The sequence below is a fragment of the Arenibacter catalasegens genome (assembly GCF_002909235.1).
Classification (GTDB): domain Bacteria; phylum Bacteroidota; class Bacteroidia; order Flavobacteriales; family Flavobacteriaceae; genus Arenibacter; species Arenibacter catalasegens.
Window position 1 is genome coordinate 1 of sequence record NZ_PHQQ01000030.1, and the last position, 57,671, is coordinate 57,671.

General features: G+C 37.9%; 57 protein-coding genes and 2 tRNA genes. 28 read left to right on the top strand and 31 right to left on the bottom strand.

What is annotated here, in order from left to right; all coding sequences use genetic code 11:
- From CWD90_RS23320 to rplT, 5 genes are all read left to right on the top strand, one after another.
- The coding region (locus CWD90_RS23320) for a hypothetical protein (RefSeq protein ID WP_205161279.1) at positions 1-211 on the top strand (211 nt) is incomplete at its 5' end.
- Position 212: 1 nt separating this feature from the next.
- Positions 213-2,153, top strand: a complete 1,941-nt coding sequence (gene thrS / locus CWD90_RS19440; RefSeq protein WP_103477732.1) for a threonine--tRNA ligase — start codon at positions 213-215, stop codon at positions 2,151-2,153.
- A gap of 29 nt (positions 2,154-2,182) precedes the next feature.
- Positions 2,183-2,737, top strand: a complete 555-nt coding sequence (gene infC, locus CWD90_RS19445; protein WP_103477733.1) for a translation initiation factor IF-3 — start codon at positions 2,183-2,185, stop codon at positions 2,735-2,737.
- A gap of 95 nt (positions 2,738-2,832) precedes the next feature.
- Positions 2,833-3,030: a 50S ribosomal protein L35 gene (gene rpmI / locus CWD90_RS19450; protein WP_013304701.1), complete on the top strand. Its 198-nt coding sequence runs from the start codon at positions 2,833-2,835 to the stop codon at positions 3,028-3,030.
- 88 nt (positions 3,031-3,118) lie between these two features.
- On the top strand, positions 3,119-3,463 hold the full coding sequence (rplT, locus tag CWD90_RS19455) for a 50S ribosomal protein L20 (RefSeq protein ID WP_103477734.1): 345 nt from the start codon (positions 3,119-3,121) through the stop codon (positions 3,461-3,463).
- A gap of 104 nt (positions 3,464-3,567) precedes the next feature.
- On the opposite strand, the gene CWD90_RS19460 is transcribed toward rplT, so the two are convergent.
- Positions 3,568-3,840: an EF-hand domain-containing protein gene (locus tag CWD90_RS19460; RefSeq protein WP_103477735.1), complete on the bottom strand. Its 273-nt coding sequence runs from the start codon at positions 3,838-3,840 to the stop codon at positions 3,568-3,570.
- Between the two features lie 57 nt (positions 3,841-3,897).
- Positions 3,898-4,320 carry a secondary thiamine-phosphate synthase enzyme YjbQ gene (locus CWD90_RS19465; protein ID WP_103477736.1) on the bottom strand — a complete coding sequence of 141 codons (423 nt, stop codon included), beginning with the start codon at positions 4,318-4,320 and terminating at the stop codon, positions 3,898-3,900.
- Positions 4,321-4,438: 118 nt separating this feature from the next.
- Between CWD90_RS19465 and CWD90_RS19470 the strand changes: the two genes are divergently transcribed.
- Complete coding sequence (locus CWD90_RS19470) at positions 4,439-5,251, top strand: HAD family hydrolase (protein ID WP_103477737.1); 813 nt, start codon at positions 4,439-4,441, stop codon at positions 5,249-5,251.
- 6 nt (positions 5,252-5,257) lie between these two features.
- Here CWD90_RS19470 and CWD90_RS19475 read toward each other — a convergent pair whose 3' ends face one another.
- On the bottom strand, positions 5,258-6,244 hold the full coding sequence (locus tag CWD90_RS19475) for a helix-turn-helix domain-containing protein (protein WP_103477738.1): 987 nt from the start codon (positions 6,242-6,244) through the stop codon (positions 5,258-5,260).
- A 126-nt stretch (positions 6,245-6,370) separates the two neighbouring features.
- Here CWD90_RS19475 and CWD90_RS19480 point away from each other — a divergent pair, with 126 nt between their 5' ends.
- From CWD90_RS19480 to CWD90_RS19500, 5 genes are all read left to right on the top strand, one after another.
- Positions 6,371-8,788 carry a TonB-dependent receptor gene (locus CWD90_RS19480; RefSeq protein ID WP_103477791.1) on the top strand — a complete coding sequence of 806 codons (2,418 nt, stop codon included), beginning with the start codon at positions 6,371-6,373 and terminating at the stop codon, positions 8,786-8,788.
- Positions 8,789-8,808: 20 nt separating this feature from the next.
- Positions 8,809-10,152, top strand: a complete 1,344-nt coding sequence (locus CWD90_RS19485; protein WP_103477739.1) for a hypothetical protein — start codon at positions 8,809-8,811, stop codon at positions 10,150-10,152.
- A gap of 268 nt (positions 10,153-10,420) precedes the next feature.
- Positions 10,421-11,926 (top strand): ankyrin repeat domain-containing protein, encoded by a 1,506-nt coding sequence (locus CWD90_RS19490; protein WP_103477740.1) that lies wholly within the window; start codon positions 10,421-10,423, stop codon positions 11,924-11,926.
- Between the two features lie 5 nt (positions 11,927-11,931).
- A complete protein-coding gene (locus CWD90_RS19495; protein ID WP_103477741.1) occupies positions 11,932-12,429 on the top strand; it encodes a DUF2271 domain-containing protein in 498 nt (165 codons plus the stop codon).
- Between the two features lie 4 nt (positions 12,430-12,433).
- Complete coding sequence (locus CWD90_RS19500; protein WP_103477742.1) at positions 12,434-14,629, top strand: PepSY domain-containing protein; 2,196 nt, start codon at positions 12,434-12,436, stop codon at positions 14,627-14,629.
- 46 nt (positions 14,630-14,675) lie between these two features.
- On the opposite strand, the gene CWD90_RS19505 is transcribed toward CWD90_RS19500, so the two are convergent.
- The 6 genes from CWD90_RS19505 to tgt form a co-directional block, all read right to left on the bottom strand.
- A complete protein-coding gene (locus CWD90_RS19505; RefSeq protein WP_239986571.1) occupies positions 14,676-15,863 on the bottom strand; it encodes an asparagine synthetase B in 1,188 nt (395 codons plus the stop codon).
- A gap of 206 nt (positions 15,864-16,069) precedes the next feature.
- Positions 16,070-17,617: a replicative DNA helicase gene (gene dnaB, locus CWD90_RS19510; RefSeq protein WP_103477743.1), complete on the bottom strand. Its 1,548-nt coding sequence runs from the start codon at positions 17,615-17,617 to the stop codon at positions 16,070-16,072.
- 156 nt (positions 17,618-17,773) lie between these two features.
- On the bottom strand, positions 17,774-18,727 hold the full coding sequence (locus CWD90_RS19515; protein ID WP_103477744.1) for an acetyl-CoA carboxylase carboxyltransferase subunit alpha: 954 nt from the start codon (positions 18,725-18,727) through the stop codon (positions 17,774-17,776).
- Positions 18,728-18,770: 43 nt separating this feature from the next.
- Positions 18,771-19,679, bottom strand: coding sequence for a DMT family transporter (locus CWD90_RS19520; protein WP_103477745.1), 909 nt, complete (start codon positions 19,677-19,679; stop codon positions 18,771-18,773).
- Positions 19,666-20,748 carry an LptF/LptG family permease gene (locus CWD90_RS19525; RefSeq protein WP_103477746.1) on the bottom strand — a complete coding sequence of 361 codons (1,083 nt, stop codon included), beginning with the start codon at positions 20,746-20,748 and terminating at the stop codon, positions 19,666-19,668. Before CWD90_RS19525 ends, CWD90_RS19520 begins: the two co-directional genes overlap by 14 nt.
- A complete protein-coding gene (gene tgt / locus CWD90_RS19530; RefSeq protein ID WP_103477793.1) occupies positions 20,749-21,879 on the bottom strand; it encodes a tRNA guanosine(34) transglycosylase Tgt in 1,131 nt (376 codons plus the stop codon).
- A gap of 168 nt (positions 21,880-22,047) precedes the next feature.
- Here tgt and CWD90_RS19535 point away from each other — a divergent pair, with 168 nt between their 5' ends.
- From CWD90_RS19535 to CWD90_RS19545, 3 genes are all read left to right on the top strand, one after another.
- Positions 22,048-22,893 carry a transketolase gene (locus CWD90_RS19535; protein ID WP_103477747.1) on the top strand — a complete coding sequence of 282 codons (846 nt, stop codon included), beginning with the start codon at positions 22,048-22,050 and terminating at the stop codon, positions 22,891-22,893.
- A gap of 38 nt (positions 22,894-22,931) precedes the next feature.
- Complete coding sequence (locus tag CWD90_RS19540; RefSeq protein ID WP_103477748.1) at positions 22,932-23,885, top strand: transketolase family protein; 954 nt, start codon at positions 22,932-22,934, stop codon at positions 23,883-23,885.
- Positions 23,886-24,123: 238 nt separating this feature from the next.
- Positions 24,124-24,702, top strand: coding sequence for an outer membrane beta-barrel protein (locus tag CWD90_RS19545; RefSeq protein WP_103477794.1), 579 nt, complete (start codon positions 24,124-24,126; stop codon positions 24,700-24,702).
- Positions 24,703-24,776: 74 nt separating this feature from the next.
- Here CWD90_RS19545 and CWD90_RS19550 read toward each other — a convergent pair whose 3' ends face one another.
- Positions 24,777-25,694, bottom strand: a complete 918-nt coding sequence (locus CWD90_RS19550) for an FKBP-type peptidyl-prolyl cis-trans isomerase (RefSeq protein WP_103477749.1) — start codon at positions 25,692-25,694, stop codon at positions 24,777-24,779.
- Positions 25,695-25,773: 79 nt separating this feature from the next.
- On the opposite strand from CWD90_RS19550, the gene CWD90_RS19555 reads away from it, so the two are divergent.
- From CWD90_RS19555 to CWD90_RS19565, 3 genes are read left to right on the top strand one after another with little or no spacing between them, the layout of a single operon-like run.
- Positions 25,774-26,148, top strand: a complete 375-nt coding sequence (locus CWD90_RS19555; protein ID WP_103477750.1) for an RNA-binding S4 domain-containing protein — start codon at positions 25,774-25,776, stop codon at positions 26,146-26,148.
- On the top strand, positions 26,135-26,719 hold the full coding sequence (locus CWD90_RS19560) for a methyltransferase domain-containing protein (RefSeq protein WP_103477751.1): 585 nt from the start codon (positions 26,135-26,137) through the stop codon (positions 26,717-26,719). Before CWD90_RS19555 ends, CWD90_RS19560 begins: the two co-directional genes overlap by 14 nt.
- 7 nt (positions 26,720-26,726) lie before the next feature.
- Entirely contained in the window at positions 26,727-27,227 is a 501-nt protein-coding gene (locus CWD90_RS19565) for a phosphoribosyltransferase family protein (RefSeq protein WP_103477752.1), read from the top strand.
- On the opposite strand, the gene CWD90_RS19570 is transcribed toward CWD90_RS19565, so the two are convergent.
- The gene (locus CWD90_RS19570) at positions 27,216-27,731 is read right to left on the bottom strand and encodes a shikimate kinase (protein ID WP_192878045.1); all 516 of its coding nucleotides are present in this window, start codon (positions 27,729-27,731) and stop codon (positions 27,216-27,218) included. The two genes, CWD90_RS19565 and CWD90_RS19570, sit on opposite strands and share 12 nt — an antisense overlap.
- A gap of 136 nt (positions 27,732-27,867) precedes the next feature.
- On the opposite strand from CWD90_RS19570, the gene CWD90_RS19575 reads away from it, so the two are divergent.
- The 5 genes from CWD90_RS19575 to CWD90_RS19595 all read left to right on the top strand — a co-directional run bounded on the left by CWD90_RS19575 (position 27,868) and on the right by CWD90_RS19595 (position 31,085).
- A tRNA-Lys gene (locus tag CWD90_RS19575) sits at positions 27,868-27,940 on the top strand.
- 109 nt (positions 27,941-28,049) lie between these two features.
- Positions 28,050-28,136, top strand: a tRNA-Leu gene (locus CWD90_RS19580).
- Positions 28,137-28,313: 177 nt separating this feature from the next.
- Positions 28,314-29,777 (top strand): phytoene desaturase family protein, encoded by a 1,464-nt coding sequence (locus tag CWD90_RS19585; RefSeq protein ID WP_103477753.1) that lies wholly within the window; start codon positions 28,314-28,316, stop codon positions 29,775-29,777.
- Between the two features lie 2 nt (positions 29,778-29,779).
- Positions 29,780-30,619, top strand: coding sequence for a phytoene/squalene synthase family protein (locus tag CWD90_RS19590; RefSeq protein WP_103477754.1), 840 nt, complete (start codon positions 29,780-29,782; stop codon positions 30,617-30,619).
- Position 30,620: 1 nt separating this feature from the next.
- The gene (locus CWD90_RS19595) at positions 30,621-31,085 is read left to right on the top strand and encodes a sterol desaturase family protein (RefSeq protein WP_103477755.1); all 465 of its coding nucleotides are present in this window, start codon (positions 30,621-30,623) and stop codon (positions 31,083-31,085) included.
- Positions 31,086-31,097: 12 nt separating this feature from the next.
- On the opposite strand, the gene CWD90_RS19600 is transcribed toward CWD90_RS19595, so the two are convergent.
- From CWD90_RS19600 to CWD90_RS19625, 6 genes are all read right to left on the bottom strand, one after another.
- Positions 31,098-31,658: a TlpA family protein disulfide reductase gene (locus tag CWD90_RS19600; protein WP_103477756.1), complete on the bottom strand. Its 561-nt coding sequence runs from the start codon at positions 31,656-31,658 to the stop codon at positions 31,098-31,100.
- Positions 31,659-31,665: 7 nt separating this feature from the next.
- The gene (locus CWD90_RS19605) at positions 31,666-32,226 is read right to left on the bottom strand and encodes a TlpA family protein disulfide reductase (protein ID WP_103477757.1); all 561 of its coding nucleotides are present in this window, start codon (positions 32,224-32,226) and stop codon (positions 31,666-31,668) included.
- Positions 32,227-32,303: 77 nt separating this feature from the next.
- Positions 32,304-34,571: an aconitate hydratase gene (locus tag CWD90_RS19610; RefSeq protein ID WP_103477758.1), complete on the bottom strand. Its 2,268-nt coding sequence runs from the start codon at positions 34,569-34,571 to the stop codon at positions 32,304-32,306.
- Between the two features lie 201 nt (positions 34,572-34,772).
- Positions 34,773-35,726, bottom strand: coding sequence for an AAA family ATPase (locus CWD90_RS19615; RefSeq protein ID WP_103477759.1), 954 nt, complete (start codon positions 35,724-35,726; stop codon positions 34,773-34,775).
- 4 nt (positions 35,727-35,730) lie between these two features.
- On the bottom strand, positions 35,731-37,182 hold the full coding sequence (locus CWD90_RS19620) for a peptidylprolyl isomerase (protein ID WP_103477796.1): 1,452 nt from the start codon (positions 37,180-37,182) through the stop codon (positions 35,731-35,733).
- Positions 37,166-38,059, bottom strand: coding sequence for a peptidylprolyl isomerase (locus CWD90_RS19625; protein WP_103477760.1), 894 nt, complete (start codon positions 38,057-38,059; stop codon positions 37,166-37,168). The genes CWD90_RS19620 and CWD90_RS19625 overlap by 17 nt, the downstream gene beginning before the upstream one ends.
- 117 nt (positions 38,060-38,176) lie before the next feature.
- Between CWD90_RS19625 and CWD90_RS19630 the strand changes: the two genes are divergently transcribed.
- The 3 genes from CWD90_RS19630 to CWD90_RS19640 all read left to right on the top strand — a co-directional run bounded on the left by CWD90_RS19630 (position 38,177) and on the right by CWD90_RS19640 (position 40,648).
- A complete protein-coding gene (locus CWD90_RS19630) occupies positions 38,177-38,425 on the top strand; it encodes a hypothetical protein (RefSeq protein WP_103477761.1) in 249 nt (82 codons plus the stop codon).
- 151 nt (positions 38,426-38,576) lie between these two features.
- Positions 38,577-39,596 (top strand): serine hydrolase, encoded by a 1,020-nt coding sequence (locus CWD90_RS19635; protein WP_239986569.1) that lies wholly within the window; start codon positions 38,577-38,579, stop codon positions 39,594-39,596.
- Positions 39,597-39,751: 155 nt separating this feature from the next.
- Positions 39,752-40,648: a DMT family transporter gene (locus CWD90_RS19640; RefSeq protein WP_103477763.1), complete on the top strand. Its 897-nt coding sequence runs from the start codon at positions 39,752-39,754 to the stop codon at positions 40,646-40,648.
- Here CWD90_RS19640 and CWD90_RS19645 read toward each other — a convergent pair.
- On the bottom strand, positions 40,629-41,573 hold the full coding sequence (locus tag CWD90_RS19645; RefSeq protein WP_103477764.1) for a sugar phosphate isomerase/epimerase family protein: 945 nt from the start codon (positions 41,571-41,573) through the stop codon (positions 40,629-40,631). The genes CWD90_RS19640 and CWD90_RS19645 overlap by 20 nt on opposite strands.
- A 171-nt stretch (positions 41,574-41,744) precedes the next feature.
- Positions 41,745-43,052, bottom strand: a complete 1,308-nt coding sequence (gene rimO, locus CWD90_RS19650) for a 30S ribosomal protein S12 methylthiotransferase RimO (RefSeq protein WP_103477765.1) — start codon at positions 43,050-43,052, stop codon at positions 41,745-41,747.
- Positions 43,053-43,171: 119 nt separating this feature from the next.
- Here rimO and CWD90_RS19655 point away from each other — a divergent pair, with 119 nt between their 5' ends.
- A complete protein-coding gene (locus CWD90_RS19655; protein WP_103477766.1) occupies positions 43,172-44,260 on the top strand; it encodes a serine hydrolase domain-containing protein in 1,089 nt (362 codons plus the stop codon).
- Positions 44,261-44,311: 51 nt separating this feature from the next.
- Here the strand turns inward: CWD90_RS19655 and CWD90_RS19660 are convergent, their stop codons facing one another.
- The 12 genes from CWD90_RS19660 to CWD90_RS19715 all read right to left on the bottom strand — a co-directional run bounded on the left by CWD90_RS19660 (position 44,312) and on the right by CWD90_RS19715 (position 54,429).
- On the bottom strand, positions 44,312-45,319 hold the full coding sequence (locus CWD90_RS19660) for an alpha/beta hydrolase (RefSeq protein ID WP_103477767.1): 1,008 nt from the start codon (positions 45,317-45,319) through the stop codon (positions 44,312-44,314).
- Positions 45,316-46,278, bottom strand: a complete 963-nt coding sequence (gene ftsY, locus CWD90_RS19665; protein ID WP_103477768.1) for a signal recognition particle-docking protein FtsY — start codon at positions 46,276-46,278, stop codon at positions 45,316-45,318. The genes CWD90_RS19660 and ftsY overlap by 4 nt, the downstream gene beginning before the upstream one ends.
- Before the next feature lie 90 nt (positions 46,279-46,368).
- Complete coding sequence (locus CWD90_RS19670) at positions 46,369-46,521, bottom strand: DUF4295 domain-containing protein (RefSeq protein ID WP_103477769.1); 153 nt, start codon at positions 46,519-46,521, stop codon at positions 46,369-46,371.
- Between the two features lie 6 nt (positions 46,522-46,527).
- Positions 46,528-46,710, bottom strand: coding sequence for a 50S ribosomal protein L33 (rpmG, locus tag CWD90_RS19675; RefSeq protein ID WP_031444791.1), 183 nt, complete (start codon positions 46,708-46,710; stop codon positions 46,528-46,530).
- Between the two features lie 21 nt (positions 46,711-46,731).
- Positions 46,732-46,968 carry a 50S ribosomal protein L28 gene (gene rpmB / locus CWD90_RS19680; protein WP_031444792.1) on the bottom strand — a complete coding sequence of 79 codons (237 nt, stop codon included), beginning with the start codon at positions 46,966-46,968 and terminating at the stop codon, positions 46,732-46,734.
- 72 nt (positions 46,969-47,040) lie between these two features.
- Positions 47,041-48,288 carry a competence/damage-inducible protein A gene (locus CWD90_RS19685; protein ID WP_103477770.1) on the bottom strand — a complete coding sequence of 416 codons (1,248 nt, stop codon included), beginning with the start codon at positions 48,286-48,288 and terminating at the stop codon, positions 47,041-47,043.
- Complete coding sequence (locus tag CWD90_RS19690; RefSeq protein WP_103477771.1) at positions 48,288-48,626, bottom strand: Hpt domain-containing protein; 339 nt, start codon at positions 48,624-48,626, stop codon at positions 48,288-48,290. Before CWD90_RS19690 ends, CWD90_RS19685 begins: the two co-directional genes overlap by 1 nt.
- Complete coding sequence (locus CWD90_RS19695) at positions 48,627-49,238, bottom strand: fumarylacetoacetate hydrolase family protein (protein WP_103477772.1); 612 nt, start codon at positions 49,236-49,238, stop codon at positions 48,627-48,629.
- 104 nt (positions 49,239-49,342) lie between these two features.
- Positions 49,343-50,119 carry a 3'-5' exonuclease gene (locus CWD90_RS19700; protein ID WP_103477773.1) on the bottom strand — a complete coding sequence of 259 codons (777 nt, stop codon included), beginning with the start codon at positions 50,117-50,119 and terminating at the stop codon, positions 49,343-49,345.
- A 283-nt stretch (positions 50,120-50,402) separates the two neighbouring features.
- Positions 50,403-51,797 carry a dihydrolipoamide acetyltransferase family protein gene (locus CWD90_RS19705; protein ID WP_103477774.1) on the bottom strand — a complete coding sequence of 465 codons (1,395 nt, stop codon included), beginning with the start codon at positions 51,795-51,797 and terminating at the stop codon, positions 50,403-50,405.
- A gap of 98 nt (positions 51,798-51,895) precedes the next feature.
- Positions 51,896-52,513 carry a recombination mediator RecR gene (recR, locus tag CWD90_RS19710; RefSeq protein WP_103477775.1) on the bottom strand — a complete coding sequence of 206 codons (618 nt, stop codon included), beginning with the start codon at positions 52,511-52,513 and terminating at the stop codon, positions 51,896-51,898.
- Positions 52,514-53,418: 905 nt separating this feature from the next.
- Positions 53,419-54,429: a 3-oxoacyl-ACP synthase III family protein gene (locus tag CWD90_RS19715; RefSeq protein ID WP_103477776.1), complete on the bottom strand. Its 1,011-nt coding sequence runs from the start codon at positions 54,427-54,429 to the stop codon at positions 53,419-53,421.
- A gap of 270 nt (positions 54,430-54,699) precedes the next feature.
- Between CWD90_RS19715 and htpG the strand changes: the two genes are divergently transcribed.
- Positions 54,700-56,586 (top strand): molecular chaperone HtpG, encoded by a 1,887-nt coding sequence (gene htpG / locus CWD90_RS19720; RefSeq protein ID WP_103477777.1) that lies wholly within the window; start codon positions 54,700-54,702, stop codon positions 56,584-56,586.
- A 72-nt stretch (positions 56,587-56,658) separates the two neighbouring features.
- Positions 56,659-57,018, top strand: coding sequence for a DoxX family protein (locus tag CWD90_RS19725; protein ID WP_103477778.1), 360 nt, complete (start codon positions 56,659-56,661; stop codon positions 57,016-57,018).
- The last annotated feature ends 653 nt before the right edge of the window (positions 57,019-57,671 follow it).

Here is a 57,671-nt window from a genome sequence, read left to right on the forward strand (position 1 = left end):
AAACCACCGCACCTTAAAATTGCCCCGAAGGCGCGTTAGGGGGCAAAGCGGCATCCCCGAAGCGGCGCAAGGGATACAGCAGAGCACCCGGACCGACCCCAAGGAGGGAACGCTGAACAACTTATATATGTATATGAATAAAATCGTTCCTATATATATTGCCAACATAAATACTAGATGTTATCTTTGCACACTTATTACGACAAAATAGCATGATCAAGATAACTTTACCAGACGGAAGCATTAGAGAATATGCCGAAGGAACATCACCAATAGAAGTAGCCAAAAGCATCAGCGAAGGTTTGGCTCGAAATATTATTTCTGCAAAATTTAATGGAGTCACTGTTGAAACCGTAACACCTTTAAAAGAAGACGGATCACTTATCCTATATAGTTGGAACGACAAAGAAGGAAAAACAGCTTTCTGGCATTCCACCTCGCACGTTGTAGCTCAAGCATTGGAAGAATTGTACCCCGGTGTTAAATTGACCATAGGACCAGCCATTGATAATGGATTTTATTATGATGTAGATTTGGCAGAAGGCAGCATTTCGGAAAAAGACTTTCCGGAAATTGAAAAGAAAGCCTTGGAGATTGCCAGAGGGAAACACTATTTCAAGATGCGTGCCGTCACCAAGGCAGAGGCATTGGAACTATATAGATCACAGGGCAACCAATATAAGGTAGAACTTATCGAAAATCTGGAGGACGGTACCATAACCTTCTGCGACCATGACACCTTCACCGATCTTTGTAGGGGTGGGCACATACCCAATACCGGTATTGTCAAAGCCATTAAAATTTTGAGTGTAGCCGGTGCCTACTGGAGGGGAAATGAAAAAAACAATCAGCTGACCAGGGTATATGGCATTTCCTTTCCAAAACAGAAAGAACTTACCGAATACCTTGAACTTTTAGAAGAAGCAAAAAAAAGAGACCACAGAAAACTGGGCAAGGAATTGGAACTGTTTACTTTTTCGCAGAAAGTAGGGCAAGGGCTTCCGTTATGGCTTCCCAAAGGAGCAGCTTTAAGGGAACGTTTGGAGAATTTTTTGAAAAAGGCGCAGAAGAAGGCCGGTTATGAAATGGTTATTACCCCACATATTGGACAAAAAGAGCTTTATGTTACCTCTGGTCATTATGAAAAGTATGGAGCCGACAGCTTTCAACCGATCAAGACACCAAAAGAAGATGAAGAGTTCTTGTTAAAACCCATGAACTGTCCGCATCACTGTGAAATTTACAATTCCAAGCCATTTAGCTACAGGGAGCTACCAAAACGATATGCTGAATTTGGCACTGTTTACCGTTATGAACAAAGTGGAGAATTACATGGACTTACACGGGTTCGTGGCTTCACACAGGATGACGCCCACATTTTTTGTACTCCCGACCAATTGGCGGAAGAGTTTAAGAATGTAATAGACCTTACCTTATATGTATTGGGATCTTTGGGTTTCGGTAATTTTACAGCACAAGTATCCGTAAGGGATTTGGAGAAGCCTGAAAAATACATTGGATCGGTAGAAAACTGGGAAAAAGCAGAAAACGCAATTATCAATGCGGCAAAAGAAAAAGGCCTCAATTTTGTTATAGAAAGTGGTGAAGCTGCTTTCTACGGTCCCAAGTTGGATTTCATGGTGAAGGACGCCCTGGGCAGGAACTGGCAATTGGGTACAATTCAAGTGGACTACAACTTACCGGAGCGCTTTGACCTTACTTACAAAGGCAGTGACAATATGTTGCATAGACCGGTAATGATTCACAGGGCTCCTTTTGGAAGTATGGAACGTTTCATTGCATTATTACTGGAACATACAGGTGGTAATTTCCCTCTTTGGCTGATGCAAGAGCAGGCTATAATCCTCCCTGTCAGCGAAAAACATGAAATATATGCCCAAAAAGTTTTAAATTCCTTGGAAAATAACGACATTCGCGCCCTCATTGATAACCGAAATGAAACGGTAGGCAAGAAAATACGTGAAGCGGAGATGAATAAAATACCATTTATGCTGATCGTAGGAGAGAATGAAGAAAAAGATGAAACCATTTCTATAAGGAAACATGGTGGTGAAGATTTAGGCACCATCTCTGTAAAAGCATTTTCCGACTTGGTATTAAATGAAATAAACAGTACCTTAAAGTCGTTTTAAAAAAAAAGTTTAACTAAAAATATTACGTCATAGCAATTAGAAAAAGATTTAGGCCCCAACCTAGGAGGGAAAACAAAAACCCGCACAATATCAATGAAAGTATTTCATCGCCAACAGTTAGGTTGGTTGGCGACAATATAGAAGTAGGTGTATACAACACCCGCGACGCCTTGGCGAAAGCAGAGGAACTGGAATTGGATTTAGTAGAAATTTCTCCTAAAGCCGATCCCCCTGTTTGTAAAATAATAGATTACAAAAAATTTCTTTACGAACAAAAGAAAAGGGAAAAGGTCATGAAGGCCAAAGCCACTAAAGTAATCGTTAAAGAAATAAGATTTGGTCCGCAAACGGATGACCATGATTACGAGTTTAAGAAAAAACACGCAGAGAAATTCTTAAAAGATGGCGCTAAGCTAAAAGCTTATGTTTTCTTTAAAGGTCGTTCTATTGTTTACAAGGATCAGGGAGAGATTCTATTACTTAAATTGGCCTCCGAATTGGAAGATTTAGGAAAAGTGGAACAAATGCCAAAGCTTGAAGGTAAGCGAATGACCATGTTCCTTGCTCCAAAAACCAAAAAATAAACCTGAGCTTCAATGCTCTGTTTGTATAAAATAAAATGCTGAATTTATTTAAGCATTAAGATAGTAAGCGAGATAAATTAATAAATAGGAAGAAAATGCCTAAACAGAAAACAAAATCCAGTGCCAAAAAGCGATTTAAGCTTACCGGTACTGGTAAGATTAAAAGAAAGCATGCCTTTAAGAGCCACATTCTTACGAAGAAGTCTAAAAAGCGTAAGCTAGCGTTAACCCACTCTGGATTAGTCCACGATGCGGATGTTAACAGTATTAAAGAACAATTACGTTTAAAGTAATCGTTTTATCGGTAATTATTAACCCTGGAGTTAGGCTTAAAAGTATTCTACATTAAAGAATCGCCTACTACAAAAAACAATTAAAATTATGCCAAGATCAGTAAATTCAGTTGCTTCCAGAGCCAGAAGAAAAAAGGTGATGAAGCAAGCCAAAGGTTACTTTGGAAGACGTAAAAACGTTTGGACAGTAGCTAAAAATGCGGTTGAAAAAGCAATGTTATATGCTTACAGAGACCGTAGAAATAAGAAAAGAAATTTCCGTTCCTTATGGATTACCCGTATTAACGCTGGTGCCAGAATGCACGGATTGTCCTATTCCCAGTTTATGGGTAAGGTTAAAGCCAACAACATTGAGCTAAACCGTAAGGTATTGGCGGATTTGGCTATGAACCACCCAGAAGCTTTCAAAGCTATTGTGAACAAAGTAAAATAAATTAATAAACTTATCTCGCTTATAAAAACCTGTTCTTTTAAGAACAGGTTTTTTTTATGTTCAATTCAAAACATTCTTGGAATCCAACAAAAATCTAAATATTATTAAGTTGCCTTAATCTTTCCCACCGCTTCCTTAAACTCTTCCCAGTCAATGTACTCATCCCCGGATTTATCATAACCTTCAATTAGCTTAGAAGAAACGATTCCCCGAAGAAATCCACTAATCTCAGCCTTCTTCAACAACTCGACTATCTCACTTTTTTTCAATTTACCATCTCCATCCTCGTCAAAAAAATTATAAGCATCCTCCGGAGTTTGAAATTTATTGGTAATAAGGATCTGTATTTTATCCAAAATCATATCTTTTGTTGCCATATCTTAATTTTTTAAAAACCATAATACTCTAAATTACTAAATAAAACATACAATGAGTTAAACCCCAAAGTAGCTTAATACCAAATTCCTTCCGCTGGCATTATTCCTGTGTTCACACAAATAGATACCCTGCCATATTCCCAAATTTAATTTACCATTGCTAATGGGTATCTGTACTGACGCCCCCATAAGGGACGATTTGATATGAGCGGGCATATCGTCCGAGCCCTCATAATCATGGAGATAATAAGGCGCATTTTCCGGAACCATTACATTCATGTGGCTTTCAAAATCTGCCCTAACGGTAGAATCCGCATTTTCATTTATCGTTAAACTTGCCGACGTATGTTTTATGAATACCTGAAGCATCCCAGTTTGTATTCCTTTCAGATGTGGTAGATGATTAAGTACTGTATCCGTAATCAAATGAAAGCCCCTCCTATAGGCATTTAATCGCACTTCTTCCTGATAAAACAGCATATTATTGGGTCTTTATAATTTGTTCAAATTTCGACAAATATTAATAAATCTAAAACTTTACTTAACAAGACAAGTATTTAGGCGGATAACAAATACCTTTGCAGCTTAAATTATTTGGATGGATTTATCGAAAGTAAAAATGGTGGTTACCGATATGGATGGCACCCTATTGAATTCCCAGCATGAGGTAAGCCCAAAATTCTTTGAACTATTCGAAGAATTAAGAAGGAGGGACATTAAATTTGTTGCAGCAAGTGGACGGCAGTACAACAGTATAATAGATAAATTGGATGCCATTAAAGACGACATTATTGTTGTTGCAGAGAATGGGGCTTTTGTAAAAAAGCAGGATCAAGAATTGTTAGCTACACCTTTGGAGCAACATACCATTATTGAAACCATGGAGCTTCTAAGGAACGTGGAGGGCATACACCCTGTATTATGTGCTAAAAATAATGCCTACATCAATGGAAACTCCGACATTTTTCTCAATAAACTACGAGAGTATTATTCCGAATTTAGTGTTTTAGACGATATTTCCTCCTATAATGGGGAAGTTTTAAAAATTGCCATTTACCATTTTGAAAGTTCCGAGAAGTTTATTTATCCTATGGTTAAACATTTGGAATCGGAATTGAAAGTGAAAGTCTCAGGGGAGAACTGGTTGGATATTTCCCACATGAACGCTAACAAGGGTTATGCCTTACAGCATATTCAGGAGAAGTACGGCATAAGTAGACATGAAACCATGGTTTTTGGCGATTACAATAATGACTTGGAAATGTTGTCCATGGCCGATTTCAGTTTTGCCATGGCCAATGCGCACCCCAATGTGAAAAAAGCATCCAACTACTTGACTAGCAGCAATGATGATTTTGGTGTTGAGAATATTTTGGAATCGATGTTATCGGCAAAACAGACTAAAAGATAAAAAACATCACTGTGCTGTACCTAGTAATGCACTTGGCAAATATCCCATGGTTTTCTTAAATGCAACGGTAAAATGCTGGGGATTGGAGTACCCTACTTCGTAAGACGCTTGCGCAATTGACATATTGTCCACAAGAACCAATGATTTAGCCTTCTCCATCCGCAATCGGGTAATATATTTAAATACCGTTGTTTGATGTATCTTTTTAAAACAGCTTTTTAACTTGGTAGTATTAAACCCAGCTATTTCAGACAGTTCCTTTATCGTTAATTTTCCTTTTAGGTTTTGTATGATATAGGAAACCACTTTTTCAATGGCTTCATAATCCAATACAGACAACTGCGACTCCCCTATTTCGCCAATAGAATTTTCACTTCCGAGCAATGCATCTATCACCAAACAACGAATTTGAGATTCTATATAATTGGTTCTGGAACTCCCTGTATATGGGCAGTACAAAATTTCAAGAAGTAGTAGTCTTAGTTTGCTGGGAATTGGTTGCCCTGCACTCCACAGACATGTGGGACACTTTCCTAGAACACCCAGAAAATGCTCAAAGCCAGAATCATATTCTGTTCCCAATAAATCTTCAAGAAACTCCTTCGTAAAAAAAACTTCGACAGAAACGTACTCAAGCCCCATTAGGTTTTGAGTTCCTAAAATGGTTGGCCATTGTACTAGATTATAACACCCAGAGTTAATATCCACTTTGGCTTTACTTTCCTTAGTGGTAAACCTATAATTGCCTTCTAGCAAAAAGTGGATACCAAAACAAAAATGGGTATTTTCATATTCTATCCTAGGAAAATTGTCGAGACTTAACTTTCGTAATATAACGGTAGCCCCATCTAACCGAAGCTCTTGTTGACTTCCTTTAATCCCATTTCCTAGCTTGAATACTTCAGTTATAAATGCATTTTCTTGTACCAGTTCCATGGAACCGATACCATTACCTATACGATGCTTTGTTGCTGGAAAAAGACCTATTCTCATTAATTCTTAATTCGTAACTAAAACTTCCTTTTGCGTTATTGCTAGCCGAAATCCTGGATTAGATTTGCAAATCTATTTATTTAGATTTAATCTTAATAAGAATAGATGACATTTTTTTTAAAAAACATGAAAAACATATTTACGGCTTTCTTACTCATCATTTTCTTGTCTGCCAAAGGGCAGGAAGCTTTCTGCAAAATATCGGGCATGGTAAGTGATGCTTCAGGAAAGCCTTTGCCCTATGCAACCGTTTTGATAGAAGGCCTAAAACTTGGTGTTCTTACGGACAATAATGGGGTATACTCCATTAGCAAGGTGCCCCTAGGAAAGCAGAGGGTCGTAGTTTCTTATATTGGGTACGGTACGCACTCAAAGACCTTTAATGTATACGAAAGTGCAAATTACATAAAGATCGATTTTACACTACAGGAAACAGTGGAAAACCTGGACGAGGTAACAGTCAGCGGCAAGACCAGGGAGACAGAGATTGAAACCAAAGGCTTTGCCGTTAATGCCATAAAAACAGAAGAAGCTAGCCTGCGAAATATTCAAACGAACGAATTACTAAACACTACGGTTGGTGTGAAAATTCGTCAAAATGGAGGTTTAGGTTCTGACGTTAGTTATAGTCTAAATGGGTTGTCCGGAAACTCTGTGCGAATATTTATCGACGGAATTCCAATTTCTACTTACGGTTCCTCCTTTAACCTAAACAGTATTCCTCCCTCAATGATTAAAAACATTGAGGTTTATAAAGGGGTGGTTCCCGGGCATTTGGCAGACGATGCTTTAGGTGGAGCCATTAATATTGTACTTCATAAAGATGCAAAAACAAATTTCAATGCTTCGGTTTCTTATGGATCCTTCAATACCATTCAAAGCAGTGTTAATGGCTTATATCGTTTCGAAAAATCTGGATTTACGATAAAGACCTCCCTTTTTCATAATTATTCCGATAATGATTATAAAGTATCAGGCAGAAGCGTAGTTGTTACCGGCTTAGGAGGTGTACAAACAGCAATTACAGCAAGTAGATTCAACGATGCCTATAGGTCTACAGGTGGAATGGCACAGATTGGCTATACCGATGTAAAATGGGCAGACCAATTTTTTATTGGTGTAACTGGTTCTGATGATTATAAAGAAGTGCAACACGGAGCTTTTATGACTATTACTCCGTACAAGGGAAGGTTCTTAGAATCTAACGCCTTATTAGGAAGTTTAAACTATCAAAAGAAAGATCTTTTCATCAAAGGGCTTGATGTTACTATAAACGGATTGTACGGTAAAAGAAACCGCGCTGTTAACGATACCGTTTCTTGGGCGTATAGTTGGAACGGAGAAAGAGCTATTGATTTTAGAGGAAATGAATATCAATACACTTGGCGTTCCCAGCAAGAGGGCGGACCTACCCTATCTAAAATTAAAAGAAATGTAGCATCAATTAGAACTGGGGTTTCATATGCTATTAATAACAATCACACGGTATCTGTAAATCATGTATATAGCGGAATTGATAGAGAAGATAGTGATGCTTTAAGATCCGTTTTGGAAAACACCTTTCTTGGAACAAGGGATTTGTATAAAAACATTTATTCTTTAACCTATGAATTAACAGCTTTTGAAGACAAGCTAAGAGCCAGTGTATTTGGAAAACATTATCAGCAAAAAACGGTAAGTATTGATTCTGCCATTGAAACTGACACCAACGGAAACGATGTGGTTATAGATGAAGTTGTTGGTAGCAATAAGAATTATGACGGATATGGCTTTGCAGCTTCTTATGCCATAATTCCCAATATAACACTTTTAGCATCCGCAGAAAAAGCTATTCGACTACCAAACGAAACAGAAGTATTTGGTAATGACGGAGATAACGTAGTAGCCAATTCAAGCATTGATCCAGAAAGCAGCAACAACTACAACTTAGGGTTTAGATTTGGGTCATTTAACATCAAAAAGCATGATTTTACGATTTCCACAAATATTTTTACCAGAAACATTAGAGATAGAATTGGACTACCAATTGAAACCTCTCTGAATGTTGATGACGAATTAATTGTATATGTAAATCAAGGTAGTGGTACATCGAAAGGAATAGATGCACAATTAAATTATTCCTATAATAACAATTTTGGATTCAATTTTAATGTTTCTGGTTTCGATTTAAAAATTGTAAACCAAGGAATAGAAATAGATGTGCCGAATACACCATTCTTTACCATGAACGGTGGCTTACGTTATTCTTTCAAGGATGTAATTCTGAAGAAATCTCGATTAAATCTTTTTTATAATGTCTATTTCACTGATGAATTTTCATTCTTAACCTCACAAGGCGCTAACACTGTTGGTAATGAATTTTTCGAAGTACCCCAACAATTATCACAAGATATCGGACTTAGTTACACCTTTCCAAACAACAAGTTTGTAATGAGTTTTGATATCAAAAATATACTTGACGAATCCGTATATGATAATTTATCTGTACAAAAACCTGGAAGAGCTTTTTACCTAAAATTAAATTACACAATCAATAAATTTTAACCCTTTTAATAAAATCAAATATGAAACGTACCTTTTTAAATTTTAAAACCTTAGCAGCAATTGCACTAACAGCAGGCCTAATGACTGCTTGTAGTAACGATGATAATGGTGGAAATCCAGACCCGGATCCAGATCCAATTGAAGATACTAGATGGATTACCATTGCCGCTGCTAAAATGGGAGATAACCCTGGTGATGGTAACGGAGGAACATTAATTTATGCTGTAACCAGTAATGATGCAAAAGACCCTACTGTATCAATATCGCCTTTTGAAAATGGGTTTATTGCCCCTTCCAACAGAACAGCTAGATTACAATCCTCTGAAGATGGTAACACTATTTTTAATATTAGCTACGCCGGAGATACTGGCGGAAACTACACAAAGTATACCGTAGAAGGCGGACAAACTTTTACACCAACAGGTTCTGAGGTAAGTATTGCTCCTTATGTAGGGACTGCCCCGAGATGGATAAAATTATTTGATGGAGATAAAACAGGAGCTGCAGTATATGTGTCAACAGAAAACGAATTTGACGAAAATGATAATTATACGCGCACAGATGCCACTATTGGTGTAGTGACCTTAGATTTAGTAAATTCTTCAATTAAAGAGTTCCAAGAACATAGTGTTGCCTTAAGTGCTGAAGAAGAAGCAAATGGTTATTATATCTCAAGAATTGACATGCCTACTTTAAATGCAGCCGGAGATAAATTATATATTGGTGCACGTCTAAGCAAGGTTGATCCTGCCACTGCAGAAAGTGACAGTGATTATGAGATTTTAGGTTCTAAAACTATTGTATTAGATTACCCTTCTTTGTTAAATCCATCAGTAATTACTTCTACTGTAGGACACGGAAATACGAACGGATACCGTAGTATTAATTCCTTCGAATATAACGGGAGTGTTTATCAGGCCAATCAAAGTGACCCTGAAGGTTCTCACATCTTAAAAATTGATGCCGATAACGAATATGACGATTCTTATGAGTTTAATTTGGATGATACTCTAGGTGTTGAAGGGGCTTATATCCTTGCTTGGAGACCTGCAGGAAATGGCAAAGCGGTTTTAGCTTACCGCCATGATGGATCTGCAGAAGGTGTAGCAGGTGCTCAAGGATTTTTCGCTTTGGTAGATTTAAACGCTAAAACAGCTATAAAAATAGATGATATTCCTTATGATCCAGATTTCTACTTATTCCAATACCAAGGTTTCGTAGTTGATGGAACAGAAATATACGTAACCCAGGGTGCCGTAGGTCAAAATGGAAACATTTACGTGGTGGAAACTGAAACTGGCGAAGTGACTAAAGGTGCTGAATTAATAAACGTGGCTGGAAGCCACTTTATAGGTGCATTTTAAACCCATAAAAGTTATTTCTTTTATCAATTCAACTCTAAATGACCTTGGGCCAAGATAGGCAAATCTGGAAGTACTTCTATTTGGCACAACTTTAAACTCTCCTTAGGGTTTTCCAAAAGAAGTCTCCTTACAGGCCAGAGTTGGAACAAATGCTATTTAATACAGTAAATATTAAAATTACATAACAGCTATTATTTCTAAGACCGTTATCGGAACTAAGGTTTGGGTAACGGTTTTAAAAACTCGGAAACACAAAAATTATAAGAAAATGAAAACTACTATTTGTAAAACTTTCGCTCTATTTTTCGCTATAGGCTTAATCTCATTTAGCGCCGTAGCACAAAGAGTCATGGAAAAATCAAGCAACCCCTTTTTGAACGGCGACTATTGGGAAGCTCAACCAAGTATAGCGGCTATTGATTCGACACAGAAAGAAGGGCACTCGGTTACAGCGGCCAATGGTGGTGGTTTTGATGCCACTACTTATGCCATATTTGGCAACAATCCTGTAAGCACAATAGAATATTTAATTTCCCAGGGTAATGACGTAAACAAACGCACCCACGATTCTCGTACCTATGTATTTTGGGCGGCATCACGTGGGAACCTTGAAATTGTAAAATTCTTAGTTGAAAATGGCGCGAAGCTAGATTTGGTCGACTCTCACGGCTACGGACCAATTTCTTTCACTGCAGCAACTGGACAAACCAATACCGCTATTTATGATTATTTCATTAAAAGTGGGGCCGACTTAAATAAAGAAAAAGACCATCATGGGAATAATGCACTTCTCATTGCTGCTTCTAGAGCCAAAGACCTTGAACTAGTGCATTATTTCATTGGAAAGGGTTTGGATATCAATAGTACAGATGACCATGGAAACGGTATTTTTCACTATGCTTCACAAGGTGGAATTATTGCTATTCTTAAGCAATTGAAAGCCCTTGGGGTTTCAACAAAGAAAAATGAAACCACCGGTGAAAATGCTATTTTCTTTGCCAGTAAAGGCAAAGAAAGCTCCCTGGAGCTCTATACTTATTTAGAAAGTTTAGGTATTAATGCCAATGTAAAGACCAAAGAAAACGTTACTCCTTTGCATAATTTGGCAAGTTTGTCTAAAGACCTGAAGGCTTTTGATTATTTCGTGAAGAAAGGTGTAGACCCAAATGAAGTCGATGCTGAAGGAAATACAGCTTTATTGAATGCTGCGGAAAGAAACCAACTGGAAGCGGTTACATACTTTGCCGAAAGAACGAATAACATAGACCACGCCGATAAAGTTGGACGTACCTCCTTAACCTTTGCCATTCAAGGCAACAGTTCCGAGGTAGTATCCTATCTAATTTCCAAAGGTGCCAATGTTAGTGTAATAGATAACAAAGGAAATAACTTGGCATCTTACCTTTTTGGTAGCCGGGGTACACCACGTGACTTTGATGAGAAGGTTGCAGCATTGAAAAATAAAGGTTTTGATTTTAAACAACCGCAAGGCGATTATAGCTCTGTTTGGCATTTAGCTGTTTCTAGAAACAACCTTGGTCTACTTAAAAAAGTGAGCGAATTTGGTGCAGATATCAACGGTAAGGACCAAAATGGAAACACTCCATTGCACTATGCCGCCATGAAGACCGATAATGCAGAAATATTAAAGTATTTGATCGCGAATGGAGCTGACCCAAGTTCAACCACTGAATTTGGTGAAACCGCTCACGATTTGGCCAGCGAAAATGAGCTATTGGCCAAGAACAAAGTTAATCTTCAATTTTTAAACTAATATCTATGAAAAATATAATTATTAAGACCGGTGGTGCCTTGTTTTTAGCATCTGCGCTCTTTATATTATCTTCTTTTGTAAAGGAACCCGAAGTAAGTTATAAATGTATGATTCAAATGACAAACTATACTGGCGAAAAAGCCTATGTAGTAGTTTCATTAATCAATCCTGAAGGGAAATACGAAAAGACACTTTACATACAAGGAGACGATAAAGAATGGTTTCCTGATTTAAAAACCTGGTGGAAATTCAGTGATGGCTCAAATGAAAATGTGGATGCTATTTCAGGAGCTACCATTGGTAACGGGGAACGAAATATCATTTCTTTGGGCTTCAACGCAGCCCAAATTAATATGGGTTACAAAATTCGTTTTGAGTCTGCTGTAGAAAATCAAGAATACTATGCTGTTGATGTGGAAATTAAACTTAACTCGGCTACCATACAGGAAAAAGTAGATGGTAAGGGTTACATCCGTTATATAAGAATGGTGCCAAATAGATAATTTTATGATTGTATCGGTATGGAGGTATAGCCATTTACTATTTGCCATTATTTCTTCTATTTTTCTTTTGATTGCATCGGTCACCGGGGTTATTCTTGCTGTAGAACCAATTTTGAATAAAATTGAACCCTACAGTATTTCTGGGGCCGATGAACTTTCTTTGGGCGAAACCTTAGCGCATATAAATGCAAACTATGAAGAAGTACTGGCAGTATCGCGTGACCGAAACGGTTTCGTAAGTATAACGGCTATTGTAGACGGAAAAAATGATGAATTTTATATTGATCCATTTACTGGTGATAAAGTAGGAAGTCTTATTCAAAAAAAGCCTCTTTTTCAGTTTGCCACCAACCTCCACCGCTCTCTCTTTCTTAAATCTACGGGACGTTTCCTCATTGGATTTGCCTCATTTTTGCTTATTCTCATAAGCATTTCGGGTATAATACTAATAGCAAAAAGACAAGGTGGATACAGGCAATTCTTTGCAGCTGTTGTCCGTGAGAATTTTTCTCAATACAGCCATGTAGTATACGCAAGACTTTCCCTAATACCGCTTTTAGCATTGGCTTTAACGGGAGTGTACCTTTCCTTGCTTCGTTTTGATATAATACCCGATTCCCAAGTTTCGCTTCAAGTAGATTTTGATGCTATTCGAGAGCAACCTGAAAGAGACTATACCGAGTTCGACCTCTTTAAAAACACTCCATTATCGGAGCTGCGAGAGTTAGAATACCCCTTTTCAGAATTTGTAGAGGACTACTATATCATTCGCCTTAAGGATAGGGAGTTGTACCTGAATCAAATTACAGGAGAGGTTCTTGCGGAAAAAAAACATCCTTCAATTCATATGATATCATCTTGGGCGACGGTTCTTCATACCGGAGAAGGTAGTATTTTATGGTCTATGGTGCTTGGTCTGGGAAGTTTGGCAATCCCCTTTTTAACTGTGACAGGCTTTATAGTTTATTTTAAAAGACCTAAAACCAAGATTAAAAATGAATATTCAAAAAATGAAAGTGAGTATGTGATTTTGGTTGGTACTGAAGGGGGCACAACGCTTCATTTTGCTCAGGAGCTACACAAACAGTTACTATTAGCTGGAAGAAAAAGTTATTTGGGCTTGATGAATCAATATACCCATTTCAAAAAAATGGAACATTTAATAGTTATCACCGCCACTTATGGCCAAGGGGAAGCCCCAGCAACGGGTGACAAGCTCATCCAACTAGTTGAAAAAAATCACCAAAAACAGAAATTTGACTTTTTTGTAGTCGGTTTTGGGGCTACTGCCTATCCCAACTTCTGCCAATTTGCTTACGAAACATATGACGCCTTAAAGGCAGCTAGAAATAGTACTGCTCTGCAAGAGGTATTTACGGTCAACGATCAATCTTTCGAAGCTTTCAATAATTGGTCTAAAGCGTGGTCAGAAAAAGTAGGTCTGAATTTACAGTTGGAAAAACCGAAGCTGATTTCCAAATCAAAACCGCCATCAACTTTTAAAGTCATACATAAAACTGAGCTTCCCGAAGAGGACACTTTCCTTTTGAGCCTCAAAAACCTTAATGGGTCGAAACCTATTTCAGGGGACTTGTTATCAGTGGTGCCCGCTGATGGCGCTCGCGAGCGATTGTATTCTATTGGCAAGTTGAATACAGATACTTTATTGATTAGCATCCGAAGGCATCAACAAGGCTTATGCTCAAACTATTTATATCAACTTGAACAAGATGATATAATTTCCGCTACTGTCGTTAACAATAGAAATTTTCATTTTCCAAAGAATGCCAAAAAAACCATATTTATAGCTACCGGAACAGGTATTGGTCCTTTTCTCGGGATGATACAGGAGAATATCCAAAGAAAAGAAATTCATTTGTATTGGGGAGCCAGAACAAACGATTCATTCAATCTTTACAAAGAATATATTGAAAGGGCTATCCAAGATCAAAAACTGACTAATTTTATAACCGCATACTCCCGTAATCAACCTGAAAAAATTTACGTTCAACATTTAATTCAACGAGATAAAGAGTTGTTTTTAGAGGTTCTAAAAAAGAAGGGTTGCATTATGATCTGTGGATCCTTAGCTATGCAAAAGGAAGTTTTAAAAGAACTACAGGAACTCTGCAACGAATATCTAGGTAAAGACCTAAGCCATTACCAAAACCGAAGGCAAATAAAAATGGATTGCTATTGAGCTAATACAATTCCGTAGGAAGAAAAATTGAAAATCTGATTTCCGTTTAAGTCTTCTGCTTCTTTTTCTGAGCAGCGGGAAAAAGCACATTGTTTAAAATGAGACGATAACCGGGAGAGCTAGGATGTAGTTCTAATTCGGTTTTAGGGTCCCCTACCCTATGCTGATAGTCCTCGGGATCGTGACCTCCATAAAATGTAAAAAAGCCCTTGCCTTTAATTCCATGGATATAGCGTGCCTCGCCATTAATTCTATTTTCACCCAATACCAATACGGTGGGTTTAATTTCTCCCCTCGCAAAGGCAGTTGTCTGCCCCATAAATCCCTTGACCAAAGCGGTGTGGTTTTGACAAAGCATAGTGGGAACCGGATCCCATTTGGCAGAGAAATCCATCAAAGAAAAATAGTCCGTTTCCTTGGGAACATTACCACGGGCATTAGTCATATCTATAGAAGAAAATTCATATTGTAACGGATTGCGCTCCAGCGTAAAATTGGTAAAGGCAAAGGTTTTTCCATAGTCCAACTTGCCTTGATAATTGGCGTCGGAAGGGTCGCCATCAAACATGGGCTCACATATATCCACTCCGTCCGCAGCCAAGGCAATATCAAAACTATCCGTGGCGGAGCACATAGCAAACATAAATCCTCCCCCAATAACGTAATTTCTAATTTTTAAAGCTACGGCCCGCTTTTCCTCAGATACTTTATCGAATCCTAACTTTTGAGCCAAGGCCTCCGCACGCTGCTTTCCTTCTATATACCAAGGTGCTGCTCTATAAGCGCCATAAAATTTTCCATATTGTCCCGTAAAATCTTCGTGGTGCAAATGCAACCAATCGTAGAGCACCAATTTGTCCTCCATAACTTCTACATCATATACTTGGTCATAGGGAATTTCTGCATATGAGAGCACCATAGTAACCGCATCGTCCCATGGAGAATTATCGTCAGGGGAATAGACGGCAATTTTAGGTGCCTTCTCCAAAATTACAGCTTCCTGATTTTTGGAAGGACTTGCTATTTCATCTAGAATAATTTGTGTTTGGGAATCGGATAATATCTCAAAAGACACTCCCCTTATCTGACATTCCTTACGGATGGCCTCCCCATCGGGCAACAAGAAAGACCCTCCCCTATAATTTAACAACCATTGCACCTTTTGTTGCTTGGTTAATACCCAATAGGTTATTCCATATGCTTTTAAATGGTTTATTTGAGTTTCCGCGTCCATCGGAATAAGAATACTGGAAGCAACGGACTTTACAGAAAACAGCAGTACTATAACAAGAAAAATCACCCTCCTAACTGGGGTGTATGGTAGTATATTATTATGGAATAAATCCCTCAAATTCTCTCCTTACAATTATGTGCATTACCAAGATAGGAAAATCCCATATACTAACAAGTTAAAAAGACCAAACCTATGCCAATAGCAAATTAGAATGGCACATCATTATCATCCTGCATGGAATCATCGTTCATAGAACTTCCAAAGGCCTCATTGGCATTAGGGAGATTTTTAGTAATGAATGGATTTTCATCCTCTGCATTCATTTTGGATTGAAATTCGAACGGAGAATCAAAGTCATCCAAATTATCGAATTTACCAAGATGTCCAACGAATTTAAGACGGATATTCTCCAAACCACCATTCCTATGCTTTGCTACAATAAATTCGGCCTGGCCAGCAGTGGGGGAACGTTCCTCATCATCCCATTCATCAATCTTATAATATTCGGGCCTATAGATAAAGGAAACAATATCAGCATCCTGCTCAATTGCTCCAGATTCCCTTAAATCCGATAGGATTGGTCGTTTACTCCCCCCCCTAGTTTCTACGGCACGGGATAGCTGTGACAAAGCTATCACGGGAACATTCAATTCCTTGGCAAGGGCCTTTAAGTTTCTGGATATGGTTGATATCTCCTGCTCACGGTTTCCTCCTTTTTGACTTCCCCCGGCCGTCATCAGCTGCAAATAATCAATAACGATCATTTTAATATTGTGCTGTGAAGCCAAACGCCTTGCTTTTGCCCGAAGGTCGAAAATGGATAGCGAAGGGGTATCATCAATAAACAAAGGTGCTGTCTCCAAGGCCTTTACCTTAACGTTCAACTGTTCCCATTCATGTTTTTCCAATCTTCCCGTCCTTAATTTTTCGGAGGACAATCCCGTCTCCGAAGAAATCAACCTTGTTATTAACTGAACAGATGACATTTCCAGAGAAAAAAAGGCTACACCAATATTGGAGTTTACGGCTATATTCCTGGCCATGGACAAGGTTAAGGCCGTTTTACCCATACCTGGTCGTGCGGCTACAATAATAAGATCACTGGGCTGCCAACCTGAGGTTAACTTGTCCAATTTATCAAAACCAGATGGTATTCCACTGAGTCCCTCTTTGCCTGCAATTTCTTCAATTCTTTTCTTTGCCTGTATCACCAAATTCTGGGCCGTTTCAGCGGAACGCTTTAAGTTACCCTGGGTAACATCGTACAACTTGGATTCTGCAGTGTCCAACAAGTCGAACACATCGGTAGAATCTTCATAGGCCTCCTCGATAATTTCATTTGAAATCTTAATGAGACTACGTTGTATGAATTTCTGCAGAATAATTCGGGCATGAAACTCTATATGCGCGGAGGAAGCCACCTTTTGTGTCAATTTTATAAGATAAAAATCGCCCCCGGCATTCTCTAATCGTCCATCCTTTTTTAATTGCGATGAAACGGTTAATAAATCCACTGGTTCCGAATTTTCAAACAACTTAAAAATAGCTTCATAGATGTATCTATGGGCATCCTTATAAAAGACTTCAGGATGTAGGATATCTATTACTTCATCGACCCCTTTCTTGTCTATCATCATCGCTCCAAGCACAACTTCCTCTAAATCAGTAGCTTGAGGGGGTATTTTTCCCTTTTCCAAGCTAATGATGGTCGACTTGTCTATGCGATGACCAATAACGGGGTTCGTTTTTTCCATGAGTGCTAAATTATACAAATAAGAATTAAGAAGAGTTTTGGGATATTAACAGTTGTTCAACAATTTGCCTGTTGATAAGTTACGAAATTTGTTTATAAGCAAAAAAAAACTGGAGAATTTCTGCTCCAGATTTTTTCACCTTGACAAAAAGGGATACTATCCATTAAATACACCCATATTGGCATATTTATCCATTCGGTTTTTCACCAATTCTTTTGGTGATAACTTTTTTAATTCCTCATAATGAGAAGAAATTTTATTTTTTACGATTTCGAAAGTCTTATCCCTATTGGCGTGTGCCCCACCTGCAGGCTCACGCACGATTTCGTCTATCAGTTTCATTTTTTTCATATCGGTTGCGGTCAATTTCAAGGCTTCTGCCGCAATTTCCTTATACTCCCAACTTCTCCAAAGAATGGAAGAACAAGATTCTGGTGAAATAACCGAGTACCACGTATTTTCCAGCATCAACACCTTATCACCAACCCCAATACCTAATGCTCCTCCTGAAGCGCCTTCTCCAATAATCACCACAATAATGGGGACTTTTAGACGGGTCATTTCCAAAATATTCCTTGCAATTGCCTCTCCTTGGCCCCTTTCCTCTGCTTCGATCCCTGGATATGCACCTGGAGTATCTATTAAACACACTACGGGGACTCCAAACTTTTCGGCGGACTTCATTAAACGCAATGCTTTTCTATATCCTTCCGGATTGGCCATTCCAAAATTACGCAACTGCCTTGTCTTGGTATTATAGCCCTTCTGTTGCCCAACAAACATATAACTCTGGTCGCCAATTTTACCTAGACCACCGATCATAGCCTTGTCATCCTTTACATTGCGATCGCCATGTAATTCCAGAAAGGTTTCCCCACAAATGGCTCTTATATAATCTAAGGTATATGGCCTATTTGGGTGTCTTGACAATTGTACCCTTTGCCAGGCGGTTAGATTCTTATATATATCCTTACGGGTTTCCGTTAGCTTTTTCTCGATCTGTTTACACGTCTCAGAAACATCAACTTCACTTTCTTCACCGATAATCATGCACTTATCCAATTGCTCTTCTAGCTCTTTAATTGGAAGTTCAAAATCTAAATACTCCATAGGTTTATAGGTTTAGTTCTTTTCAACAGGCAAATATAAAACTTTAATGGGAAGGTAACCCATTAGACTTTTTTTTTAATTTTTTTCTATTTTTCAAAATCCCATTGGCCACTACAGTCATTAATATTAAGAGTGCTCCAACATAGAAAAGTGGATTCATTTTCTCACTATCACCAAGAATTAAAAATGCCAATATTATACCGTAGACGGGTTCCAGATTACCTGTCAAGATTACCGTATATGGCGAAATATATTTAAGAATCTTGACCGATGCAATGAAGGCATAAGCAGTACAGATTGAAGCGAGTACAAATATAAATGTCCAATCGTTTAAGGACAGCTGAAAGAAATTTTGATTAAAACTAGCACTAACTGAAAGGTAAATAGTCAAAAACAATACACCGCTTCCCAATTCATAAAATGAAATGATGGAAGGCCTAAGTTGTTGTGTTAATTTCCCATTTATGAGTGAAAAGGTGGCCGACAAAAAAGAGGAGGCCAATGCCAAAAGAATTCCTAGTAAGTAACCGGTCTCTACCCTAAACATTATATACAGGCCCAACATAACTATAATTCCGAAAACTACTTCATAGCCCACCATTTTCCTCCTATACCAGAACGGCTCCAATAAGGCGGTAAAAAAAGCTCCGGTAGACATAGTTGCCAGAGCTACGGATACATTGGAAACCTTGATCGCCATAAAAAAAGTAACCCAATGTAGGGCAACAACTATGCCTCCAACAATCAATGTCAACATTGCTTTCGGAGGCACCTTCAATGAAAATTTCCGTATTATGATATAGGCAATAATAATTAAGGAGGCCATTAACATGCGATACCATACCAAAGGCAGGGCATCTATAGTTATCAACTTGCCAAGGACTGCCGAAAAACCCCATACAAAAACTATAAAATGTAAGTGAAGATAATTCTTGAGCTTAACGTTTGGCATTCTGCAGCAAATAAAACGCTATGGCCCCGAACATTACGTTGGGAATGATAACTGCCCATAAGGGCGAAAAACCTGATTGCTCTGCCAGCGTACCGAATACCTTGTCGAAAAAGATGTATATAAATGCCACACCAATACCAAATGCCAAATTTACACCCATACCTCCACGTCTCTTTACCGAAGAAACCGCCACCGCAATAATGGTTAGGATAAATGCGGCAATGGGCAATGCCCAACGTTTGTATTTCACCAAAATATAACTGTTTATATTGGAAGCACCTTTTCTTTTTTGGGTAGCAATAAATTTATTTAGCTCGATCATATTCTTGGTCTCAGCTATATACGACACAGGAGTAAGGTCATCAATTTTAAAATCGAAAATAGTATCCAATCTTCGTTTTGTTTCCACAATTTCCACATCGTTCACCAGTTTTCTTTTTTCGTAGGAGGTAAGTCTATAAACCGTATCCTTATCGATCCACCGAATATTAGCTGCGGATATCTTGAAGTCCAGCGTATTTTCCTCGTTAAAACGCTCCATAGTAAAATTATACCCTATCTGTCTCGCTGGATCAAAACTACTCACGTAGATATAATCGTTTTCATTTAATTGATTAAATATATTTGTAGTAACCCTATCCTGTTTACCCTTTTTTAAATATTTAAAAATAAACTCATTGTATCCTACACTGGCGTTGGGTACTATAAACATCCCCATAAAAAACATGATTACAGCAATAATTGATGCACCTATTAAATAAGGGCGTAAAAATCGGCCGTAGGACACCCCTGAACTAAGAATAGCTACAATCTCGGTATTGTTGGCCAATTTAGAAGTAAAGAAAATAACCGATAAGAAAAGGAAAATTGGAAACAATAGATTCCCGATTACCAAGGTGAAATTTAAATAATACATGGCTATTTCCGAAAAAGGAACCTCATTATCGATCATTTTTCCTACTTGCTCTGCCAAATTCGCCATAATTCCGATGGGCACGAACAGCAAGAGCATGACAAAAAAAGTTGCCAGGTAACGCTTAAGTATATATTTATCTATTATGGTTAGCACCTATAGTCGTTTATCCATTTGTTTCACCATTACAGATTTCCATTCATAGAAATCCCCTGCTAAAATATGTTTTCTTGCCTCACGAACCAACCACATATAAAATCCCAAATTATGAATGGTAGCGATTTGTTTTCCCAAATACTCATTGGCAGCAAACAAATGCCTTAAGTAGGCTTTGGAATACTCATGGTCTACAAACGTAGTACCCATTTCGTCCACAGGCGAAAAGTCGTCTTCCCACTTCTTATTTTTTATATTGATAGTACCATGTGCTGTAAAAAGCATACCATTTCTTGCATTTCTGGTAGGCATAACACAATCGAACATGTCTATTCCCAAAGCAATATTCTCAAGAATATTTATAGGGGTACCCACCCCCATTAAATATCTGGGTTTGTCCTCTGGAAGAATTTCACAAACAACTTCTGTCATGGCATACATTTCCTCAGCAGGCTCGCCCACGGATAACCCGCCTATGGCATTGCCCTCCGCACCTACTCCTGCAATATATTCCGCCGATTGCCTTCTAAGGTCTTTATAGGTTGACCCTTGAACAATAGGGAAAAACGTTTGCTCGTAATCATAGGCAAAGGGAGTTTTGTCCAAATGTTTAATACAGCGATCTAACCACCTATGGGTCATATGCATAGATCTCTTTGCGTATTTATAATCGCATGGATATGGAGTACATTCATCAAAAGCCATGATGATATCGGCCCCGATTACGCGCTGGATTTCCATCACATTCTCAGGGGTAAACACGTGATAGGAACCATCAATGTGCGATTTAAACTTAACCCCTTCTTCCTTTATCTTCCTGTTATCGGATAAGGAATAAACCTGGTAACCACCGCTATCCGTTAAAATATTACGATCCCAGTTCATGAACTTATGAAGTCCACCAGCTTGTTTCAATATTTCTGTTTTAGGCCTTAAGTACAAATGATAGGTATTCCCTAAAATAACATCAGGGTTTATCTCCTCCCTCAATTCCTTTTGGTGTACCCCTTTTACGGAAGCTACGGTGCCAACAGGCATAAAAATGGGGGTTTCTATCTTGCCGTGGTCCGTAATAAGCTCCGCTGCCCTGGCCTTGGTCCTTGTGTCTGAATGTTGTAAAGTGAATTTCAAAAAGAATCTATTTAAAGCCGCAAATATAATCAACTCAAAGCCATTAAATCCTTAACAAAAAAATAAAGTTCTGTTATCGGCTAGGATAGTTGATAAAATATTATAACTCACGCTTGTGTACCCAAAAGATTGCCATTACTTTTGAAGAGTTTAAAAAATAAAGATAAAATGCCAAAACTTCAAGAATTACAAGATTTGACCGTTCAAGTGCGCAGAGACATTCTAAGAATGGTTCATAAAGTAAACTCCGGGCATCCAGGAGGTTCATTGGGCTGTACTGAATTTATTGTTGCCCTGTACAATGAAATTATGGAGCTTAAGGAAGGATTTGATATGGATGGTAAAAATGAAGATCTCTTCTTTTTGTCCAACGGCCATATATCCCCTGTTTTCTACAGTGTTTTGGCAAGAAAAGGTTATTTTCCTGTTGAAGAATTAAATACCTTTAGATTAATTGATTCGCGCTTACAAGGTCACCCTACTACCCATGAGGGCTTACCTGGGGTACGTATTGCTTCAGGTTCTCTGGGCCAAGGTATGTCTGTAGCCTTGGGTGCTGCACAGGCGAAAAAATTGAATAAAGATTCCAAAATAGTATACACCCTTCATGGTGATGGCGAGTTGCAGGAAGGACAGAATTGGGAAGCCATTATGTATGCTGCAGGAAAGAAAGTAGACAATATTATTTCTACTATTGACTACAATGGACAGCAGATTGATGGAGCTACGAACGATGTACTTCCAATGGGTGATCTAAAAAAGAAATTTGAAGCTTTCGGTTGGGATGTTGTCGACATCAAGGAAGGAAATGATTTGGAGGCTATCATAAAAGGAATGAAAGAAGCCAAGAGTAGAACCGGTAAAGGAAAGCCGGTATGTGTATTACTGCACACCATAATGGGACATGGGGTGGATTTTATGATGTACACCCACGCATGGCATGGTAAAGCCCCCAACGACGAGCAATTGGCAACGGCATTGGGACAAAACCCTGAAACTCTAGGAGACTACTAATCCCTATTCTTTTCTAACAAAAATTAAAGCAAGTACAGATGAAAAAATATATAGATCAAGGTAAAAATGATACAAGAAGTGGATTTGGTGCAGGCCTAGCCGAATTAGGTAGGACCAACCCTAATGTAGTTGCATTATGTGCCGATTTGGTAGGCTCGCTAAAAATGGAAAAATTCATTGAGGAAAATCCTGAGCGTTTCTTTCAGATTGGTATCGCCGAAGCAAATATGATGGGTATTGCAGCTGGACTTACCATTGGAGGAAAAATTCCCTTTACCGGAACTTTTGCCAACTTTTCCACCGGAAGGGTTTATGATCAAATAAGACAGTCTATTGCCTACTCTGATAAAAACGTAAAGATATGTGCTTCACACGCCGGGGTTACCCTTGGTGAGGACGGAGCTACACATCAAATACTGGAAGATTTGGGGTTGATGAAAATGCTACCTGGAATGACTGTCATTAATACATGTGACTACAACCAGACCAAAGCGGCTACCATTGCCATCGCAGAACATCAAGGACCTGTTTACCTAAGGTTTGGACGTCCAAAAGTGGCCAATTTTACCCCGATTGACCAAAAATTTGAAATTGGAAAAGCAGTTATGCTTACCGAAGGGACCGATGTTACCATTGTGGCAACCGGACACTTGGTATGGGAAGCTTTGATTGCAGCCGAAAGTTTAGAAAAACAAGGTATATCTGCTGAAGTAATAAACATACATACAATAAAGCCTCTTGATGGGGAAGCAGTGTTAAAATCTGTTAAAAAAACAGGCTGTATCGTTACTGCGGAAGAGCACAATTATTTAGGTGGTCTTGGAGAGAGTATCTCCGGATACCTTGCTACGACGCGCCCTACCCCACAAGAATTTGTTGGCACCAAAGATACATTTGGAGAGAGTGGTACTCCAGAGCAATTAATGGATAAATACGGTCTAAACAATAAAGCTATCGAGAACGCCGTTCTGAGTGTGTTAAAAAGAAAATAAATCATTCTCCTTTGGGAGGTGAGGATTCTTAACATACAAAACGGCGAAAACTGTGGAACAAATCTTAACTAAACTGCTAAAAATTATCCGCTAGAAATAGTAGTAATTGTTTAGCAGTTTTTTTTGTACCACAACATCACTTGTTCGTGTCAAGATAAATTCTTTTTAAGTTAAACGGTTAAAAGTGTTGTGCCTAATATTGCACAATGTATTCTAATTCTTAAAAGAACACATTATGATCAAGAAAACAATTTTATTAGCAGCTATTGCCGTAATGGGCTTTACTGTACATGCGCAATCAGGTTCAGGATTTGGCGTCAAGGGCGGACTTAATTATGGCGCCAATGGTGATTATTTTGAATCTACCGAACAAGCCTACAAAGACCCCAAGGGCAATGTGGGATACCATATTGGAATCTTTGGAAAAGTAGGGGACAAAATTTACCTAAGACCTGAATTGGTGTACACCAAAACAAAATCCGACTACGAAAACAATAGTCTGGCAATGAGTAAATTGGATGCGCCAATATTGCTAGGTGTTAACTTAATTGGACCGTTAAACCTTTTTGTAGGGCCTGCTTTCCAATATATTTTGGACACCGATTATGATGGTATTACGATTGGGGATGTAGAAAATGATTTTACGGTAGGGCTAAATATTGGTGCTGGACTGTCCTTTGGTAAATTTGGCATAGACCTAAGATATGAAAGAGGTTTTAGCGAAAACGAGGTAACCGTAGTCGATGGACCCTTTTCCAATGACCGTATAGACACTAGACCTGACCAATTAATTTTGAGCGTGGCTTTGAAACTTTAAAAAAAAGTCTTTAAAATAAAAATGCCCTCGCTAAAGCGAGGGCATTTTTTATTAGTGTCAGTTAAACTTCAGCTTTAAATATTTTTGTCCAAATAATCGAGAATACCATCGTTATTGGCATCTTTTATTTCATCCTCGGTAAGAATACCGTCCCCATCATCATCGGTGTCCAAATAATTTGGAATGCCATCCTCATCGGTATCATCGTTAAAAAGATTTCCATCATTATTTAAATCCTCAAGAATTGTACTTACACCGTCACGATCGTGATCAGATGTATTGGTTGCCAATAAGTTTACCTCAAATATAAGCGGGGCATAAGTTGTTCCAGGAGCACTTCCACTGAAATAGGCAATTCCCGAAGGCATAAAAATTAGACCAACACCACTTCCTGTTACGGTAAAAGTGCCATCGCCATTTTCTATAAAATCACCACCAGATTTAAATTTGGGCATTCCTTCCTTAAATCCCTTTATTACTCCAGAATTGCCAGAAACTCCAGATCCCTGCATATCAAACCATACAGGAGCTCCAAGTCTACTATCAAAAATTCCCCCATCCAAACGCATACCTTGATACTTTAAGTAAACAGAGTCTACCGGTGTAGGATTTTCGCCTACCCCCTGTCTAGCTACAACGTAATATAATGTATGTGGAATATCAATTTCCCCTGCATCCAATCCAAGATCACTGGATGATATTTTAATCACCTGTGTCAGAGCATCTTCAAACAAGGATTTTTTGTCAGCATTGGCACCGGCAATAGTATCTATCTTTATTCTTAAGTTGAAACCTTCATCAATAGGTTCCACAAAATCTTCATAGTTATAAAAATGTGTTTTTAAATAGGCTTGTATTTCAGCATCGTTTTCCACTGCAACCTCACTTAGCAATCTTGGGGGTATTACTTCAATGTCATTACCATCGTCTTTCTTACAAGACCAAATAGCTGCAAAAATTAAAGTAAGTAAAAGAATTCTCTTTATAGTCATTGATTTCTTATTTAAAGGGCGCAAGATACAATTTTCAACTATTTTTGTAGAAGACGTTAACAAAGATTTTCAATAGTTTATGCGAATTGACAAATACCTATGGAGCACCCGCTATTTTAAAACGCGAAATATAGCTACCGAGGCCTGTAAAAAGGGGCATATAAGAATCAACGATCAAGTGGTAAAACCATCAAGGGATGTATATCCCTTGGATAAGGTGGTTGTTAGAAAAAATCAAATTAATTACGAATTTACGGTGTTGGATGTTCCAGAAAGTAGGGTTGGTGCTAAACTTGTGGACATCTACCGCAAGGATACCACTCCTAAAGAAGCCTTTGAACACAATGAGTTGTTACAGTACTCCAAAGATTATTATAGAAAAAAGGGAGCTGGAAGACCCACAAAAAAAGATAGAAGGGATATAGACGGTTACTTAGATGATGAAACTGAATAAGGATTTTTGGGAACACAAGTATGACCAAGGAGATATGGGCTGGGACGTAGGCTATATTTCAACACCATTAAAAGAATACATTGACCAACTCACCAATAAGAATTTAAAAATTCTAATACCGGGCGCTGGCAATTCCTATGAGCTACTCTATCTAGTTGAAAATGGCTTTTCTAATGTTTATGTCGTTGACATTGCCAAGCAGCCACTGGATCATATACAACAAAAAATTCCGATTTTTCCACAGGACCAACTCATTGAAGGGGATTTTTTTGATTTGGAATTGAATAATTTTGATTTAATATTGGAACAGACTTTTTTTTGTGCATTAGATCCAAGCTTGAGAAAAAATTATGTTCTTAAAATGAGACAGCTACTTAAACCCAATGGCAAATTAGTAGGGCTTTTGTTTAATTTTCCCTTTACGGAAGCAGGACCGCCATTTGGAGGTAGCCGTGAAGAATACAAGTCCCTATTTCAAGAACATTTCAATATCAAGATTTTGAAAACTGCACACAATTCCATAAAACCCAGAGCGGATAAGGAACTCTTTTTTATATTTGAATCTAAATAAAACGACTATGTCCAATAGAATTTTGTCCCATGAACAAATACAGCATAAAATAAAACGCATTGCCTATCAGATTTATGAAGCCAATGTAAATGAACCGGAAATTATTATTGCGGGCATTGAAGGAGGCGGATTGAATTTTGCCAAAAAAATTCAGGCAGTACTTCAGAAAATTACAGAGGCCAACATCATATTATGCAAAGTAATCATGGACAAGTCCAATCCTTTGGCCAGTGGCGTTAAGACTTCCTTGCCAGAGACAGAGTACATCAACAAATCTGTAGTCCTAGTGGACGACGTGCTTAACTCGGGGACAACATTAATATATGGAGTCCATCATTTCTTGCGCGTCCCTTTAAAGCAACTTAAAACTGCCGTACTGGTAAATAGGAATCATAAGAAATACCCTGTAAAAGCAGATTACAAAGGAATATCCCTATCCACCTCACTCCAGGAACACATCAACGTGGAATTCAAGGCCAAAAACGATTCGGTTTATTTAAGTGAGTAATTGCCGAATTTCCGCCACTAACATCTCCGGAGCCTTATTGTCACATTCGATAATATGTGTGGCATTGAGGTAGTAGTTATTTCGTTCAAATAAATGCTTTCCAATAAATTCAGGTAGGTCCCCGTCATCTATATTTTTGATCAAAGGTCTATGGTCTTTTTCCAGAATTAGCCTTTTCACAAGTCCGGGTATGGAAATTTTTAAATAAAAAACATGGTCTGCCAACGCCAACATGGTCTCCATATTTCCAGAATAACATGGCGTTCCACCCCCAGTAGACAGCAAAAAATTATTTTTATTGGACAAAACGCCATTTAAATATTCATGTTCCTTTTTCCTGAAAAAGATCTCACCTTTGCCCTGAAATATATTTGGAATGGTATCACCCAACCCTTCTTCAATAAGTTCATCCAGATCTAAAAAACTAATTTCCAATTCCTTAGCCAACAATTTACCTACAGTGGTCTTACCACTACCCATATACCCTACCAATACTATTTTCACGATGTATTTTTTTGTAAAATTGATCTAATTTAGTGGTAATTCAAAAAAAAAAAAAAAAATCTCAAAAAGGCCTTGCAAAACAAACAAATGATCTTATATTTGCACCCGCAAACAGCAATAGTTTGCTACACATTATGACCTGGTAGCTCAGTTGGTAGAGCATCTCCCTTTTAAGGAGAGGGTCCTGGGTTCGAGCCCCAGCCCGGTCACAAAAAAGTTAAGTCTCGTACTTAACTTTTTTTGTTTAAAATAGTTTCGAAATACTTAATTTTAGACATTATTTGTAATAATGAAAAGTCTTGTTATGAGATTTTTTAGGCCCACGTGGTGAAATTGGTAGACATGCCACCTTGAGGGGGTGGTGTTCGCAAGGACGTGCTAGTTCGAATCTAGTCGTGGGCACCAAAACCGTTGACTTCTCATAGGAAGTCAACGGTTTTTTATTTCCCTAAACTTTTAAGCGGATCTTCATACACTTTAAGATGTAATTAAAAAAAATGTGCTATTTATGTTAAAAATAAGCCTTATTTTTCATAATCGACCATTTTCATAAAATGTCAGAATAATTATTTAGAATCACCAATGGGAAAAAAAGTTATCATAATAGGATCCGGATTTGCATCACTTTCAGCATCATGCTATTTAGCAAAACAAGGTTACGATGTATCCATATATGAGAAAAATAATACCGTAGGAGGTAGGGCTAGACAATTTATTCGAGATGGGTTTACCTTTGACATGGGCCCAAGCTGGTATTGGATGCCCGATATTTTTGACAGTTTTTTCGGGGATTTTGGAAAAAGGACGGCCGACTACTATCAATTGGATAGGTTAGACCCTGCCTATAAGATTTTCTTTTCGGATGATATTATTACCATAGGTGATACTATGGATAAAATTTGTGTTGAATTTGAACGTATAGAAAAAGGGAGTGCAAAACCCCTTCGTAAGTTTATTAAAAAGGCACAGGACAATTATGAAATTGCCATACATAAAATAGTACTACGCCCAGGGCTTTCTCCTTTAGAGTTGGTCAGTAAGGATACGGTACTTCGTTTGGATCAGTTCTTTAAGTCCATAAGCCAAGAAGTACGTAAAAGATTTAAGAATCCAAAACTGATTTCTACACTGGAGTTTCCTGTGCTGTTCTTGGGAGCCAAACCCAACAAAACCCCTTCTTTCTATAGTTTTATGAATTTTGCAGATTTTGGGCTGGGCACTTGGCACCCTAAAGGTGGTATGCATCAAGTAATAAGAGCTATGGAACTTTTGGCATTGGAGTTAGGTGTCAATATTTACACCGATCAAGCGGTAACAAAAATTGAAGTAACAGAAGGTAGAGCCACTGGAATTAACGTAGGCGGAAACCTTATAAATGCAGACGTTGTTCTTAGTGGCGCCGATTATCACCATTCCGAAACGTTGTTGGAACCTAAATTTCGTCAATATTCGGAAGCCTATTGGAATAATAAGACTTTTGCTCCGTCATCATTATTATTCTATGTGGGGTTTAATAAAAAACTACAAAATGTATCTCACCATAACCTGTTTTTCGACACCAACTTTGAACAACACGCCATCGAAATATATGATGACCCCAAGTGGCCCGAAGCTCCTCTCTTTTATGCCAATTTTCCTTCGATTACAGATTCCAGCATGGCACCTGAAGGCTGCGAGACAGGTTTCTTCTTAGTTCCCATTGCCCCTAACTTAGAAGATAACAAACAAATACGAAACAAATACTTTGATATTATTTTAAACAGGTTTCAGAAACTTACCGGCCAGGAAGTAGAAAATAATATCTTGTTTAAAGAAGACTTTTGCGTCAATGATTTTATGGAACAATATAATTCCTATAAAGGTAACGCTTATGGAATGGCCAATACACTATTGCAAACAGCCTTTCTTAGACCTAAATTAAAAAGTAAAAAGGTAGCTAACCTTTATTTTACAGGTCAGCTTACCGTGCCTGGCCCTGGAGTACCGCCTGCCTTAATTTCTGGAAAATTAGTGTCCGAACTTATAGTTAAAAATGTGAAACTTTAAATATGAAGTCAATTTTTGATACCACTTCCTACGAATGCAGTAAGCTCGTCACCCAGAACTATAGTACCTCCTTTTCCTTGGCCACAAAAATGTTAGCTCCATCCATAAGAGGAGATATATATAATATTTATGGTTTTGTACGATTTGCCGATGAAATTGTAGACAGTTTTCACAATTATGACAAGCTGTATTTATTAGATAAATTTGAGGAAGACCTGAAGGATGCCTTGGGTAAAAAAATAAGCCTCAATCCTATTCTAAATTCGTTTCAACATACTTTTTATAAATATAACATGCCACTACATCTAGTAACCTCCTTTATGAAGAGCATGCGCATGGATTTGGAAAAGACCGTTCGTCTTAACGATAGCCAGTATCAACAATATGTTTATGGATCAGCAGATGTCGTTGGATTAATGTGCTTAACGGTCTTTGTAAAGGGAGACAATGAGGCCTATGAAAAACTCAAGTCCCCTGCCATGGCCTTGGGGTCAGCTTTTCAGAAAGTGAATTTTTTAAGGGATTTAAAAACAGATTTTGAGGATTTAAATAGAACCTATTTCCCCAATACCAACTTAAAGGAACTTACCGAAGAAGCCAAAAATAAAATTGTAAAAGAAATAAAGGCCGATTTTATATTAGGATTTACCGGGATAATAAACTTGCCCAATGAGGCCAAGTTTGGTGTATATACGGCCTACAGGTATTATTTTCAATTATTAAAGAAGCTACAACAAACACCCTCTTCAAAAATTAAAAATACCCGAATACGGGTATCCAATCTACAAAAATTTAGTTTGTTGGTAAAATCGTATATTAATTATAAATTAAAGCTGGTTTAGGATGAAAATATTGATTTGGATTTTAATTTTCTTTGCTACCTTTTCCTTTATGGAGTTTATGGCCTGGTTTACCCATAAATATATTATGCATGGTCTATTATGGTCACTACACAAGGACCACCACAAAAAAGACCACGATTCTTGGTTTGAGAGGAACGATGCTTTTTTCCTATTTTATGCCACAGTGAGTATTACTTTTTTTTGGTTGGGCTCCCAAACCGACTTCTGGTATGGATGGCCCTTAGGTTTTGGCATATTGGCCTATGGAGCCGCTTATTTTCTAGTTCACGACATATTTATACACCAAAGGTTCAAACTGTTCAGAAACGCTAATAATTGGTATGCCAAAGGGGTACGGAGGGCACACAAGATGCACCACAGACATTTAGGAAAAGAGGATGGGGAATGTTTTGGAATGTTATTAGTGCCATTTAAGTATTTTCAAAAAAAAGAAAAATCACACTAGAACTGCTAAGTACTACTCCTTCAATAGGCCGTCTATAAGTTCCCTAGTCTTACTACTATTCCAATTCGCAGCCCCTGTCTCGGCTACAATAATTTTACCGTCCCTATCAATAATATAAGTAGTTGGTAGCAACTTGGATCTAAGCATTTTCGGTGGATCGGAATCTGGGTAGTAAATTGGTAGATGTAAATTCTTTCTTTTTAAAAAATCTTCTACTTTTTGGTGGTCCTCAGAGGTTACAAACATAAAGACGACCTTATCACCATAATCATTAAATAGTTCTTGTAAACTGGGCATTTCAGCCACACATGGAGGACACCATGTTGCCCAGAAATTTACTAGGATTATCTTTCCCTTTTGCTCTTCAAAATTGAATGTGCCGTTTTCTAAATCAGTTAATTTCCATTGATAGGAATCCAAAGGTACCTGCATTCCCTCCTTTACCTTAGCAGCACTTGTGGAAAGTAATCTACTGGCAATAACTTTTACCTTGAAGCCTACTGGAGTAAATAACAAGATAAGAATACCTAGAATTAAAATACCGTTGACAATCCATTTTTTTGAAGGCACCATATGTTTTTTATTTGCTAATAAGGTCGTTTAAGATAGCCTTCACTTTATCATTATCCCAATCAGCTACTCCTTCCTTACTGATAACTATCCTTCCTTTCTTATCCAACAAATAAGACCTCGGCGGTTTGGAACCATCTACAGGCATGGGATCCCCTACTATGGAATAGGTAACAGGAAAAGTAAAGCCATGATCCTCCATAAATTTTTCTACGGGCTCTCTTTCTTCATTGGTAATGATGTAAAAATCTATCTTATCCTTGTAGTCCTCATATAATTTTTGAATACTCTCAACTTCAGCCTCACTAGGAATATTCCAAGACCTCCAAAAATTAATAAATACAACACGTCCTTTCGACTTATTAAAATTGAAGAAATTCCACTTGGCATCCTTTAATTTCCAATTGTAATTAGTAATCTGCCCCCTGTTGATTTCATTGGTTACCTCAGGTGAAAAGGAAAACCATTTATTTAATAAGACCTTACTATAATCGCCCAAAGGCGTTACAAAAAAAGATAAAATTAAGGCCATTACGGCAATGTTCAAAACTGTTTTCTTGCGAATTATCATTTAATTTATCCTTTTGTCAAAACTAAAAAACTCCTGATGAATATCAGGAGTTTTTATAAAGTATTTACAGTACTAAATTAGGCTCCGTTTTCCCTTTTTATAACATTAAGCGCTGAACCTTCATTAAACCAATCTATCTGTGACTGATTATATGTATGATTCAGTTTAATGGTATCCTTACTACCGTCTTTATGTACCAATTCCAAAGTAATTTGCTTTTCAGGTGCAAAATCCTTTATATCTACGAAGTTAAGGGTATCATCCTCTTGTATTAAGTCATAATCGCTTTCCTTCGCAAAGGTCAATCCAAGCATACCTTGTTTCTTAAGGTTGGTTTCATGAATCCTTGCAAAAGACTTAACAATTACCACCGCAACTCCCAAATGTCTTGGTTGCATAGCAGCATGTTCACGTGAAGAACCTTCTCCGTAGTTATGATCTCCCACAACCACTGTTTTTATTCCTGCCGCTTTGTATGCTCTTTGTGCATCAGGTACACCTACATATTCTCCAGTAAGCTGATTCTTTACAAAATTTGTTTTCTTATTAAAGGCATTTACTGCACCAATTAAGGTATTGTTTGCAATATTATCCAAATGCCCTCTAAAACGCAACCAAGGACCTGCCATAGAAATATGGTCGGTGGTACATTTTCCAAAAGCTTTGATCAATAATTTAGTTCCCTGTAAGCTTTCAGGCTTAATAGGAGTAAATGGATCCAGCAATTGTAAACGCTCAGATTTGGGATCTACCTTTACCTCAACCCCTGAACCATCTTCCATAGGCGCCAAATAACCTGCATCTTCCACCTCAAAACCTTTTGGAGGCAGTTCAATTCCCAATGGCTCATCCAATTTCACTTCCTGACCATCTTCATTAATCAAAGTATCGTTCATTGGGTCAAAATCCAATCTACCTGAAATTGCTATAGCAGCTACCATTTCTGGTGAACCTACAAATGCATGGGTATTTGGATTTCCATCCGCCCTTTTGGAAAAGTTACGGTTAAAGGAATGAACAATAGTATTCTTTTCATCACCTTTAAGATCACTACGATCCCATTGCCCAATACAGGGACCACAGGCGTTAGTAAACACCGTTGCTCCTAGATTTTCGAATATCTGCAATAAACCATCACGTTCTGCAGTAAACCTGATTTGTTCCGACCCTGGGTTAATGCCGAAATCAGACTTTGGTTTAATTTTTTTATCAACCGCCTGTTTTGCTATTGAAGCAGCCCTGGTCAAATCCTCATAAGAAGAGTTGGTACATGATCCTATCAAGCCCCAATCTACTTTCATTGGCCATCCATTGGCTTTTGCCTTTTCTCCCAATTCCCCTACCGGCGTAGCTAAATCTGGAGTAAATGGGCCATTAAGATGTGGCCTAAGCGTGTTTAAATCTATTTCTATAATTTCATCAAAATATTTTTCTGGATTGGCGTATACCTCAGGGTCGGCCGTTAAATAATCCTTAACGGCATTTGCTGCGTCTGCAACATCGTTTCTATCCGTGGCTCTTAAATACCTTTCCATAGAAGCATCGTAACCAAAGGTAGAGGTAGTAGCACCTACTTCAGCTCCCATGTTACATATAGTTCCTTTACCTGTACAGGAAAGATTTATAGCTCCTTCACCAAAATATTCTATAATAGCACCTGTACCCCCTTTTACAGTTAGGATACCGGCTACCTTCAAGATTACATCCTTGGCAGATGTCCACCCAGAGATATTACCTGTTAATTTTACACCTATCAATTTGGGAAACTTTAGCTCCCAAGCCATTCCGGCCATAACATCCACTGCATCAGCACCACCAACACCAATGGCAACCATTCCAAGACCACCAGCGTTTACCGTATGGGAGTCTGTCCCTATCATCATTCCTCCAGGAAATGCATAATTTTCTAGCACTACCTGGTGAATTATACCTGCACCTGGTTTCCAAAAACCAATTCCGTACTTATTGGATACCGATTCTAAAAAATTAAAGACTTCAGCACTCGATGTATTGGCCACTTTTAAATCTGCAACTGCCCCGCTTTTAGCCTGAATAAGGTGATCACAATGTACAGTGGTAGGTACGGCTACTTTAGGCTTACCAGCTTGCATAAATTGCAACAATGCCATTTGTGCTGTTGCATCTTGACAAGCGATTCTATCTGGTGCGAAATCAACATAGTCCTTGCCTCTTCTAAACGCCTTATTAGCATTGCCGTCCCATAAGTGGGAATACAAAATTTTCTCTGAAAGGGTCAAAGGTTTACCTACAACTTCACGTGCCTTATCCACACGTTCAGACATGTTAGCATACACCTTTTTAATCATATCAATATCGAATGCCATTATCTATAAAATTTTAGTTTAAGTTATTCCTCAAAATTAAGAAAATACCTCATGTTTATAAAACTTTTAAACCAAGAATACCCCAAGAATACGCCAAATTTATGTAATTGTAAAAAAGAATGCCCTAATTGGAATGGAAATGCAAAAAAAATTAACTTTTTATGCCTCCGAAAAGTAAAACATATTGCCTACTTGGAGTAATTATAAAAGCTTTAGGATAATATCCTCTTCGGAAATTCCTTCGGCTTCGGCCTTATAATTTTTTATTATACGATGTCTTAAGATACCCATGGACACGGCTTTAACATCTTCAATATCCGGTGAAAATTTGCCCCTAACAGCGGCATGGGCTTTAGCCCCCAATATTAAATTTTGAGATGCCCTGGGACCTGCTCCCCAATCTAAGAATTGCTTAACAAATTCCGATGCACCCTCCTGCTTCGGCCTTGTACTGTTAACCAATTTCACAGCATATTCCACAACCTTATCGGGTACAGGAATACGGCGGACCAAATGTTGTATATCCAGTATTTCTTTAGGTGTAAACAACGGAACAATTTCTGGCTGTAAATCAGATGTTGTTTCCTTTACCACCTTAATCTCCTCCTCTATAGAAGGGTATTTTAATTCTATAGCAAACATAAAGCGATCCAATTGCGCTTCGGGCAAGGGATATGTGCCTTCTTGTTCTATTGGATTTTGAGTTGCCAAAACAAAATATGGCAAATCTAACTTATACTGATTGCCTGCTATGGTTACTGCCCTTTCCTGCATAGCCTCCAACAGCGCCGCTTGAGTTTTTGGAGGGGTACGGTTTATTTCATCGGCCAAAATAATATTAGAAAAAATTGGCCCTTTTATAAATTTAAAGTTTCTATTCTGATCCAACACCTCGCTCCCAAGGATGTCACTTGGCATTAAATCTGGTGTAAACTGAATTCTTTTAAAACCCAATCCCAAGGCCGAAGCAATCGTATTGACCATAAGCGTCTTGGCCAAACCGGGTACACCTATAAGTAAAGAGTGCCCTCCTGTGTAAATAGAAAGCAGTACTTGATCCACCACTTCTTCCTGACCAATAATTATCTTGGCTATCTCTTGTTTTAATGCCTTATTTTTCTCAACTAAATTCTCAATTGCCGCTACATCTGACATGCAATTAATCCTTTATCCAATTATTTGCAAAATCACATTCCTTGTTTCCCGCATTAACACTTACATAAGTGTCTTCTATATGATCGTCCATCCATTTCTTAATGGCATTGTACTGTTTTTCCCTAAGGGCCAATTCCTGAATTTTTATGTAATCCTTAGCAAAACTGGCAACATGCTCGTCATAGCGGTTGGTAATTTTCATTATTTTGTACTTTGGACTACCACCTCTTGGATCGTCCTCTAGAATGGGCTTTGAAATTTCATTGTCCTTAATATCCCTCACCTGGTTGTACAAAGAAGGCTCCATTTTAGTAAGTTCAAAACGGGAACTATAGTCTTGTGGGTTTCTTAACAGGCCACCATCAAACTTGGTTTCCTTCTCATCGGAGAAATTCAGTGCCGCGGCCGCAAAAGTAAATTTATTGTCCAACACCCCTTGCCTAATACTATCCAATTCCTTTCTAGCATTGTCCAATTCTTTTTGAGAAATCTCCGGAGAAATAAGTATATGTCTTAAATCCAGCTCCTGTCCCCTTATTTTTTCAACAAAAATGATATGAAAACCAAAAGGAGTTTCAAAAGGATCGGAAATTTCACCTTCCCTTAAACTAAAGGCTACATCTTTAAATTCCTTAACAAATGGAGTTTCACGCGTCATACTGTAAAATCCACCTTTGGATTTTGACCCTGGATCTTGGGAATATAAAATGGCCTTAACGCTAAAACTCGCGTCATTCTCCACAATATCGGCCTTAATACCGTTTAGTTTATCTATTACCTTTTGTTTTTCTTCATCGGTAGCTTTAGGCTCCTTGACAATCTGTGCAATCTCTAACTCTGCTCCAAAAACAGGTCTTTCATCTTCCGGTATCTTATTAAAGAATTGCCTAACCTCCTCTGGGGTAATCTCTATTTCCGAAACAATTTTGTTTTGCATTTTTTCAGATAACATTCTAAGCTTGTTTATCTTGTACAAATCCTCTCGAAAACTGGCTTCATCATCCTTTTTATAGTACTTCAGCACTTTCTCCATTGAACCGATCTGCGACACCAACTGTTGCAACTGCCGATCCCCTTGGGAATTCACCTCATCATCCGAAACCAAAATACTATCTTGTACCGCTTGATGAGCATACAAACGATCCTCCATTAATTTGCCCAAAAGTCCGCACCTTGTTACATCTGCCGTGGAAGCACCCTGACTTTTTAGATCTATCAAAGTTTTCTCAATATCCGATTCAAGAATTACATAGTCGCCCACAACAGCAGCAATTCCGTCCAGTTTTATCCGTTCAAAATTGTTTACAGAATCATTTTTAGCAACCATTGATTCCTCTATAATAACTTCTTGAGGCTCTACTTGTGTATCTGGGAGTTTTTCAGATTCTTGTGCACTTAAAATCCCAGTCAACAATAAAATAGACAGGGAAAAACTTGTTTTAATTACCTTGTTCATAAACTTCAAATTCTTTTTCTTTAATTGCTTCATCCATTAACTCTACTTCCAATTTCTTCATATAATCCAACTTCCTTCTATTTAAAAGCAGCTGTTTAATAGTCGGTTCAATATATGGAAGGGGAGCAATATCGTTGATTTCCAACAAATCGTTTACCTTCGCCAAATATACCCCTAAAGAGTCCTGTAATTCAAAAAATTGTGATTTTTTTAAGTACTTATCCTGATTTTCAGGAGATAAGGGGGCAATTTCTTCCATTACTCGAAAAACACTTACCCAAATAGAATCGTTAAAATTCACCTTTCGAAATTGCACACTAATGGAGTCTAAATAACGTTTATCCTCGTCTTTAAAATTTTTTAGTTTATTGGCAACTAAATCCTTATCCAAATATTGTATTGGCAATTCCACAAACCGCAATTGCATTATCCTCTCCTTCAGTTTGAAGTTCTCTTTTTCTCGCTCATAAAATTCGGTAAGTTGAGCCGTACTAATGGTGGTATCATGGGCCTGTAAGACCAATGCTTCCTTATAAGCCCCCGTATACAAATCGGTTCGATAATTGGAAACCAATTGCTCAAAATGATTAAGCTTATCCTCTGGCAAATTTATTTTAGCCTTGGCAAGCAGCAATTGCTTATATCCCCAATTATTAATATAATTATTGACCAATGAGGTACTATCCGCCTTGGACATATTGGCCAAAAGTAGCGGTTTTAAATCCTCCTTATACAAATACGTTTCCCCTACCCTTGCCACAGGAACTTTGTCTTCCTTCCTTTTAAAAAGGGAGTCACAGGATATAAAAATACAGAGCAACATTGCACTTACCAAGAATCCTGAGACTTTTACCAGCTTTATTTTAAAAAAATCCATTCCGCAAATTTAGCAATTAAGCTGCATTATGCAAGTTCTCATTTTTTAATAGAACCACATTGCAATTAACCTACAGTTAACAGCTTATCTTATTCCTTTTATTGTTAATTTTATTCAATGGAAGACAGGCAAATAAAACTAATTTGGGATTTTAGGGGTGAATCTGCCCAGAATACGGCCAAGCATCATAGAATACATCTTGAAGAATATATTTTAGCACAAAACTTAACCTTCAACATCACTGGAAGTTCGACCCTAAATGACATGCATTCCATTGCATATCTTGTTGTAACAGAATCTGAAATGATTCCAGTAAGGGATGCTTTAAAACCGCATCGAGGGGAAGTATACACCTCCAAGGATTAACCAGTAACCATTAATCACACTTATGGACAAAAATTATATTTTTTTCCTTTTCATATTAACATCCTTACTTTTTTCATGCAGCCCCCATACTGAACAGCCCGATATATTAAAAGTGGCTTTATCCTCCACCAATTCAAAAATCAGAAAAGTGATGGATAGTGTTGCGCAATATGAGTTGCAGGTTAGCTATACACAAATTCGCAGAATCAAGGACAGTCTTGTTTTCAAGGATTACAATTATCAGGTTAACGACAGCAACTACTTTTATCCTGCAAGTACCGTTAAAATTCTAACGGCAGTGCTGACCATGGAAAAACTCAACGAAATGGATTCCTTGGATTTACACACCCAATTTTATGTTGAGGGCGACTCCTTGGAAACAACATTTGCCAATGATATCTCCAAGATTTTTGCAATAAGTGATAATGAAGCCAACAACCGATTATTCGAGTTTTTAGGGCAAGACCGAATAAATAAAAAATTAAAGGACAAGGAGATTACACCAGTGAGGATTTCCCATCGCCTTTCAACGGAAAATGCATTTGAGGTAACAACAAAACCTCTTATAGTTTATTTAAACGACACTACTATAACTTTATTGAAGTCCAGTACTAACAGGTCCGCCAAACCCTTGTTACTACGTGGCCTAAAGAAAGGAACAAGCCACTACGATGAGAACACCTTAACGAACGGACCATTCGATTTTAGTCTAAAGAATTACTTCCCTCTTAGCACTCAAAACGAAGTATTGAAAAGGATAATCTTTCCCGAACAGTTCTCAAAAAATAAACGATTCAACTTAAGTCCAGACCAACATAAGTTCCTTCTTAAAGCTATGTCCGACCTGCCCAAAAATATAGGCTATGACGAAATGGACTATTGCGACAGTTATGGTAAGTTTTTCATGTTCGGAGATACTAGGGATACCATTCCCGAATATCTTAAAATTTATAATAAAGTTGGAAATGCTTTTGGGACCATAACAGATTGCGCGTACATAAACGATAGCAAGAACAATGTTGAATTTATGTTATCTGCTACACTTTTGGTAAACAATAACGGGATTTTCAATGATGACAAATACGAATATGAGACAATAGGACTCCCATTTTTGGCCCAGTTGGGGCGTGAAATTTACAACCTGGAAATTGCGCAAAAACAACTAGATTAAGCTCTCAGAGTCTCAATTTACCATAAAAATAAAGCCAGAAATCTACCTAGAGAACACCCCTTTTAAGATTTGAACTTGTAAATAAGTAGCACTATTTTATTTTTTATACACCCACAATTCTTACTATTCTCTATTTTTGTCCTTTTTTTCAAAAAATGATAACAAAACCTCGGATTGCCCTTATCATTGGAATTATATGTATTTCTATATTTCCAATTTTAGTAAAACTAAATTACACTCCTGGGCTTATTTCTGCATTCTATAGAATGGCAATTGCCCTGTCCATTATTTTACCCTACGCCATAATAACCAAACAATTGGAGATTCCAAAAGGGAATACCTTACTTCTAGCCCTTTTATGTGGTATATGTTTTGGGTCTGATGTTGCTGTTTGGAATATTGCAATTCAAAAATCCACAGCAACTCAAGCGTCATTACTAACCAACCTATCACCGGTATGGGTTGGAATCGGTACCTTTTTATTTTTAAAACCTAAACCCTCCAGGAATTTTTGGATAGGCACCACCATTGCTTTATTAGGAATGATAACTTTAGTAGGGTTTCAATTCTTTGCCCAACTTTCTTTTGATATTGGTTTTAGTTTTGGGGTGCTATCCGGTATTTTCTATGCCATCTATATTCTTATTAGTAAAAAAGTGTTGAGCAAGACCTCCATTATAAACTTTATGACGCTAAGCCTAATATCTTCTTCCCTCTTTTTAGGGGTCATATCGTGGTTGCTGGGAGAGCCTTTTATCGGCTTCTCCAATATTGGATGGTTTGTTCTTTTAATCCAAGGTTTGGTATGTCAATTATTGGCATGGACGCTTATCAGTTATTCCACCCAACACATGCGGGCAACTCGAGTTTCCTTAAGCCTTTTAGCCCAGGCGATATTAGCTACCCTATTGGCTTGGGTATTTCTAAATGAGGTTATTACCCTACAAATGGTCCTGGGCGGTATTATTCTGCTTTTCGGAATACGAATAACGTTTTATGACAAGCCTCTTTCTATATTGGGTAGGAATAAAATTAAACTCCCGCCTCTTTAATTACTTTTAAGGTCTTTTGAAGTCCGGTCTTGGCCACCTCCAATAAATCCATACTATAGTATTCAGGGTTATATAATTCAAGGGAAATACATCCGTTGAACCCTGTACTTTTGAGGTCTTTTAAAATCTGTGGCAGTGGTAATATCCCATCCCCTGGAAAGACCCGATGCTTGTCTTCCATGTCTTTTAACTCCATTCCTTTAGGAGCATCGTTAAACTGAAAAATAGCAAAAATATTACCATTCAGCAGCTTTAGGCCTTCAAAACCTCCTTCAGAAATGTACATGTGGTATACGTCCGGTATTATTTTGGCATTCGGGTGATCTGCATCTAGTGCTACTGCTGTTGCCTGACCCATAGTCTTTAAAGGGAACATCTTTACAAAGACCAATGCTGGGATTACATTATACTCTTTTATGCCTATTTCCAATAATCTTCGATAACAGGATGCAACAAAGTGAGGGTCATAATTCTCCCCAACCTGATTGGGTATTGCCTGCACATAGGTACAGCCTATTTCAGAAGCCATTCTCATTCTGTTCTTAGTTGCTGGCAAGGATTTTTGAAATTCCTCCTCATTCGTTGGAATACAACCCCAAAGCCCTATCATGCTAGGCACAAACAATCCTGCAGCTCTAATTTTTGCACCTATCTTTTTAAGGTCGCCTCCATTTTTCTCGTATTCCTCCAAATCGCTATCCCAAGGTTCAATGGCGTCATAGCCTGCGGCAATGGCAATCTCCACCTTTTTCTCCAAACCCTTGGCAGGTCTTATAGTCGCCGTATCCAAACAAATGGGCCATGGACTCTGTCCGTTTTGGTATCTTTTTTCTTTTTTGGGAATTTCCAATGGCAAGGTGTTGGCCATTGAGAGTGTTGCAACACCAGCAGTGGCTGCACCTGTAATAAACAATCTGCGATTCATATTTTAGTCTCTTTACCGACTAAAAATAGGAAAAAAAATGAAGCATAACTTTTTTATGGGTAATTAACCCATTTAACTCGATTTACATCCACAATCTAAACAACTAACGACAGAAAATAGCCTATATAATTTTTTGCGGTCGTCAAAATCACTTTCCTGAACCCAAGCCTGCTAAACCTTAACCGGTTCCCCGTAAAGATCGAAATCTGCGGCCTCAAAAATATTTAAGTTCACAAACTCCCCTACCTTTAAATAATGTGTGGCAGCATCTACCAATACTTCATTATCAACATCAGGGGAATCGAACTCAGATCTTCCAACAAAATATTTTCCTTCCTTACGGTCTATGATACAGCGCAACGTCTTACCCACTTTCTCTTGATTCAACTCCCATGAAATCTGTGACTGAAGCTCCATAATCTCCGAAGCCCTTTGTTGTTTCACTTCCTCGGGAACGTCATCCACTAGATTAAAGGCATGCGTATTTTCCTCATGGCTATAAGTAAAACAGCCAAGTCTTTCAAAACGCATCTCTTCCACCCAATTTCTTAAGGTTTCAAAATCTTCCTCTGTCTCCCCAGGATAACCCACAATTAAAGTCGTCCTAATCGTCATTTCAGGAACCGCAGCCCTAAAGTCCTGTAGTAATTTGGTTGTTTTAGCCTGAGTAGTCCCTCTGCGCATACTCTTCAAAATGGAATCTGATATATGCTGTAACGGTATATCCAGGTAATTACAAACTTTAGGTTCACGTTTCATCACTTCCAGAACATCCATAGGAAATCCGGTAGGAAAAGCATAATGCAATCTGATCCATTCTATACCCTCTACTTTCACCAATTCATTCAGCAATTCTGCCAAATTTCTTTTCTTATATATATCAAGTCCGTAATAAGTAAGGTCTTGGGCAATAAGAATCAATTCCTTAACCCCATTGGCTGCCAATTTATTAGCTTCAGTAACTAAGTCTTCAATAGGAGTACTCCTATGCTTTCCACGCATAATAGGTATGGCACAAAATGAACAAGGACGATCACATCCCTCGGCAATTTTTAAATAGGCGTAATTTTTAGGGGTAGTTGTTAGGCGCTCCCCAATAAGTTCGTGCTTGTAATCTGCCCCTAAGGCCTTTAATAAATTAGGCAACTCGCTGGTCCCAAAATATTCATCCACATTGGGAATTTCCTTTTGAAGATCCGGCTTATAACGCTCGCTTAAACAGCCCGTAACAAATACCTTATCCACCTCTCCAGCTTCCTTTTTTTGAACGTATTCCAAAATGGTATTTACACTTTCCTCCTTGGCATTGGCAATAAAACCGCAAGTGTTTATCACCACAACATTCCCCTCTTCCTCATGTACGACCTCTTTGTTGTTGGCCCTCAACTGGCCCATCAACACCTCTGAATCGTAAACATTCTTGGAACACCCCAAGGTTACTACATTGATCCTATTCTTCTTAAGTGACTTAGTACGCATATTTTTCTAATAAAGTGCAAAAGTACAACTTGAAAAAAGATTGTAGTCCCATTATATCTTTTTTTATTTTTTTATCGTTAAACCATTATAACTATTTGAACTCTAAGCTATAAAGCATTATGAACGTTCCTTCTATAATAACATCTTTGTTTGCTGTTTGCTGCTTAATGGGATGCTCTAAAACTAGTGATGATGAAGTGCCGATTCCTCCAGAAGGTGAAATGTATTTTCCTCCTTCGAATTCGGAAGAATGGAAAACCTTATCCCTTGAAGAATTAGAATGGAATTCAAGTGGAGAACAGCCACTTTACGACTTTCTTGAAACCAATAATACGGATGCCTTTATTCTTTTGAAGGATGGAAAGATAGTTATGGAAAAATATTTCGGAAGCTTCAGCGCCTCTAAAAACCACACTTGGAACTCTGCTGCTAAAACTTTGACAGCGTTTACAGTAGGCATTGCTCAAAAGGAAGGTCTACTTTCTATCAACAATGCCTCATCGGATTATATGGGTACTGGCTGGTCTTCCTTAAGCCCCCAACAGGAGCAACTAATAACCGTAAAAAACCATCTTACCATGACTACTGGCCTAGATTATACAGTAGAAAACAACTTCTGTACCGACCAGGATTGTTTGATCTACAAAAACGACCCAAACACATATTGGTATTACCACAATGCTACCTATACTCTTTTAGATAATATTGTTAGCGGGGCGGTGCAGCAAGACTTTAAGGATTATTTTAATGAGAAGTTGCGTGACAAAATTGGGATGCAGGGGACCTGGATAAAAACAGGCTATCTAAATCTTTATTTTAGCAATGCCCGCAGCATGGCTCGTTTTGGCCTCTTGAACCTGAATAATGGTATTTGGGATGGCAACAAGATTATGGACGATCCCAGCTATTTTGAAGCCATGACCAATACTTCCCAGGACTTGAACACGTCTTATGGCTACTTATGGTGGCTAAATGGAAAAAGCAATTACAGGTTGCCAGGTTCAGAGAATCTGTTTTCGGGAAAATTAATACCTGATGCTCCGGATGACCTCATAGCTGGTCTAGGTGCCATGGATCAAAAGCTTTACGTGGTCCCCAGCAAAGGATTGGTAATAATACGTATTGGGGATTCCGCTTATGACGACGAATTGGGGCCCAGCTCCTTTGATACCGATTTATGGAAAAAAATAAATGATGTAATGCACTAAAGTTATCATTGACCTAACTTCCACTTCGGGTTACTGACTACAACAATACTTTTATTCCAAAGGTTGCAATTTAATCACATCCTCCAAAAATCGAATCGTTTCTTGCTTTACTGATACCAAGTCTTTTGAAGTTATATAGGAAGTCATTACATGGTTGCCTACATTAGGAAAAGCTATCTTCCGTTTCATATCCCCTTTAACCCCAAGTTGGTCGTACATTTCTAACATCGCAGGAACAGATACGACCTTATCCTGTTCTAATTGATTTTTATAATAATATCCTAAAAATGTAGGTTGATGTATCTTTTGGAAAACTTCCTGCTTCATGGTTTCATCTAACAGGCTCTGCAGCTGCACCAAAGCCTCAACCCTATACCTTGTAGTCCAGTAAGCTTTTTTCAAGGAATCTGCCTCAGACTCGTAGTAATCGCCATCCATAATTGTTTTCACGAGCTGTAATCCCCAGGGCCCGGACATTAAGGGAGCTGTAGGATCGTAGATTTCCACATTGGGGGAGTACAGAACTAGTCCCGCAATATCCTCCTCGCCATGAGCCAAATATAACGCTAAAGTACCGCCCGTAGAGGTGCCCATAACAATAACCTTTTTGCCTATTTTTTTTGCAATAGCGAAAGCTTCCTTGGCCGAATCAAAGTAATCCCCTGCCGTTAAATCCAAAAATGCGTCATCATCCCTTACCCCATGTCCTTTTAATCTTGGCAAATACACATTGGCCCCATATCTCTTTCCCAACTCAGAATGCAAGGGAGCACCTTCTTCATGACTGGCAGACCAACCGTGGAGATATAAAATGGAATATTCTGTTACAGAAGGAATTGAATCGTACCAGACTATTCGGGATTCATTATTGGCTTTAATTTTTGTATTGGCCTTTTCCCGTTGGTAAAGAGTGTTATTCAGAATGTTTAAATCTGTTTCCACATATGGCAAATCCATCGTCAATATTGGCCTATCTACTTTAGGTCCTAAAAAATAGAGAGTCGCCGCCAAAACCAATAAAATAAAAACAATTTTAAATAAGTTGCGAACTATTTTCATCCTTTACTGCTAAAGAAAGAATCTACAAATTCAATCTTATTAAATACCTGTAAATCCTCTATTCCTTCACCTACTCCAATATATTTTACCGGGATTTTAAATTGATCTGAAATACCTATAACCACACCCCCTTTTGCTGTTCCATCCAATTTGGTAACTGCCAAAGAAGTCACTTCAGTGGCTAAGGTAAATTGTTTGGCCTGCTCAAAGGCATTCTGTCCAGTGGAACCATCCAAAACCAAAAGTACTTCATCAGGGGTACCATCTACCACCTTCTGCATTACGCGTTTCACCTTGGTTAGCTCACTCATTAAATTGACTTTATTATGCAGTCTTCCGGCTGTATCTATAATAACTACATCGGCATTCTGTTTTAGAGCAGAACTAAGCGTATCGAAAGCCACAGAAGCAGGATCGCTTCCCATATTTTGTTTTACAATTGGAACATCTACTCGATCTGCCCAAACCTGGAGTTGATCTATCGCAGCTGCCCTAAAGGTATCGGCAGCACCAAGTACCACCTTTAATCCTTGTTTTTTAAATTGATAGGCCAATTTGCCAATAGTTGTAGTTTTACCTACCCCATTGACACCAACTACCATGATTACGTAAGGTTTTCTTCCCTGTGGCACATTAAATTCCGTTTCATTCCCAGTGTTGGTCTCTGATAATAATCCGGCTATTTCTTCCCTTAATATGACGTTTAGCTCATCTACCCCCAAGTATTTATCCTTGGATACACGTGCTTCTATACGGTCTATTATCTTTAAGGTCGTATTTACACCAACGTCGGAAGAAACCAATACTTCCTCCAAATTGTCCAAGACATCATCATCTACTTTGGACTTCCCTACAACGGCCTTGCTTAGTTTGGATAAAAAATTGGTCTTGGTCTTTTCAAGACCCTTGTCTAAAGATTCTTTTTTTTGTGTGGAAAAAATTTTCTTAAATAAACTCATATTCTTGGCATATTCCTTTTCATCAAAGATATAAAAATAAAAAAGCCACTTTCATCAGAAAGTAGCTTTATAACCAATATATTTAGGTTATTAATTTTTTTTCAACCAGTCGCTTACCATCTCTGGGCTCATTACAGACTCCTGAAATGTATAAGCACCTGTTTTAGGCGACTTTACCATTTTAATGGCCTTAGTCAATCTTTTTGAACTTGTTTGTAAACTAGCTACCGTTTTCTTTGCCATGACGTATTATTTAATTTCTTTATGAACTGTCATTCTCTTTAGGATAGGATTAAATTTCTTAATTTCCATCCTATCTGGAGTGTTCTTTTTGTTTTTTGTGGTTATGTACCTTGAAGTACCTGGCATGCCAGATTCTTTATGCTCTGTACATTCCAAAATAACCTGAATTCTGTTACCTTTCTTTGCCATTATTGTCTTAGTATTTCAGGATTATTTTATTAATCCTTTTTCCTTTGCTTCTTTTAAAACAACGGAAATTCCTTTTTTATTTATACTCTTTAAAGCCTTAGCGGAAACCTTTAAGGTTACCCAACGGTCTTCTTCTGGAATATAGAAACGCTTTTTAGAAAGATTTACATCAAATCTTCTTCTGGTTTTATTGATCGAGAAGGACACATTGTTCCCAAACATGGCTCTCTTTCCAGTAACATCACAAACTTTTGACATCTCTCTACTTTTATTTTGTTATAAACAGGGTGCAAATTTAAATTAATTTTATGGGACGGACAAAATTCTTTGTCAGAATTTTAAAATTTCTTTTTGAAGCATTTCAAATGCCTTATTTACAGACTTTTGCACAATCCTTTCTCGTTGACTCCCCATTTGAAATTCCTCCACAACTACCGTATTGGGAGAAACGACGGCTATAAACACAGTTCCCACCTCCGCATTGGAATCCCCTTTTGTTGGACCGGCATTTCCCGTAGTGGCGATAGCAAAATCCGTTTTTAATATTTCACGCAAATTGGCAGCCATTTCTACGGCCACCTCGGCACTTACTACTGAATACTGCTCTATTGTCGCCCTAGACACCCTAAGCACTTCTATTTTGGCTTCTGTAGCATAACTTACTACACTACCTTTATAATAGCCTGACGCGCCTGGCATACTGGTTATCTGTTGGGCAATTTTACCGCCTGTAAAACTCTCTGCCGTGCCTAAGGTCAGCCCCTTTTTTGTTAATAATTGAGCAATCACCGATTCCAAAGGTTCATCACCTTCTTCTCCATAAACCAGGTCGCCTATCAAAATTTTAATTTTTACCACCTCAGCATTGACAGCGGAATTTATTAATTCACTATCACCTCCTTTCGCGGTAAGCCTTAATCTCACAGAACCCAAACTGGGCAGATAGGCCAATTTCACAAAACTTGGCAAGTTGTCCTCTACGGATGCTATCCTATCCGCAAGCGAACTTTCCCCAATACCATAAGTAATAATGGTCCTATGAACAATATAAGGGCGCTTAAATTCCTGTATTACTCTTGGAACTACCTTTGATGTGATTAAATTTTTCATCTCGAAGGGCACACCTGGCAATGAAATAAAAGCCTTGCCTTCATTTTTAATCCACATTCCTGGTGCCGTCCCAAATTCATTATGGAGAACAATGGCCTTTGAAAGCACCAATGCCTGATTTCTGTTAACCTCCAACATGGGAACTCCGAGGTGTTTTTTAAAAATAGCCTCAACATGGGCCAACACTTCACGGTCTTCCACTAAAGAATCATTGAAATACTCGCATAAGGTGTGCTTGGTGATATCATCTTTGGTAGGCCCTAAACCTCCAGTTATTATTATGATGTCGGCCCGTGCTTCCGCCTCTTTAAGAGCGTTCAAAATATGAAGCTTATCATCTTGAACCGAAGTAATCTGATAAACGGAAACCCCAATTTTATTGAGTTCCTGGGCAATAAAAGCAGAGTTTGTATCTATAATTTGTCCAATGAGAATCTCATCGCCAATAGTTATTATTTCAGCAAACATTAAATCTTAAAGTCATTTTTCAATTCTGAAACCACTTGCTGAACATCCTTTTTAAGTAAGGGCACCAATCGCTGAATTTCCGCGGTATTCTCTTCCTTTTTTCCTAAAGTTTCTATTTGCAAGGCTATTTCACGGGTTTGCTCCATACCCAGTAAATCTACATTAGGTTTAATTTTATGCGCCAATTTATATACACTGTCATAATTTTTCAACCCCAATGCTTTCTCAAGTTCATCCAAGTCCTGAGGCACTTCTTCCAAAAAAACAGCAACGACAGATTTAATGAATTCATCATCACCTTCTGCCATCTCATTTATTTTGTCCAAACTATAAATCATCTATTTTATATTTAATGAGAACATTTGTTCATTCTCCAAGGTACCCGAAAGATAATCATTTGCACTTATTCTACCAACACCAGCGGGTGTACCGGTAAAAATAATATCACCCTTTTTCAAAGTAAAAAAACGCGAAACATAAGATATTATTTCATCTATCTTCCACAGCATTAAACCGGTATTTCCTTGTTGCACCAGTTCATTGTTCTTTTCAAGTTGAAAATTTATATTGTTCAAATCCTTAAAATTGGTTTTTGGCAACCATTTACCGATTACCGCAGACCCATCAAAACCCTTGGCCTTTTCCCAAGGCAATCCCTTTTCCTTTAATTGGGATTGAATGTCCCTAGCTGTAAAATCGATACCCAAACCAATTTCATCATAATAGTTATGGGAAAATTGAACGTCTATATGTTTGCCCACTTTTTTAATTTTCACCAAAACCTCCACTTCATAATGAACGTCTTTGGAAAATTCAGGAATATAAAAATCCTGTTCTTTGGGCAGCACTGCTGAATCCGGCTTAATGAATAATACAGGCTCAACAGGCTTTTCGTTATTCAATTCCTTGATATGCTCCGTATAATTACGGCCAATACAAATTATTTTCATGACAATAAGTATTCTTTAGAATATGGTGTTTATAGCCCCTACCTGTAGAATAGACTGGAGTTCACCTCTGTATAACGGAACATTTTTAAAATAAAACCCAGCTATTAACCCAGTTTATTGTTCAACTTGCTCAACTTTATTTGGGTCAAAACCTTTTTAGTATACAACGGAAAATCGGCATTCAAAATCCAACCAAAATAACCTGGTTCCTTTTCTAGGACATCATGTACTTTTTTTCCTTTATGTTTTCCAAAGGAGAAAATCTCCTCACCATCTTCATCCAGTACAATAAATCCAGCAAAATCTACCGTTTGTTTTCTGGTAGTAAATTCCGATAGTTTTTTAATATTATTTTCCAATTCGGGATATCGATCCAATTGCGACAATAGCACTTCATAGGTTGCCGTGGTATCTGCCTCCGCACTATGGGCATTGACTAAATTTTTATTACAATAAAATTTATAGGCCGCTTCCAAGGTTCTTTTCTCCATTTTATGAAAAATGGTCTGTACATCCACAGAAACAGCATTCTTCATATCAAAGTCAATTTCGGCCCGAAGCATTTCTTCGGCCAAAAGCGGAATATCAAAGCGATCGGAATTATAACCTCCCAAATCACAGTCCTTGATCATTTTATAAATTTCTTTGGACAGCTGATTAAAGGTGGGTTCATTTGCAACCTTTTCATTAGAAATACCATGGATTACAACTACTTCCGCAGGAATTTCCATTTCCGGATTAACCAACCACGTTTTACTCTCCTTATTCCCATTAGGATACACCTTTAGAATAGCGATTTCCACTATCCTGTCCTTGGCAACATTGGTACCAGTGGTCTCCAGGTCGAAAAAACATATAGGTCTTGTTAGCTTTAATTGCATGCTGTAGGTTGTTTATGCAAATATAGTTTTTACAAAATGTAAGGGAAAAGAATAACCAACAATATTCGACAAACAGCGCCATTCCTGCCAACAGCTGTAAATATATTGCCCTTGACACATAGTTATAGTTAAAAGTTTTACACCCTAGTATTGATTACATTGTTAAATGCTGACCGGAAAGAATAACTAAGCCCTATACCAAATCCTATTATAATGTGTAAAATGAACACATCACAATAGGATTTTAAAATTTAATACATAAAAATAAACTCTAGGAAGATAGCTACACCTCCCTATCTATGTCCCAAGCTTCTAAATAGTCAGCTACTGCCTTTACGAACATTCCGCCAAGAGCACCGTTCACCACCCTATGGTCGTAACTATGTGAGAGGTACATTTTACTTCTGATAGCAATAAAATCACCTTCTTTGGTTTCAATTACAGAAGGCAATTTACGTATTGCGCCCAGCGCCAGAATACCCACTTGCGGCTGATTGATAATTGGTGTGCCAAAAACACTGCCAAAAGTCCCAACATTGGTTACGGTATAAGTACCGTCCTTAACCTCGTCTGGCTTCAAGGCATTGTTTCTAGACCTCTTGGCCAAATCGTTTACGGCCTTTGCCATACCTACCAAGTTTAGCTGATCTGCATTTTTAATAACTGGAACTATTAAATTGCCATCAGCCAAGGCCGCTGCCATTCCAATATTTATATTCTTTTTCTTTATTATCGTATCCCCCTCTAGAGAGATATTTACCATAGGATATTTCTTAAGTGCAATAGCCACAGCCTCCATAAATATCGGAGTAAAAGTAAGTTTCTCACCTTCCCTTTTTTCAAAGGCATCTTTAACCTTATTCCTCCAATTCACCACATTGGTAACATCAACCTCAACAAAACTTTGCACATGTGCCGAGGTAGTAATACTAGCCATCATATGGTGGGCAATTAATTTCCCCATACGAGTTAAAGGTATATGCTCATCTCCATTGCTCGGCTGCTCCTTCTCCAACTCTGGTTTAACAACATCTTGTTTAGACTCAACCTGTTTAACTGCAGCAGGCTTTGCCTCTTCCTTAAACTCACCTATGGGAGTTTCAGTCCTATTTTCCGATTTTTCCGTATTAGATTGTCCTCCGCTTAATTTTCCAGCGGTCATATAGTCCAAAATATCATTTTTGGTCACCCGTCCTTCACTTCCAGTTCCCTTAATAGTATCCAATTCCGCAATCGATATTCCTTCCTGCTTGGCAATATTTTTAACTAAAGGGGAATAAAATCGATCCGTACTACTATAATCCATTATTGGTGCCGTTGCAACTTCCTTCGCTTCCTTTACTCCCACTTCCAGTTCTTCGACCTCTTTAGACGATGCATCCAATTGATCTGATGAAACATTATCGTCACTATCATGCCCCTCCTCAAAACCACTTCCGTTTATTTCTATAATAGCAACCGTCTGCCCCACCTTAACTACATCATCAATATTGAATAATTTCTCAACCAAAATGCCGTCTACCTCACTTGGAACTTCGGAATCCACCTTATCGGTGGCAATTTCAAAAACAGCTTCATCCATTTCTATGGTGTCGCCAACTTCCTTCAGCCAAGAGGTAAGTGTAGCCTCTGCAACACTTTCGCCCATTTGTGGTAATTTTAGCTCAAATTTTGACATATCCCTATTTAATTCACTAGTAATGATTAATAATTTGCAAAACTAATAAATAAAAGACCATATTTTTGGCTTTTATTCATTATTTTAATTGATGATATTTAGACTTTTAATGAATTTTCAAATGGAATTCTATTAAGAATACTTCTTCCAAGGGTAACCTCATCCGCATATTCCAATTCGTCCCCTACGGCAATTCCCCTGGCAATGGTCGAAGTCTTAACACCCATCCCCTCTAATTGTTTATATATGTAGAAGTTGGTCGTATCTCCTTCCATAGTAGAACTTAATGCAAAAATTAATTCATTAATTTTTCCCTGTTTTACTTTGTCCACTAATGAAAAAATTGATAAATCCTGCGGCCCCACCCCTTCCATTGGCGAGATTTTACCTCCAAGGACATGGTACAGGCCCTGAAACTGCCCTGTATTCTCTATTGCCATAACATCCCGAATATCTTCAACTACACAGACAAGACTCTCATCCCTCTTCGGGTTTGAGCAAATTTCACAAACTGCTACATCAGAAATATTATGGCAGTTCTTACAGAACTTAATATTCTCTTTTAAATTGACCAAAGCATTGGCCAATCTTGAAGTTTGTTCTTTTGGTTGTTTCAAAAGATGAAGGACCAACCTCAATGCCGTGCGTTTGCCTATCCCTGGCAATTGAGACATCTCATATACCGCATTTTCCAGTAATTTAGAAGAAAATTCCATAACCGCAAAATTACAATTTTATACCATTAAATTAAGGCATTCTTCTTAAAAGAAAATTTAGAAAACATAACAAACCCCTATTTTCTGGATTGTTTTCCAGGCCTATCACATTCATTAATTTAGACGCTTATGACTAAATACCGGCACCTACATTTTTCTCATTAATTAAAATAAAACATTAAATTAAGCTTTGGTCAATTCCGAAAAAAGGTGATTATTATCTAGTGCCACAATCGCTAATCCCAAATATTTTAAAAACCAGTTATATTCTCATTACAACTTGCCGATACAAATGGCATTTTAGCGATAACCGGCCAACGCATATTTGCATTTTTTTAAACTTAAAAAAGTTACTTTCCATCCATTTAATCTAATGGAAATTCAAAAATATTTTTAATAAAAAATTTTAATGACAGCTACATTAGCTACTGATTTAAAACCAATTAGACATCTTCAGTAGATTCTAATATTACTCTTCTATAAACGCATAACTAGATCCCGTTCAATAAGTTTAAGCAGAATTGAAGTTACCCTTTAAGAAACAAAATTAAAGTTGTGCCATCTATATTTTGAAAATAAAATAATAAGCCCTTAATTTGTGCTAAGGCATAGTTCCCCCAGTTCTATAGCCCTATTGCAATTCTAATTTATTGGCTTATATTTTTTGTATAAATACACCCTAAAATAAGGTGTTAATACCTTAACATGTTGATGTTAAAGTGTGTTAATACGCGTAAGGAGGGGATAGGATATTCGTACTATAAGTAGAGTATAAAAATTTAGTCATTGATAACGCTATATATTTATAGTTAATGGTTAGTGTTTAGTATAGTCTATCAATGAAAGAAACCCGGAACAATTGTTCCGGGTTTTGTGTTTATATCCTTCGATACTCCCATAATTTCTTACCATCTAATGATGACACTACCCCAAGTAAATCCACTTCCAAAGGCCGCAAGAACCACCAAATCACCAGATTTAATTTTTCCCATTTCCCAAGCTTCGGTCAAGGCTATAGGTATTGAAGCTGCTGTGGTATTCCCGTATTTCATAATATTATTAAAAACCTGCTCGTCCCCTAGCCCAAACTTCTTTTGAATAAATTGGGATATTCTAAGATTGGCCTGATGCGGAACCAACATATCTATATCCTTTGCCTCCAAATTATTAGCTTTTAGTCCCTCAACAATAACTTCGCTAAAACGTACTACGGCATTTTTAAAAACAAATTGGCCGTTCATGTATGGAAAATAGGACTCATCATTGGGATCATTATCCTCTAATATATCATTGACCCAACGTTTGCCCATCCCTGGCGCAATTAAGGATAATTCCTCGGCATGCTGCCCTTCCGAATGTAAATGGGTGGATAGTATCCCTTTAGAAGTATCTTCCTCTCTGCTAACGATTGCCGCACCGGCACCATCACCAAAAATCACCGAAACTCCCCTACCCCTAGTGGTCATATCAAGACCATGGGAATGGAGTTCGGACCCTATCACCAACACATTTTTATACATACCTGTTTTTATGTATTGGTCCGCGACAGATAGGGCGTATACAAATCCGGAACACTGATTTCTCACATCCAGGGCGCCAACTGTTTTTATATCCAAATCGCGTTGTACCAATACTCCCGGGCCTGGAAAATAATAATCCGGACTTAATGTGGCAAAGACAATAAAATCGATATCATTCTTATCTATTCCGGATCGGTCTATGGCGACTTTAGCCGCTTTCACCCCCATGCTTGTTGTGGTATCCCCGTCACCCTTTATTACATGCCTTCTTTCCTTTATACCTGTCCGTTCTTGGATCCAGGCATCGTTGGTATCCATTTTTTTGGATAAATCGTCATTGGTGACCACATTGTCAGGCACATAAAAGCCCAAACCTGTTATTTTTGAATTGAACATCAGTTGGATAATTTAATTGTAATGGGTTTAACCCTATCTTTCTATTAATATAAAATCTAAAATATGAGAAATAAATTAGGTTTCAACTAATATAAACAAAAATATACGGTTCTGTGCTGACAAAAATCATAAGGCCTAAAGCAGAAATCATAAATTTCCTTTTAACAATGAAACCAATTTAATCACTTAAAAGAATGCCAGTTTGTCACTTCTAATAACAATGGTATTTTTTTTGACAGTGCTAAGTAGTAAACTAAAAAAATTAGAAGTATGGCCACAGGCAAGATTAATGTTTCAGTAGAAAACATATTTCCGCTCATAAAAAAATTCTTATACAGCGATCATGAAATATTTTTACGGGAGCTCATTTCGAATGCAACCGATGCAACTTTAAAGCTTAAGCACATTACCACAATTGGGGAAGCTAAAGTAGAATATGGAAATCCTTATATTGAGGTTAAGATCGACAAGGAAGGAAAGAAAATCCATGTTATTGATCAAGGTGTAGGTATGACCGAGGAGGAAGTACAAAAATACATCAACGAAATCGCGTTTTCAGGAGCTGAAGAATTCTTGGATAAATACAAAGATTCTGCCAAAGACTCTGGGATAATTGGTCACTTTGGACTAGGATTCTATTCGGCATTCATGGTAGCTTCCAAAGTAGAGATAATCACCAAGAGTTATAAAGACGAACCAGCAGCACACTGGACCTGTGATGGATCACCTAATTTTACTCTTAAAAAGGCTAAAAAAACAACTCGAGGTACGGAAATAATTCTCCACATCGCCGATGACTCTACAGAGTTTTTGGAAGAAGGAAAAATTGGCAGTTTACTTAGTAAATACAACAAGTTTATGCCTATTCCCATTAAGTTTGGGACTAAGACCGAGACCCTCCCTAAACCAGAAGGTGCCAAAGAAGAAGATCCAGCCCCAACAAAGGAAGTAGACAATTTCATTAACAATCCTAATCCGGCTTGGACCAAACAGCCAACAGAATTAGCAGAGGAGGATTATAAAGGATTCTACAGGGAACTTTACCCTATGCAATTTGAGGAGCCTTTGTTTCACATACATTTAAACGTAGATTATCCCTTTAACCTAACCGGGATATTATATTTCCCAAAACTAAATAACGATCTAAATACTCAAAAAGATCGGATTCAACTATACCAAAACCAGGTTTTTGTCACTGATAATGTAGAGGGAATTGTTCCCGAATTTTTGACAATGCTTAGAGGGGTTATCGATTCTCCGGATATTCCATTGAATGTTTCCCGTTCTTACTTGCAGGCAGATGGCGCCGTAAAGAAAATAGCAACCTACATTACTCGAAAGGTTGCCGATAAATTAAGCTCCTTATTTAAAAACAGTAGGGAAGATTTTGAAGCGAAATGGAACGACATTAAAATCGTTATTGAATACGGAATGCTTTCCGAGGACAAATTCTTTGAAAAAGCGGACAAATTTGCACTATACCCTACAGTAGACGGAGCTTATTATACTTTTGAGGAACTACAGGAGAAATTTAAGGCTAATCACACAGACAAAGACGGTAAATTAGTATTGCTCTATGCCTCGAACAAGGAGGAGCAACACAGTTATATTGAGGCCGCCAAAGCAAAAGGTTTTGAGGTTTTATTGTTAGATTCCCCAATAGTACCGCACTTAATACAAAAATTAGAAACTTCTAAGGAGAATGTCTCTTTTGCACGTGTAGATGCAGACCATTTGGACAATCTAATTAAAAAAGAGGACACTCAAATTTCCAAGTTGTCCGATGAAGAGAAAGAAACTTTAAAAACGGATATTGAGACTGCTATCAACAATAAAAGCTATACCATTCAATTGGAAGCCATGGACAGCAGCTCTTCGCCTTTTATTATTACAGAGCCCGAGTTTATGCGCCGCATGAAAGAAATGCAGCAATCTGGTGGCGGTGGAATGTTCGGTATGGGGAATATGCCGGAAATGTACAATTTGGTAGTGAATACCAATCACGAATTGGTTTCGGAGATCTTAAGCACCAAGACTGCCAAGAAGAAGGAGCGACTTATTAATCAATCCCTTGATTTGGCACGTTTGTCCAAAGGACTTTTGAAAGGTGAGGAACTAACCAAGTTCATTAAAAGAAGTTATGAAATGGTAAAATAATCGTTTTTAACAGAGAATAAAGAAGCTGAATTACTTAGGTAATTCAGCTTCTTTTATTTATATATTTACCGAATGGACTACCCTTGGCACCTTTATCTTTTGGGATTAATATACATATTTGCCGGTATTATGCATTTTATGGTCCCAAAAGTATATCTACGAATAATGCCTAGGTATTTGCCCAATCATAAACTCTTGGTATCCCTTAGTGGCTTGACCGAAATTATTTTGGGGATAGGCCTTTGCCTACCAGCAACCAAAAACATTTCCATTATCGGTATAATTTTAATGTTAGCGGTATTTCTATTGGTGCACTTTTATATGTTAACGGGCAAAAAAGAAGCTGCAGGAATACCAAAATATATCCTACTCCTTAGAATTCCCCTTCAATTTGTACTAATGTACTGGGCATATTCCTATTTTGGGACATAATGTGCCCAGCGCTAAATACGGATCAAGACCAATTGTTGTGTTTATGCAAAAATTGTAGTTAATCTGTAATGGAAGAATTCTTGGAGTACTTTGGAAAAAAAATTGAACCAACTCAAGTACAATATAACTGGCAAAGGAGATTCATGAATGCCCTATTCTTTCATTTTACTCAAGTGATTTTTATTGTTTTTTATCGGTTTTCGTGAATCTTCGATTTCTTTGCTGTCCAATGAAACCGACGCAGGAGGTTCATGAATACCTTATTCCAAAATAAACAGGCAATGAATAAAACGAAACAAAAGAAAAGACCCTTCTTCACTAGGTGGCCCTTAAAATCTTGGGATTTTAAGGGCCGATACCATGGCCTAAATTATCTCCAAGGCTTCAATAATTCTTAACGGCCATGCCATCTCCACCACGGAAGAAGCTAGGCCTAACAACAAATTTAGGAGACAATGTATAAGGGTATTCAAAAATGGTCAATGATATATCTGAATTAAGTAGGTTGAAGGAACAAAGGAACGGCCTATTTTCAATTTCGTATTAAATCAAGTGGTTTCCACATTGGGAGATGGAAGCCGTCCATTAGCCCATATTCACCCAAGTGAAAGCGGCCTGGACGGTGCGGCCGTGGAAAGTACGTGGATTTAAAG

Bases quoted from the DNA above. Each gene is read 5' to 3' on its own strand.
- thrS (WP_103477732.1), top strand. From the start codon at position 213: ATGATCAAGATAACTTTACCAGACGGAAGCATTAGAGAATATGCCGAA.
- rpmI (WP_013304701.1), top strand. From the start codon at position 2,833: ATGCCTAAACAGAAAACAAAATCCAGTGCCAAAAAGCGATTTAAGCTT.
- rplT (WP_103477734.1), top strand. From the start codon at position 3,119: ATGCCAAGATCAGTAAATTCAGTTGCTTCCAGAGCCAGAAGAAAAAAG.
- CWD90_RS19460 (WP_103477735.1), bottom strand. From the start codon at position 3,840: ATGGCAACAAAAGATATGATTTTGGATAAAATACAGATCCTTATTACC.
- CWD90_RS19465 (WP_103477736.1), bottom strand. From the start codon at position 4,320: ATGCTGTTTTATCAGGAAGAAGTGCGATTAAATGCCTATAGGAGGGGC.
- CWD90_RS19470 (WP_103477737.1), top strand. From the start codon at position 4,439: ATGGATTTATCGAAAGTAAAAATGGTGGTTACCGATATGGATGGCACC.
- CWD90_RS19475 (WP_103477738.1), bottom strand. From the start codon at position 6,244: ATGAGAATAGGTCTTTTTCCAGCAACAAAGCATCGTATAGGTAATGGT.
- CWD90_RS19480 (WP_103477791.1), top strand. From the start codon at position 6,371: ATGAAAAACATATTTACGGCTTTCTTACTCATCATTTTCTTGTCTGCC.
- CWD90_RS19485 (WP_103477739.1), top strand. From the start codon at position 8,809: ATGAAACGTACCTTTTTAAATTTTAAAACCTTAGCAGCAATTGCACTA.
- CWD90_RS19490 (WP_103477740.1), top strand. From the start codon at position 10,421: ATGAAAACTACTATTTGTAAAACTTTCGCTCTATTTTTCGCTATAGGC.
- CWD90_RS19495 (WP_103477741.1), top strand. From the start codon at position 11,932: ATGAAAAATATAATTATTAAGACCGGTGGTGCCTTGTTTTTAGCATCT.
- CWD90_RS19500 (WP_103477742.1), top strand. From the start codon at position 12,434: ATGATTGTATCGGTATGGAGGTATAGCCATTTACTATTTGCCATTATT.
- CWD90_RS19505 (WP_239986571.1), bottom strand. From the start codon at position 15,863: ATGGACGCGGAAACTCAAATAAACCATTTAAAAGCATATGGAATAACC.
- dnaB (WP_103477743.1), bottom strand. From the start codon at position 17,617: ATGGAAAAAACGAACCCCGTTATTGGTCATCGCATAGACAAGTCGACC.
- CWD90_RS19515 (WP_103477744.1), bottom strand. From the start codon at position 18,727: ATGGAGTATTTAGATTTTGAACTTCCAATTAAAGAGCTAGAAGAGCAA.
- CWD90_RS19520 (WP_103477745.1), bottom strand. From the start codon at position 19,679: ATGCCAAACGTTAAGCTCAAGAATTATCTTCACTTACATTTTATAGTT.
- CWD90_RS19535 (WP_103477747.1), top strand. From the start codon at position 22,048: ATGCCAAAACTTCAAGAATTACAAGATTTGACCGTTCAAGTGCGCAGA.
- CWD90_RS19540 (WP_103477748.1), top strand. From the start codon at position 22,932: ATGAAAAAATATATAGATCAAGGTAAAAATGATACAAGAAGTGGATTT.
- CWD90_RS19550 (WP_103477749.1), bottom strand. From the start codon at position 25,694: ATGACTATAAAGAGAATTCTTTTACTTACTTTAATTTTTGCAGCTATT.
- CWD90_RS19555 (WP_103477750.1), top strand. From the start codon at position 25,774: ATGCGAATTGACAAATACCTATGGAGCACCCGCTATTTTAAAACGCGA.
- CWD90_RS19560 (WP_103477751.1), top strand. From the start codon at position 26,135: ATGAAACTGAATAAGGATTTTTGGGAACACAAGTATGACCAAGGAGAT.
- CWD90_RS19565 (WP_103477752.1), top strand. From the start codon at position 26,727: ATGTCCAATAGAATTTTGTCCCATGAACAAATACAGCATAAAATAAAA.
- CWD90_RS19585 (WP_103477753.1), top strand. From the start codon at position 28,314: ATGGGAAAAAAAGTTATCATAATAGGATCCGGATTTGCATCACTTTCA.
- CWD90_RS19590 (WP_103477754.1), top strand. From the start codon at position 29,780: ATGAAGTCAATTTTTGATACCACTTCCTACGAATGCAGTAAGCTCGTC.
- CWD90_RS19595 (WP_103477755.1), top strand. From the start codon at position 30,621: ATGAAAATATTGATTTGGATTTTAATTTTCTTTGCTACCTTTTCCTTT.
- CWD90_RS19600 (WP_103477756.1), bottom strand. From the start codon at position 31,658: ATGGTGCCTTCAAAAAAATGGATTGTCAACGGTATTTTAATTCTAGGT.
- CWD90_RS19605 (WP_103477757.1), bottom strand. From the start codon at position 32,226: ATGATAATTCGCAAGAAAACAGTTTTGAACATTGCCGTAATGGCCTTA.
- CWD90_RS19610 (WP_103477758.1), bottom strand. From the start codon at position 34,571: ATGGCATTCGATATTGATATGATTAAAAAGGTGTATGCTAACATGTCT.
- CWD90_RS19615 (WP_103477759.1), bottom strand. From the start codon at position 35,726: ATGTCAGATGTAGCGGCAATTGAGAATTTAGTTGAGAAAAATAAGGCA.
- CWD90_RS19620 (WP_103477796.1), bottom strand. From the start codon at position 37,182: ATGAACAAGGTAATTAAAACAAGTTTTTCCCTGTCTATTTTATTGTTG.
- CWD90_RS19625 (WP_103477760.1), bottom strand. From the start codon at position 38,059: ATGGATTTTTTTAAAATAAAGCTGGTAAAAGTCTCAGGATTCTTGGTA.
- CWD90_RS19630 (WP_103477761.1), top strand. From the start codon at position 38,177: ATGGAAGACAGGCAAATAAAACTAATTTGGGATTTTAGGGGTGAATCT.
- CWD90_RS19635 (WP_239986569.1), top strand. From the start codon at position 38,577: ATGGATAGTGTTGCGCAATATGAGTTGCAGGTTAGCTATACACAAATT.
- CWD90_RS19640 (WP_103477763.1), top strand. From the start codon at position 39,752: ATGATAACAAAACCTCGGATTGCCCTTATCATTGGAATTATATGTATT.
- CWD90_RS19645 (WP_103477764.1), bottom strand. From the start codon at position 41,573: ATGAATCGCAGATTGTTTATTACAGGTGCAGCCACTGCTGGTGTTGCA.
- rimO (WP_103477765.1), bottom strand. From the start codon at position 43,052: ATGCGTACTAAGTCACTTAAGAAGAATAGGATCAATGTAGTAACCTTG.
- CWD90_RS19655 (WP_103477766.1), top strand. From the start codon at position 43,172: ATGAACGTTCCTTCTATAATAACATCTTTGTTTGCTGTTTGCTGCTTA.
- CWD90_RS19660 (WP_103477767.1), bottom strand. From the start codon at position 45,319: ATGAAAATAGTTCGCAACTTATTTAAAATTGTTTTTATTTTATTGGTT.
- ftsY (WP_103477768.1), bottom strand. From the start codon at position 46,278: ATGAGTTTATTTAAGAAAATTTTTTCCACACAAAAAAAAGAATCTTTA.
- CWD90_RS19670 (WP_103477769.1), bottom strand. From the start codon at position 46,521: ATGGCAAAGAAAACGGTAGCTAGTTTACAAACAAGTTCAAAAAGATTG.
- rpmG (WP_031444791.1), bottom strand. From the start codon at position 46,710: ATGGCAAAGAAAGGTAACAGAATTCAGGTTATTTTGGAATGTACAGAG.
- rpmB (WP_031444792.1), bottom strand. From the start codon at position 46,968: ATGTCAAAAGTTTGTGATGTTACTGGAAAGAGAGCCATGTTTGGGAAC.
- CWD90_RS19685 (WP_103477770.1), bottom strand. From the start codon at position 48,288: ATGTTTGCTGAAATAATAACTATTGGCGATGAGATTCTCATTGGACAA.
- CWD90_RS19690 (WP_103477771.1), bottom strand. From the start codon at position 48,626: ATGATTTATAGTTTGGACAAAATAAATGAGATGGCAGAAGGTGATGAT.
- CWD90_RS19695 (WP_103477772.1), bottom strand. From the start codon at position 49,238: ATGAAAATAATTTGTATTGGCCGTAATTATACGGAGCATATCAAGGAA.
- CWD90_RS19700 (WP_103477773.1), bottom strand. From the start codon at position 50,119: ATGCAATTAAAGCTAACAAGACCTATATGTTTTTTCGACCTGGAGACC.
- CWD90_RS19705 (WP_103477774.1), bottom strand. From the start codon at position 51,797: ATGTCAAAATTTGAGCTAAAATTACCACAAATGGGCGAAAGTGTTGCA.
- recR (WP_103477775.1), bottom strand. From the start codon at position 52,513: ATGGAATTTTCTTCTAAATTACTGGAAAATGCGGTATATGAGATGTCT.
- CWD90_RS19715 (WP_103477776.1), bottom strand. From the start codon at position 54,429: ATGTTCAATTCAAAAATAACAGGTTTGGGCTTTTATGTGCCTGACAAT.
- htpG (WP_103477777.1), top strand. From the start codon at position 54,700: ATGGCCACAGGCAAGATTAATGTTTCAGTAGAAAACATATTTCCGCTC.
- CWD90_RS19725 (WP_103477778.1), top strand. From the start codon at position 56,659: ATGGACTACCCTTGGCACCTTTATCTTTTGGGATTAATATACATATTT.